The following is a 57061-nucleotide window of genomic DNA, read 5'->3' as shown; positions in this document are numbered from 1 at the left end:
GATTCCATCGAGAATCTCGACTCACCGCGGCCCGGCTCGTCCAACCGCATCGAACTGAACTCGGGCAAGGCCCCTTTCGACGATGTGCGCGTTCGTGAGGCGTTCATCCGGTCGACCAATGCCGACGACTCCGTGTCGAGCCTGTTCCAGGGCACGGCGACCCGGTCGTACTCGGCACTGTCGAGCGTTGAGGCCACCGCGGTGTCGAACGCCGCCCTGTTCGACTACGACCCCGCCGCCGCCGAGAAACTCCTCGACGCCGCCGGCTGGACCGAAACGGATGCCGACGGGTACCGCGTCAAAGATGGCGTGCGGCTGTCGGTGGAGTTTCCGGTGAGCACGAACCAGTCCATTCCGGCCGAGCAGAGCGTGTTCGAGCAGATTCAGGCCACGGCGAAGGCCACCGGTTTCGAGGTCAACCTGAGCCCGATGGACCTGTCCAGCTGGTACGCCGCCCTCGGCAGCAACGACTACGACGCGGTAAGCGCGCCGTACACCAAGGTCGGTCCCGACGTGCTGCGCATTCTGTACCACTCCGACAGCATCGTGCCAGCACCGAGCGGCTACTTCGCCAATCTTGCCCAGGTCAACGACCCCGCGATCGATGAGCTGCTCACGGCGGCGGCACAGACCACGGATGCCACCCAGCGCACCTCGCTCTACGCCGACGCCCAAAACCGCATTCTGGAGGGGTTCTACATCCTGCCGCTGTACGACCAACAGAATCATTTTCTGCTGCGCAGCGACGTGGTGGGCCTTCGCACCCTGCCGACTGTTTCCGTGCCCACGCTCTATGACGCGTGGCTGAACCGATAGGGCCTCGCCGGGCCGCGCTTCGCACATTCGTGCGGGTGCTCGGCCGTGTGGCAGCCCGGTTGGCCGGCGCGGTCTTCGTGCTGTGGATGGTGGCTACCATCACCTTCCTCGCCGTGCGCCTCATTCCGGGTGACCCGGCGCAGGCGGTGCTCGGTGGCCCCGGATCGCAGGCTTCGCCCGAAGCCCTCGCGATGGTGAGCGCCGAGTACGGTTTCGACCAGCCGGTGATCGTGCAGTATTTCAACCAGCTCGGCCGCCTCGCGACCGGCGATCTCGGGCGGTCGTACGCCCTCAACATGGACGTCGGACCACTCGTGCTGAGCCAGCTCGGCGGGACCCTGCTGCTGGCCGTTCTTGCCCTCACCCTGGCCTGGCTGCTCGCTCTGGCTCTCGCCACCTGGTCGACCCGCGGCGGCACGATCGCCGCCCGGGTGGGGTCGAGCCTCGAAATCGTCGCGGCCGCGCTGCCGCATTTCTGGCTCGCCACCTCGTTGATCGTCGTGTTCAGCATCGGGCTCGGTGTGCTTCCGCCGATCAGTACCGGCGGCGTCGCCGGGATCGTACTGCCGGTGCTCACGCTGGCGATTCCCCTGGCCGGCTTTCTCGGCCAGATCATGCGTGAATCGCTGCTCGTCGCCCTGGAGAGTCCCTTCGTGCTCTCGGCCAGCGCCCGGGGCGAGAGCGAGCTGGGGGTGCTCTGGATCCACGCGTTGCGCCACGCCGCCCTCCCCGCGATCAGTCTCTCCGGGTGGGCGTTCGGCTCGCTGATCAGCGGCGCGGTCGTCGTTGAAACCATCTTTGCCCGCCCGGGACTTGGCCGCACCCTGCTCAACGCGGTCACCCTGCGCGATGTCCCGGTAGTGATCGGCGTCGTCATGACCGTCGCCGTCGTCTACATTCTGATGACCCTGTTGACGGATGCCGCCAGCCACCTGGTCGATCCCCGATTGCGTCTGACATGAGCGACCTCGAAGTGCAGGCCGGCCTCGCGGCCCAATCCCGCCAATCCGGTCCGTCGCGGCGTCTCGGCGCGGCCGAGGCAGCGGCCGGCGTTCTCGCCCTGTTCCTGTTGGTGTCGGCGGTCGTGCCGCACTTTCTGGCCCCGGGTGACCCCCTCGCCATCGACCCGCTGTCAGCGTTTCAACCGCCGAACCTCGCCCACGGCTTCGGCACCGACGAATCGGGACGGGACATTTACACCCGGGTGGTGCACGGCACGCAGTACTCCCTGGTGATCGGTGCTGCCGCCACCGCGATCGGCCTGTCCCTCGGCATTGTTCTGGGGACCCTGGCCGGAATGCTGGGCCGCGTCGTCGATTTCACCATGAACCGGTTTCTCGAGGTGCTGTTCGCATTTCCCGGGCTGCTGCTGGCGCTGCTCTTCATCGTTATTTTCGGCCCCGGCGTGGCAACGGCGACGATCGCCGTCGGACTGTCGACCGCCCCCGGGTACGCCCGCATCATTCGCGCCCAGCTGATCACCGTGCGGTCGGCAGCGTTTGTCGAGGCAGCGACCGTGCTCGGGCGCACCCGGTGGCAGATTCTGTTGCGTCACATTCTGCCCAACACCCTCGCGCCTCTGTTCGTGCTCGCTACCCTCGGCGTCGGCCAAGCCATCGTCTGGGCCGCAACGCTCAGCTACCTCGGGCTCGGCGCCGAGCCGCCGACCGCGGAGTGGGGCGCCATGCTCTCGGCCGGGCGCACATACATCACCTCGGCCTGGTGGATGAGCTTCTTTCCGGGCTTGTTCATCGTGCTGACCGCCGTGACCGCCACGGTGCTCGGCCGCAGCATCGATCGTCGAATGAGGCACGCATGAGTGAAGCACCGGCAGCGCTGACCGTGCGCAATCTACGGGTGGGGTTCGGCACGGCCGAGCCTCTGGTTCGCGGCGTGTCCTTCGACATCGCCCCGGGCGAGTGCCTGGCCATCGTGGGTGAATCCGGCTCGGGTAAGAGTGTGACCGCCCGCAGCGTACTCGGGCTCGCCGGGGCGCATGCCCGGGTCACCGCCGACCGTCTCGAGCTCGGCGGGCAGAGCGTGCTCGGCCTGACCGACCGCGCCTGGCGTGCACGGCGCGGCCGAGACGTGGGATTGGTCTTGCAGGACGCCCTGGTCTCGCTCGATCCGCTGAGGCCGATCGGCCGGGAGATTGCCGACTCGCTGCGCCTGCACACCACGCTCGGTGCCACAGCGCGTGCACGTCGCGTCCTCGAGCTGCTCGACGCCGTCGGGCTGCCAGATCCCGAGTTGCAGGTGCGCAAGCTCTCCGGGCAGCTCTCGGGCGGCGAACGCCAGCGGGCGCTCATTGCCGCAGCGATTGCGCTGAACCCACCCCTGCTCATCGCCGACGAACCGACGACGGCGCTCGACGTGACCGTGCAGGCGCAGATTCTGGCGCTGCTCGAGCGCATCACCCTGGGCGGCACCGCCGTACTGCTGATCAGTCACGACCTCGCCGTCGTGAGTCGCATCGCGCACCGGGTCGCGGTGATGCACGACGGCCGGCTCGTGGAAACCGGCCGCACCGCGCAAGTTTTGGGGTCGCCCCGACAGGAGCAGACCCGGCGAATGGTTGCGGCTATCCCCGCCGACAAGCCGCGCGGCACCCGGCTCAGCCTAGCCGAGCGGCGCGACACACCCAGCATCCCCGGCACCTCGGCCGTTACCCCCACAGGGATTCCTCATGACAGCACCGTCGTTCTCGAAGCGATCGAGCTGGCGAAGAGTTTTCGACGCCCGGACGGCAGCCGGCAGCTCGCCGTCGACAATGTCTCGTTCGCGCTGAACCGCGGCAGCACACTCGGAATCGTCGGCGAGTCCGGCTCCGGCAAAACCACGACCGCGCGCCTCCTGCTCGCTTTGCTGGCGCCCGAACAGGGCGAGGTACGGGTGTTCGGCCAGCCGTGGAGCGCGGCCAGCGAGAAGACCCGGCGCGGGCTGCGGGCATCCGTGGGGGCCATCTATCAGGATGCCCTGGGCTCGTTCGATCCGCGGTGGAGCGTCGCCGAGATCCTCACCGATGCCCTCGGCGTGCGGCATGAGCACCGCGCGCCGCAGACGACGGCGCGGCTGCGTTCCCTGCTCGACGAGGTCGGCCTCGCCGCCACCGTGCTACCCCGACGACCGCTGGAGCTCTCCGGCGGACAGCGGCAGCGGGTCGGCATTGCCCGGGCGTTGGCCGGCCGACCCGAGATTCTCATCTGCGACGAACCCGTCTCGTCCCTCGACGTGAGCGTGCAGGCCCAGGTGCTCGATCTGCTGGACGACGTGCAGCGGGAACGTGCCCTGAGCCTGGTCTTCATCTCACACGACCTCGGTGTCGTGCAGCACGTCAGTGATCACATCGCGGTCATGCGGGCGGGGCGCATCGTGGAGATCGGCCCGGCGGCACGCGTGTTTGCCGCTCCGCAGCATCCGTATTCTGCGCAGTTGCTCGCCGCCGTGCCCCGACTGTCGACCTGAACGATGCGCTTTCCAGGCTTTTGAGAAGCCCCCGTTCGGGGGAAAAGGCCCGATCGGGTAGATTAGACGGGCACGCTCAGGCACCTCACCATCGACACGGTGCCGAATATACCGAACCGGAGAGTTATGACCCACGCCGACCGCGTCCCCGAGAAGCCCGCCCTCGAAGGGCTCGAAGCTAAGTGGGAGACCCGCTGGGAGACCGACGGCACCTACCGTTTCGCTCGGGAGAACGCCACCCGCGAGACGATCTACTCGATCGACACTCCCCCGCCGACCGCGTCGGGCTCGCTGCACATCGGTCACGTGTTCTCGTACACCCACACCGACGTCGTCGCCCGTTTTCAGCGCATGCGCGGCAAGAACGTGTTCTACCCGATGGGCTGGGACGACAACGGACTGCCCACCGAGCGTCGCGTGCAGAACTACTACGGCGTGCGCTGCGACCCCTCGCTTCGCTACACCGAGAACTTCGTTCCACCGTTCGAGGGCGGCGACGGCAAGAGCGTCAAGGCCGCCGACCAACTTCCAATCAGCCGTCGCAACTTCATCGAACTGTGCGAAACCCTCACTAAAGAAGATGAGAAGCAGTTCGAAGCACTCTGGCGCACCCTCGGCCTGAGCGTCGATTGGACCCAGACCTACCGCACTATCGGCCGGGAGGCGCTGTTCACCTCGCAGCTCGCCTTTCTCGGCAACGTCGCACGCGGCGAGGCCTACCAGGCCATGGCCCCCACCCTGTGGGACGTCACGTTCCGCACCGCGGTGGCCCAGGCTGAGCTCGAAGACAAAGAGATGCCCGCCGCGTACCACCGGGTGTCATTCACTAAGCCCGACGGCGGCACGATCGAGATCGAGACGACCCGACCCGAGCTGCTGCCGGCCTGTGTGGCGCTCGTCGCGCATCCCGATGACGAACGGTACAAGCACCTGTTCGGCACCACGGTGACCACCCCGGTGTTCGGTGTCGATGTTCCCGTGCTCGCGCACCACCTCGCCCAGAAAGACAAGGGTTCAGGCATCGCCATGATCTGCACCTTCGGCGATGTGACCGACGTGGTCTGGTGGCGCGAACTCGACCTGCCCAACCGCGCCATCATGGGGTTCGACGGTCGCATCATCGCCGAGGTCCCCGAGGTGATCACCTCCGAAACCGGCCGCGCCGCCTACGCCCAGCTCGCCGGCAAGACCGTCTTCTCCGCCAAGCAGGCTGTCGTGGAGCTCCTTCGAGCTAGTGGCGACCTGATCGGTGATCCCAAGCCGATCGTGCACGCGGTCAAGTTTTTCGAAAAGGGCGACAAGCCGCTCGAAATCGTCTCCACCCGGCAGTGGTACATCCGCAACGGTGCCCGCGATGAGAAGCTGCGTGCGCGACTGCTCGAACATGGCACCGAGCTGGCCTGGCACCCCGAATTCATGAAGGTGCGCTACGACAACTGGGTCAACGGCCTCACCGGCGACTGGCTCGTCTCCCGCCAGCGTTTCTTCGGCGTGCCGCTGCCGGTCTGGTACCCGCTCGACGCCGACACCAATCCCGTCTTCGACCAGCCGATCGTCGCCACCCGCGACCTGTTACCGGTCGACCCCTCATCGGATGTCGCCCCCGGCTACACCGAAGACCAGCGCGGCCAGGCCGGCGGCTTCATCGGCGAAGTCGACGTCATGGACACCTGGGCCACCTCCTCGCTCACCCCGCAGCTGGCCGGTGGCTGGGAGCGCGACCCGGAGCTGTTCAACCTGGTCTTCCCCTACTCATTGCGCCCGCAGGGTCAGGACATCATTCGCACCTGGTTGTTCTCCACCCTGCTGCGCGCGGAACAGCAGCACGGAACGTCGCCGTGGCAGCACGCCGCACTCAGTGGCTTCATCGTAGATCCCGACCGTAAGAAGATGTCCAAGTCGAAGGGCAACGTGGTCACCCCGGCCGACATGCTCGAGCTGCACGGTTCCGACGCGGTGCGCTACTGGGCGGCATCCTCTCGCCTCGGCACCGACGCAGCCTTCGACCCCAAAAACCCGACGCAGATCAAGATCGGCCGACGTCTCGCCATCAAGATTCTCAACGCGAGCAAGTTCGTCTCCATGTCGCAGGGCAGCCGTACGGCCCCGATCACCGAACCGGTCGATCAAAGCATGCTGGCTGGCCTCGCCGCGGTCGTCGCCCAGGCTACAACCGCGTTCGAGAACTACGATCACGCGCGTGCACTGGAGACCACGGAGAGTTTCTTCTGGACCTTCTGTGACGACTACCTCGAGCTGGTCAAGGAACGCGCCTACGGCGAGCCCGGACCGGAACAGGCGTCGGCCGTGGCCGCGCTGCGCACCGCGCTGGCCACACTGCTCCGCCTGTTCGCACCGTTCGTTCCGTTCGCCACCGAAGAAGCGTGGTCCTGGTCGAACGACGGCTCGGTGCACACCGCGCCGTGGCCGGTCGCGGCCGACCTGCTCGGCAGCGACGACATCGCCACCGGCAATATCGCCCTGCTCGATCTGGCCAGCCGCGCACTGACCGGTATCCGTCGTGCCAAAACGGATGCGAAAGCGTCGCAAAAATCTGAGGTGGACTCCGCTGTGATCTGCGGTGCACCCGCCGAGATCGCACTACTTACCCTGGCCGCCTCCGATCTCAAAGCAGTCGGTCGCATTCAGGAACTGACTTTTGTCGAGGGCAGCGAACTCGCTGTTACCGATATCGTGTTTGCCACCGTGTTGGAAAGCTAGGAGACCAGATGTCAGTAACTGTGCGCCCGCTGGGCGATAAGGACTTTTTCGCTTGGCTGGGCCTGTTCGAGGGCTACAGTACATTCTACGAAAGCGAGTTGACCGATCAGAAAGCCCTGCAGGTGTGGAGCTGGATCATCGACACGAACAACGCCCTCTCCGGTGCCGTTGCGGTTAACGACGACGGTGACTTCGTCGGCTTCGCGCATTACCGATCCGTGCCGCGCACGCTCAGCGGCGACCTCGCCCTGTTCCTCGACGATCTCTACGTTGCCGAGGACTCTCGCGGTCAGGGTGTCGGCACCCTGTTGATGGAATTCAGCAAGGCCTACGCGCGTCAGCACAAGCTGTCCCTGATTCAGTTGTTGACCGGCGCTGACAACGCGACCGCGCAGGTGCTCTACGACCAGCTCGGTACCCGGACCGACTGGGTCACCTACGAAATCGACGTCTAGACCATGCAGTTGGGCACCCGATGGCCCCTCGGCGGCACTCTGCCGACTGGGCTGCCACACGTGGTCGAAATCGCCGTGCGGGCCGTCGAAGAGGATCTGACGGCCCTGGCCGTTGATACCAGTACCTGGCGGTGGACACTGACGTGGCTCGAAGCCAAGCCGGTGATCGAGCTCGACGATGGCACCGTCATCCGCTTCAACCCGGTGGATGACAGCGCGACCATCACGCAGCCATCGACCGCCGTCGATGACGACGATGAGGAATGGATCTAAGCCACTCGGTGGTGGTCGGGGTCTCTGTCTTTCGCTCAGGCGTGGGCGAGAACTTCGCCGTGCGGCATTCCGAACCAACCGTTCGGGTCACGCACCCACTCGCGCCAGGCCGCGGCCATCCGTTGGAGATCGGCCAGGTCGGCCACCCCGGATTCGATGGCGTGTGCCGCGAAGCTGGACTCGGTCACCCGCACCGCCCACGATTCGCCCCACCACTCACGCTCCGCATCGGAGGCGAAACACCAGATGGATGCGCTGCTGCGCACGTCGGTAAATCCCGCTCCTCGTGCCCACGCCTTGAGCGATCGGCCGGCATCGGGGTCTCCGCCGTTCCAGTAGTGCACCTCGCGGTAGACCCGTATCCAGTCGGCGAGGCCACCACTGCTCGGGGCGATAATGACTCCCCCGTAGTCAACGTCACGGGCGGCGAACACCCCACCGGGCCGCAGCACCCGTCGAATTTCCTCCATCGCTGCGATCGGCTTGGCCAGATGCTGCAGCACCTGGTGCGCGTGCACGAAATCGAAGGTCGCGTCCGCAAAGTCGAGCGCGTAGACGTCACCGACCTGAAAACTCACGTTGTGCACCCCGTCGTCGGCGGCCAGCCCGGCCGCACGATCGACGATATCCCTCGACGCGTCGATGCCGACGACCCGGCCCGGAGCAAGCCGGCGGGCCAGGTCGACGGTGATCGTGCCAGGGCCGCAGCCGACATCGAGTAACACGCCCCCGCCGCGCAGTTCCGGAATCAGGTAAGCGGCCGAGTTGGCGACCGTGCGCCAGGTATGCGAGCGCAGGACGCTTTCATGGTGCCCGTGCATGTATTCATCACGTGGGGCGGACTCTGAGCTTTCGTTCAGGTGTGTCATGGTGAGATCCTACGCGCAGCCAGCCGGGCCGGCCGGGCTGGCGGCTGTGGCTAGTGTGGAGGCATGGCATCCACCGCGAACAATCCTTTTTTCGCCCGCAGCACACTGCCCTACCAATTGCCGGCCTTCACCGAGATAACCGACGAGCACTACCGGCCGGCTTTTCTCCGGGGCATGACCGAACAGCTCGTCGAGGTCGGCGTCATCACCGGCACCACGGATGCCCCCACCTTCGCGAACACGCTCCTCGCCCTGGAGCGGAGCGGACGGACGCTCGCGCGGGTCGCCGAGGTCTTCTTCAATAAGAGCTCGTCCGATTCGAGCGATTTCACCGCTGGACTCGAGGAAGAACTCGCGCCGTTATTGGCTGCCCACGCCGATACGATCCGTCTCGACCCTGCGCTGTACTCGCGCATCGCCACCCTGCACGCCCAGCGCACGAGCCTCGATCTTGACGCCGAGTCGCTCTACTTGGTCGACCGCTACTTCACCGAGTTCACGCTCGCCGGGGCCGGGCTGAGCGACGATGAGAAGCAGACGCTGCGTGATCTCAACGCGCGTCTGTCGACCCTCACCACACGTTTCGACAAGAATTTGCTCGCCGACACCAATGAACTCGCACTCATCATCGACGACGTATCCGACCTCGACGGGCTCACTGACGGCGAGATCTCGGCCGCGGCCGAGGCCGCCAGGGAACGCCAGCTCGACGGCAAATACCTGATCAGTCTCGTGCTCCCCACCTCGCACCCATACCTCGCGAGCCTCACCAACCGGGGGGTGCGGGAACGGCTGCTCGCCGCGAGCCGAGCGCGCGGCATTCGCAGCGATGCGGCCGGAGCTGGCAACGATAACCGCCCGCTCGTGATCGAGATCACCCACCTGCGCGCCCAGCGCGCCCGGCTGCTGGGGTTCGATAGCCATGCCGCCTACGTGACAGCCGACGAAACCGCCAAGACTCCCGGCGCCGTCTGGGATATGCTCGGCCGCCTCGCGCCGGCCGCGGCCCGCAATGCGCGGGTGGAGCAGGCCGACCTGCAGGCCGTGATCGATGCGGAGGGCGCCGGGTTTGAGCTGGCCGCCTGGGACTGGGCGTTCTACACCGAGAAGGTGCGCCGGGCCAAGTATGACGTCGATACCGCGGCCATGCGCCCGTACTTTGAGCTCGAAAACGTGCTCGCCAACGGGGTGTTCTATGCCGCCAACCGGCTGTACGGGCTCACCTTCACCGCTCGGCCCGACCTGATCGGCTGGCACCCCGAAGCACGGGTCTTCGAGGTCGCCACCGAGGGCGGTTCCCCGGTCGGGCTGTATATCGGCGATTTCTACACCCGCGACTCCAAGCGCGGCGGGGCCTGGATGAACGCCTTGGTCTCCCAGTCCACGCTGCTCGGCACCGACACAACCGTGGTCTGCAACAACCTCAACGTGTCCAAACCGGCCGCCGGCCAGCCCACGCTGCTCACCTACGACCAGGTGACCACCCTGTTCCACGAGTTCGGCCATGCCCTGCACGGGCTGCTCGCCCGCGCGACCTTCCCCAAATTCTCCGGCACCAATGTCTACCGTGACTTCGTGGAATTTCCCAGCCAGGTCAACGAAATGTGGATGCTCTGGCCCGAGGTGCTCGCCAACTACGCCCGCCACTACGAGACGGGCGAGGCCATGCCGCAGCAGCTCGTCGACCGCATCCAGGCGTCGGCCGCCTTCAACGAGGGCTTCCTGACCAGCGAATACCTCGCGGCCGCTCTCCTCGACCAGGCCTGGCACCGCATCGACGCCGGCACGATTATCACCGACGTGGCGCGGTTCGAAGCGGATGTCCTCGCTTCGGTCGGCCTCGACAACACGTCCGTCCCCACCCGCTACTCGAGCACCTACTTCGCCCACACATTCTCGGGCGGGTACGACGCGGGCTACTACTCCTACATCTGGAGCGAAGTGCTCGACGCCGACGCCGTCGAATGGTTCAGGGACAATGGCGGCCTGACGCGCGCCAACGGCGAACGCTTTCGCAACCGCCTGCTCGGAGTCGGTGGCACCAAGGATCCGCTCGAGGCGTACCGCCACTGGCGCGGCCGCGACGCCGACCTGCAGCCGCTGCTCGACCGCCGAGGTCTCAACTAGGCGCAGCGCACTCGCGGCCAACCGAGATAGACCATCCGTCTACCCCGAAATTGAGGATGCGCGGCGGGCGTGCCGGCCGTAGGCTACATGGCCATGGACACCCAGACAGTTCTCGCTCAGGGCACGGGTCGGCGGCGGGTTTTCTGGGTTGCCGCCACCGCTTTCGCCGCCATGCTCGTGGTCGGGCTCGTCGCGCACTTCTTACGGGAGAACATCGACAGCACGGCCCCGACCTGGCGTGGTCTGAGTGGGCTGGCTGGTCTGCTCTACGCTGACGGTGAAGCAAATCTGTGGGCTTGGGCTTCTGGCCTGCTCCTGGCCGGCATCGGGGTATCCCTGGCCGCCGTCGGCTTCGCCGCTCGAAATGAGCGACACCGCAGTGCGCCCTATTTCGTACTCGCCGCCCTCGCCCTCACGCTGTCCGCCGACGAGATCGCGCAACTGCACGAAAAACTTGCCCGCTTTGATTTCGATACCGATTTCACTTTCGCCTGGCTCAGCGTCGGTGTGCCCGTAGCCATCGTGGTCGGCCTGATCGTCCTCTGGATCGCCCGAAGAATTGATCGACAGCTGCGTCGTCGTCTCATCGTCGCTGGGACCTTTTTTTTGCTCGGAGCGGTCGGCTTCGAGGCCATCGGCGGCATCGTGATCCGTGGACAACTCAACGACCTCGCGCGGACCAGTCTGCCCTACCATCTGCTGGTCGGTATCGAGGAGGGGCTCGAGGTGACCGGAGCGCTCCTCGCGCTGGCCGCTGCCCTGTCAGCGCTGACCGTTGAACGCACGACCGCTGGAATACTGGTGCGCACTCGATTCGGCCGAGAGGCCAACGATGCCTTGAAACGTACGACCGTATCCCCGTGAGCGCAGGCTTGAAACACACCCCGGTGCGCGTTTTCGGTTAGGCCGACTTCACCTGGCGAGTAGTGTGCAGCACCATCTCGGCGGGGGCGTTGTTCAGCACGGTGTCGCGCGTGATGATGACCCGCTCCACGTCGGTGCTGGAGGGCACCTCGAACATGACCGGGCCAAGCACCTCTTCGAGAATGGCGCGCAGCCCACGGGCGCCGGTCTTTCGGAGCACGGCGAGGTCCGCGATGGCTTCCAGAGCCGGCTGCTCGAATTCCAGCTCCACGCCGTCGAGCTCGAACATGCGCTGGTACTGCCGAACCAGTGCGTTCTTGGGAACGGTCAGGATCTGCATGAGCGCTACCTGGTCGAGCTGGGTGACCGTCGTCACGACGGGAAGTCGGCCAATGAACTCGGGAATCAGCCCGAACTTGTGCAGGTCTTCCGGCAGAACCTCACTGAACAGGTTGATGTCGTCGCCCTTGATGTGCAGCGGAGCCCCGAATCCGATGCCCTTTTTACCGGCGCGAGACGAGATGATATCTTCGAGCCCAGCGAAAGCGCCGGCCACGATGAACAACACGTTCGTAGTATCGATCTGAATGAATTCCTGGTGCGGATGCTTGCGGCCACCCTGCGGGGGCACCGACGCGATCGTGCCCTCGAGAATCTTCAGGAGCGCCTGCTGCACGCCTTCGCCCGACACATCGCGCGTGATCGACGGGTTCTCGGCCTTGCGGGCGATCTTGTCGATCTCATCGATGTAGATAATGCCGGTCTCGGCCCGCTTGACGTCGTAGTCTGCGGCCTGAATCAGCTTGAGCAGGATGTTCTCTACGTCTTCGCCGACGTAGCCCGCCTCGGTGAGCGCCGTCGCATCCGCTACCGCGAAGGGAACGTTGAGGCGTTTGGCCAACGTCTGGGCAAGGTAGGTCTTGCCGCAGCCAGTCGGTCCGATCAGCAGAATGTTCGACTTGGCGATCTCGACGTCGTCGTGGATTGCCTCGGCGGCGGTGAGCGTCGCCCGGGACCGCACGCGCTTGTAGTGGTTGTACACGGCCACGGCGAGGGCGCGCTTGGCGGGTTCCTGACCGATGACGTATTCCTCCAGGAAGCCGAAGATTTCTTTGGGCTTGGGAAGGTCGAATTCGCCAGAGCTGGCTTCAGAGCCAGCTTCAGCCAGGCGCTCTTCGATGATCTCGTTGCACAACTCGACGCATTCATCGCAGATGTACACGCCGGGGCCGGCGATGAGTTGTTGCACCTGCTTCTGGCTCTTTCCGCAGAAGGAACACTTGAGCAGGTCGGCACTTTCACCGATTCGGGCCATGTCAGCCTCCTCCATTGGTCTCGCTGCACTCGAGCCTAGCCTGTGCATCCGACAGTTACGTGCAGCACGCCACAAACCGAAACGGCGCGCCGCCCGAAGGCAACACGCCGTTCTTGCCGTTTCAGGCCACAGGCTATTTGACGAGCATCGGGAGGTTCTTGCGGCTGGTCAAGACCTGGTCGATGAGACCATATTCGAGGGCCTCTGCCGCGCTCATGATCTTGTCGCGGTCGATGTCCTTGTTGACCTGCTCAACGCTTCGGTTGGAGTGGTGGGCGAGGGTCTCTTCGAGCCAGACCCGCATGCGCAGAATCTCCGCCGCCTGGATCTCGATATCCGAGGCCTGGCCGCCGCCCTGGCCGCCGACCGAGGGCTGGTGAATCAGGATGCGGGCGTTCGGCAGGGCGAGACGCTTGCCCGCGGTGCCGCCAGCGAGCAACACGGCCGCAGCGGACGCTGCCTGGCCGAGGCATACGGTCATCACGTGCGGGCGAATGTACTGCATGGTGTCGTAGATCGCCGTCATGGCGGTGAAAGATCCACCGGGTGAGTTGATGTACATCGTGATGTCGCGGTCCGGGTCCTGGCTCTCGAGTACGAGGAGCTGGGCCATCACGTCGTCGGCGGACGCGTCGTCCACCTGCACGCCGAGAAAGATGATGCGGTCTTCGAACAGCTTGGCGTACGGGTCCTGGCGCTTATACCCGTAGGCGGTGCGTTCTTCGAAGGTAGGCAGGATGTACCGGGATTCGGGCGCGCCAGAATGAGTCGAGTTCGTGGTCGAGCCGCCCATCGAGCTGTAGGCCGTTCCACCGAATGTGGGGATAGTCATGATTTCTTCCTGTTCAGTTTCGGTGGACTACTTGGTGGCGTCGGGGTCGGTGCCGCCGCCGCCGATGACGTCCGAAGCGGAGGCGCGGAGGTGGTCGACGAAGCCGTACTCGAGGGCTTCCTGAGCACTGAACCAGTTGTCGCGGTCACCGTCGGCGTTGATCTGCTCGGCAGTCTTACCGGTCTGCGCTGCCGTGATCTCCGACAGTCGCTGCTTCATGTCGAGGATGAGGCGGGCCTGGGTCTGGATGTCGGCGGCGGTGCCACCGAAGCCGCCGGACGGCTGGTGCAACAGCACCCGGGCGTTCGGGGTGATGTAGCGCTTGCCCTTGGTGCCCGAGGTGAGCAGGAACTGACCCATCGAGGCCGCCATACCGATTCCGACGGTGACGATGTCGTTCGGTACGAACTGCATGGTGTCGTAGATCGCCATTCCAGCAGTGATCGAACCGCCGGGAGAGTTGATGTAGAGGTAGATGTCGCGCTTCGAGTCTTCGGCTGCCAGCAACAGGATCTTGGCGCAGATCTCGTTGGCATTTTCGTCACGGACCTCTGAGCCGAGCCAGATGATGCGGTCCTTCAGCAGTCGGTCAAATACACCGTTAGTGGGTGTCGGGTCGGCCATGTCGTGCTCCGTTTCAGTTGTCGCTTCTCAATGAATCTATCGGAGCCGGCGAGCCAAAACGGCTCTGTTCGCCCTCGGCAGATTACGAGCCGTCGGACACAGTTCCTTGCAGCATGCAAAAGGCCGGCTGGAAGGAATCCAGTCGGCCCGTGCACGCCGTTAGACGGTGCTGTGCTCGCGCCTACTTTGTGGCAGCGGCTTTCTTCTTCTTGGGCTTCTCTTCGACCGCGGCGTCAGCGTCGGCGGGCGAAGCCTCGTCGGCGTCGCTGACTGCGGCATCTTCGAGAGCAGCGTCGTCGTCGTCGGCGTCAACCGGACCGGTGAATTCGCTCAGGTCGACGGGCTTGCCGTTGGAGTCAACGACCTCGGCCTTGCCCAGGGCAATCGCGAGAGCCTTATTGCGGGCAACCTCGGCGACCATCGACGGAATCTGACCGTTGGTGTTGAGCGTCTGCACGAACTCGCTCGGGTCCATGCCGTACTGGCTGGCGCCCTGGATCAGGTACTGGGTGAGCTCGTCCTGGCTGACCTTGACCTGCTCAGCTTCGGCGATCGTGTCGAGCAGGATCTGTTGACGGAACGTCTTCTCGCTGGCTTCGGTGACCTCGGCGCGGTGCGTGTCGTCTTCGAGGCGGCTTTCACCTTCGAGGTGGCGGTTCACCTCGTCGAGGATGATCGCGGCGGGAATCGGAACCTCAACCGAACCGAGAAGCGTCTCGATGAGACGCTCGCGGGCCTGACTGCCCTGGCCGAAGGCCTTGGACTTCTCGACCTGAACCTTGAGGCTCTCGGTCAGCTCGTCAATCGTGTCGAACTCACTCGAGATCTGCGCGAAGTCGTCGTTGGCCTCGGGAAGCTCGCGCTCCTTGACGGCGATGACCGTGATCGTGATCTCGGCCGTCTCACCCTCGTGGTCTCCACCCATGAGGTCGGAGTTGAAGGTGGTGGTCTCGCCGGCGCTGAGCGAATCGAGCGCCTCGTCGATGCCCTCGATGAGGTCGCCGGAACCGATCTCGTAGGAGATACCGCTCGCAGTGTCGACCTCTTCGCCGTCGATCGCAGCGTTCAGGTCGATCTGCGCGAAGTCGCCGGTCTTGGCAGGCCGGTCGACGGTGATCAGCGTGCCGAAGCGGCTGCGCAGCTTGTCGAGTTCTTCGGCAACTTCCTCGTCGGAAACGGCGACGGCGTCGACGGTGAGCTTGAGGCCGTCGTAGCTGGGCAGGTCGATTTCGGGGCGCACATCGACCTCGATGGCGAGGAGCAGGTCACCGGAGAAGTCCGTGTTGCTCGGCCATTCGACGATGTCAGCCTCGGGACGACCCAGCGGGCGCAGCTTGTTCTCTTCGACGGCCGCGCGGTAGAAACCGTCGAGACCTTCATTGACGGCGTGCTCCAGAACGGCAGCCTTGCCGACGCGCTGGTCGATGATCGCGGGCGGAATCTTTCCCTTACGAAAACCGGGGATGTTGATGTCTTCGGCAATGTGGCCGTAGGCATGGGTGATGGCTGGCTTCAGCTCGTCGGGGCTCACCGTGATGGTGAGCTTGGCGCGCGTGGGGCTCAGTTTTTCGACCGTGGACTTCACTCGGGACTCTCCTGTGTATTGAAACGGTGTGCTGCGGGTAATGTCGGGGCGACAGGAATTGAACCTGCGACTTCTCGCCCCCAAAACGAGCGCTCTACCAAGCTGAGCTACGCCCCGGATCTACTTCGACCCGTTGGTACTACTTTGTTGGGGAACCAATCTGTTGGCGCAGGCGAAAGCTCACGACAGGCGGATTGACCTCGGCCAGTCTAATGCACGCCTGTCGAGCGGATACGCGCGGACTGGCAATCCGCACCCGGTTTCCTGTACTACGCTGTTCGAGTGCTCAAGTATTGGGCCTGGGGACGTAGCTCAATGGTAGAGCCTGAGTTTTCCAAACTTATGACGCGGGTTCGATTCCCGTCGTCCCCTCCACAGTGCGGTAACCGCACCAGAGCCGCCAGCGTGACGCTGGCGGCTTTCGTCCATTAAGGGGATGCTCGCAGCTAGTGACCGTGGGCCGCCCCGAGCACACGCGGTCCGCTGCCGACGGCCCGGTTCGACTGCGGCCCCTTGGCGTTGTGCGCGCTCGGAGGGATGCCGGCCCGTTCTCCGGGCTTCACCACGACGAATTGACCCATCATCCCGGCATTCTCATGCGACAGCATGTGGCAGTGGAACATGTACGGAAAGTCAGGGTCCGTATATTCCGGGAACTGCATGATGAGTTCGTAGCGCACCCCGGGCTCGAGGTAGATCGTGTCCTTCCACCCCAGGAGTTCAACCGGCGGAGGCTCGGTGCCCACGCGCAGCACCTGAAACTGCACGGCGTGCACGTGAAAGTTGTGCGGTAACGGCATGGCGTTGTCGACGGTCCAGACCTCGGTGGCGCCGGCGTCGATGGTCTCGTCGATGCGAGTCATGTCCATCAGGCGATTGTTGATCGTGTAGCCGTTGAGGGTGAAGAAGCGCTCGGCCGTGGCATCCTCTCGCTGCAAGGGTTCGATGGTCGCGAGGTTCTCGGAGGTGTCACCGATGCTGCTGAGTGTGTCGGCCGCGCGAAGTTCCATCACGTCGAGCGTGTCATCGCCGGCGTTGCGGGTCGCGGCTTTGGCCGAGGTGCCCAGATCGGGCGGGCTCGACTGCAGGTTCACGGTCTCGCCCGGCGTCAGTCGCACGAGAACTTCGGCCCGCTCCCCCGGTGACAAGCGGATGCCCGCCATCGGTGCCGCCGCAGTGAGCAGTCCCCCGTCCGTTCCGATCAGGTCAAAGGACCGGCCGTCGCTGAACCCGAAGTCATAGACGCGCGCCGACGACCCGTTCACCAGGCGCAGGCGCACGACCTCGGTCGTCACGTCAAGGAACGGTGCGAGTGTGCCGTTGACGAGCAGCTCATCGCCGATCGGACCGATGTAGCCGCGCACGTCGGTGGCGAACTGACCTTTCGCATCAAAACGCCGGTCCTGCACCACCACGGGAATGTCGTCGACGCCGTAGCTGCGCGGTAGGTTGAGTGCCGCCTCTTCGTCGTCCTGCACCAAAAACAAGCCGGCCAGGCCCATCTCCACCTGATGCTCGGTTTTGCCGTCGGGGTGCGGGTGGTACCAGAGCGTCGCGGCGGGCTGGTCGATCGTGAAGTTCGGGCTCCACTGGACTCCCGGTTCGACCATCTGGTGCGGGCCGCCGTCCATTTCGGCGGGCAGGCTCATACCGTGCCAGTGCACGGTCGTTGCCTCGTCGAGGTCGTTATTCACGTTGATCCGCACGTCTTCGCCGCGCTCGGCGACGAGGGTCGGGCCGAGGTAGCTACCGTTGTAGCCCCAGGTGTCGGTGCTGACGCCCGGCACGAACTCGGTCGTACCCGCCTGGGCGGTGAGGTCAAAGACGCGCTCACCCGCGGCATTCATGGTCGACCTGGCCAGGGGCGGGATCGCGAGTGGATTCACGAAGTCGACGGTGCCGACGGTGTCAATCACGCCGGCGCCAGTGTCGCTCGAGCACGCGGCCAGGTTCACGACCAGCACGACCGCGCCGACGACGGCACCACTGACCAGGGTTGCAACTCGACGGCGGGGGCCGGTAAATCGACGGTGGAGCATGGTTCTATTTTCGCAGCCTGCCCGACGCTCTGACACCTCCGCGCTAGCGAGCAGGAGCGGTCACGCCTGGCATCGCGGGCACCAGTACAGTTTGCGGGCCGCCATTTCTTCGAGCACGATATGCGTACCGCAGACGCGGCATGGCAGGCCTTCGCGTTTGTATACCCAGTGCCGATCGGCCCGATGCTTCATGGCACGTCGGTATCCCGCGCCCTCGAGCTTGTCCATGGTCATCATCTGGCCGGTTGCCACCCCTATGTTTAAAAGGTGTGCCCAGTCCTGCCAGAGGGCGCGCACGGTGTCGTCACCGAGCGACTTGCCCGGGGTGTGCGGGTTGAGACCGGCACGAAAGAGCATCTCGGCGCGGTACACGTTGCCGATGCCGCTGACCACGCTCTGGTCCATCAGCAGTCGGCCGATCGGCGTCGGCTTCTTGCGCACGACGGTCACGAAGCGTTCCTCGGCCTCGGGGGTGTTGTCCAGTTCCGGGTCGGGTCCGAGCCTGGCGAGGACGGCGGCGACCTGGGCCGGGTCGAGCACCTCACACGCGGTCGGTCCGCGCAGGTCGGCGCACACCGTGTCGGTCAGCAGCCGCACCCGCACCTGGCCGACCGGCTCGGGGGGAAACGTGTCGGTGAAGTCGATCTCCTTCTCCTGCTCCGACATGCGCACCCGGGTGCTGCGCGGCGCCCCGATGCTGAAGATCGAATTTTCACCGTCCACGTCAAAGGTCGCAGCTGTGGTCCCCGCCGCGACCTTGGTACCGTGCTGGTTGGTCTGGCCCATCCGGCCGTTGGCCGAGGCCATCGTGGCATCCATGAGAATCTCACCGTTGAAATCCCAGGCACCGTACAGTCCCAAATGGATGCGCAGCCACAGTCCATGGTCGAACTCCAGAAACATCTGCTTACCGACGGCGCGGGCATCCGTTATCGTATGGCCGTCAAGCTGCTCGGCACCGGCCGCAAAGCGGCCCTGTGGTGACGACACGGTGACCCGGTGACCGACGAAATTGCGCTGAAATTGTCGGGTGATGCGGTGAACGGAGTGCCCCTCGGGCACCTCAGCGCACGACGCCTTCGACGTTCACGCCTTTTCCCGCGATCGTTCCCGTTTGCTCGTATTCACCGAGCTGACGGATCCGACGCTCGTGACGCTCCTCGTCACTGAACGGCTCGGCAATGAAGGCGTCGATGAAGCCGGTGGCCTCCGCGATCGTGTGTTCGCGGGCGCCGATCGAGATGACGTTGGCGTCGTTGTGTTCGCGCGCTAGCCGGGCGGTGCTCAGGTTCCAGACCAGGGCTGCACGCACACCGGACACCTTGTTCGCGGCCATCTGCTCGCCGTTACCCGAGCCGCCGAACACGACTCCGAGCGCCTCGATTCCGCGTTCACGGTCGTCGACGGTGGCCTGCGCGGCATTGATGCAGAACGCGGGGTAGTCATCGAGGGCGTCGTAGCCCGTGGGCCCATGGTCGATGACCTCGTGGCCGGCGGCACGCAGGTGCGTGCTCAAGTGGTGGCTGAGGTCGAGACCTGCATGGTCCGTGGCGATGTGGATGCGCATGTGATCAGTCTATTTAGAACTGGCCGCCCGGGTGAAAATCGGTTCGCGGGTGCGGCTGCGTTTGAGCTCGAAGAATCCGTCGTAACTGGCCAGCGCCACGACGCCGTCCCACAGGGCCAGTGCAGCATCACCCATGGGTGCCGGGGAGATGACGGGGCCGAAGAAGGCGACACCATTGACCGCGATCACCGGGGTGCCCACGTCCTGGCCGACCCGATTGATGCCGTCGAAGTGACTCGCCCGCATCTGGCGGTCATACTCACTGCTGTCGGCGTGAGCCGCGAAGGCGGCTGGCAGGCCGACCTCGGCGAGCGCGGCCGGGATGACCTCAGCGGGGTTCGTGTTGCCGCCCGGGTGAATCCGTTCGCCGAGCGCGTCGTAGAGCGCCTTGACCATCGTCTGGCCGTGCAGTTCAGCAGCAGCGGCCACAAGGCGGGTGTACTTGAGCGCCCGCGGAAAGAACGCCGCATAGTCCTCGCTCACCTCCTGGTCTTCGTTGAGCACGGCGAGGCTCATCACGTGCCAGGTCACGTCGAATTCACGCAGGCGGGCGACTTCGTCGACCCAGCGCGAAGTCATCCAGGCCCAGGGGCACGAGGGGTCAAACCAGAAATCCACTGAAACGGTCATCTGACCAGCCTAGGCGGGTTCATTGCGGCTCGGTCATCGCCGTCGCTTAGACCTGCCATTAGGGCTTTGCCCCCCATTCGGGTATCGTAGGGGGGTTGAAAAAATCTGCACCAAGCAGTATAGCTACACGTCGCAAGCACAATATCTCCCCGGGAGAAATAACATGCCCATTGACCGAAGCACGTCCAACACGAATTCCGGCCGGACCAGCTCCGGTTTTGTCCGGCCCAAGAAGGGTCTCCGACGCCGCCGCATCGCAGTGTCCGACGTTAACGTCGTTGACAAACCAATTATGAAACGTGCCCTCGGCGGCACCATCGTGGGCAACACGATGGAATGGTATGACGTCGGTATCTTCGGTTACCTCATCACCACCATGGGGCCGGTTTTCCTGCCCGAGGCCGACGCTTCCGTTCAGACCCTGTTTCTGCTCGGCACCTTCGCCGCCACATTCTTTGCCCGCCCGCTCGGCGGCGTCTTCTTCGGCTGGCTCGGTGACCGAATCGGCCGCCAGAAGGTGCTCGCCACCACGCTGATTCTGATGGCCGCCTCGACGTTTGCCGTCGGCCTGCTCCCCGGTTACGCGCAGATCGGTGTCTGGGCAGCGGTTCTGCTGGTGTTCGTCAAGCTCGTACAGGGCTTCTCGACCGGTGGCGAGTACGCCGGTGCGACGACCTTCGTCAGTGAGCACGCGCCCGACAAGCAGCGCGGCTACTTCGCGAGCTTCCTCGACATGGGCAGCTACCTCGGGTTCGCCATCGGCGCTGCCCTCGTCTCCGTGCTGCAGCTCACGCTCGGTCAGGATGTGATGGAGGCCTGGGGCTGGCGCCTTCCGTTCCTCATCGCCGGACCGCTCGGCCTGATCGCGATCTACTTCCGCATGAAAATCGACGAGTCCCCGGCATTCCAAGCCACACTCGATGCGCAGGAAGAAGCCCAGAAGAACCCCGTCGGTGCCACGGCCGCCACCCCGAAGGGCCCGATTGCCATCTTCAAGGCGTACTGGCGCAACATTATTATCGCGATGGTGCTCGTCGCCGCTGCGAACACGGTCGGTTACGCCCTCACCTCGTATATGCCCACCTATCTCACCGAGAATAAGGGCTACGACGAACTGCACGGCACGGCACTGACCATTCCGATTCTCGTAATCATGGCGTTGTGTATCCCGCTCACCGGACGTTTGTCCGACCGGGTTGGCCGCCGGCCGGTGCTGTGGATCGGCGCGGTCAGCACAATTGTGCTGGCCTATCCGGCCTTTCTGCTCATCGGACTCGGGTCAGTCTGGTCGACCCTGCTCGGTCTCGCGATGATCGCTTTCCCGGTCACGTTCTATGTATCGACCATTGCCTCGGCGCTACCAGCACTGTTCCCCACAGCCAGCCGTTACGGTGCCATGGGAATTTCGTATAACTTTGCGGTCGCTATCTTCGGTGGCACCACACCGTTCATCATCGCGGCACTCATCGTGAGCACCGGCAACGACATGATGCCGGCGTTCTACCTGATCGGCACCTCGCTGGTCGGTGCGATCGCTATCTACTTCCTCAGGGAATCGGCGAATCGCCCGCTGCCGGGCTCAATGCCCAGTGTGAACACCGAGCACGAAGCGCACGAGCTGGTCAAGACGCAGGACGACAACCCTCTGCTCGACACCGACGAAATGCCCTTTGACCATACCTACGAGCCCCCGACCAACGCCATTCCCATGCAGGAGCCGGCGAGGCTCTAGGGGCCTCCCTGCACCCGCGAACGACAATCGGCACAGTCGGGCCTGACCCTTTCAGGTCCGGCTGATGCCGTGCATCGTCGTTACGCTGGAGTGGTCACGATCGTTCCCGCACCGCGTGCGTTCATGCCAGGCAGCGCCGCGCGGCTCGGCATCGTCGGCGCGACGATCCACGCACCTCGGGCAGTCAGTCAGGTGCCTGGCACGTTTCCGATCCAGCTGAGCGGAACTCCTCCGGTCGGCAAGGTTTTGCCATCGCCGTCGAAGGCTGGATTGGCTTTCCCAAACGCTGTTGCTGGTGCGTGGTCACGCACTGACTGCCTCCGCACTCGTATGCCCCCGACAACCGACACGATGCTCGCCAGGAGAAAAATGGCTCCGACGGCCAGGAGCGCAAGCGACCCACCAGACACCGCGGTTAGTGCCAGGAACATTCCGAAGGGAATCGTCAACCAGGCTCCGACGAATAATAGTGATCCGAGAACAACGAGGAGGTTCCCGCGTCGAAGGACCCGGATGCGGCGATCGTCCGCCAAAGCGAGCTCCCTGGCAACTGGTGAATGTTCCACGTCGTGTCCCCTTACGTTGATCGCAGAAGAATGAAATCTCCGGTTCAGCTGACCGATATCAAACCGGCGTGCCACGTCTAAGTCAACCTTGCATCGAGGTACGTATCGGTTCATCGAACGGCCAGCGTGACAGACCAACCGTCGAACGACGGCCTTCTCCCCTCGACCAGAGTCGAACCGCCCCACAATCCAGCGAAATCCGTTCCGTCTTTGAAGACGAGCCAGGCGGCCGAAACGACCCGACCCGAAACTTCTGCCACGAGAACAACGACATTGCCTGACGCGGCCACTATCCGGCTGTGAAGATCATGGGCGAGCCAACCGAAATGCTCGCCCTAGACCTCAGACTGCCGGCGCGCGTGATCCACCGTTTATCGTGGAGCTATGCCCACGAACGATGAGTACTCCGTTGACACCGACCTCGGCCGCATCGATCTGCGGCAGGTTCACCACTGGCTTTCGACGGATGCGTTCTGGGCACTCGGCCGGTCCGTGGAGACCGTTCAACGCGCAGCTGGCGGCTCGCTGAACTTTGGCGTCTACGATAGCGCTGGCGGTTTGTGCGGCTACGCCCGGGTTGTTACCGACCATGCCACGTTTGCGTGGTTGTGTGACGTGTACATCGACCGCCCGTCCCGAGGCCGAAGTCTCGGTCTCTTCCTCGCGCAAGCGGTCGTCGACACTCTCTCGCCCATGCACCTCAAGCGAGTGCTCCTCTCGACACTGGACGCGCACGGCCTCTACGAGCAGGTGGGATTCACGCCGTTTCCAGACCCGCAGAAGCTGATGATCTTGAGCGGCGCCCGCTAGCGCGCGCTCCGCGGCATTTCCGCGGGCCAGGCGTCGTACAGGCGTCGTACAGGCGTCGTACAGGCGTCGTACAGTCGTGGTGACCTCGAATACGGTGGGGCCGGCTCGTTCGTGTCTCGCGCACGAGCGCAGGTGTTCCCCTGAAACGGATGCTCCCAGTCGGTCCGCGTAGAATCCTCTAATGACCTCTGCGCCCACTATCGCCGCCCAGTCGGCAGCACCGGCCACCGAGCTCGCCGGAATCGACCCGCACGAGCTCGCCGTCACCCTCCGCGTACTAGCTTCCCTGGCCGACATCGACCCGGATAGCCCCGACTTCGTCACGGTGCGTCAGGCCACCGCGAAAATGTTCAAGTCGGTCAAGATGGTGCGACGCATCGAGAAGCGCGCGGTGATCGCCGACGCCGATCGCAGCGTCATCGCTGCCACCGCCACCGGCGCGCCCACCCGCATCGACGATGAGACGCGCGGCGCTCAGCTCTCCCTGGGTACCAGCGCAGCGACCGCCGGTGAGCTACTCGTTCCGCGCGCCTGCTATATCTGCAAGCAGAAGTACACCGTGGTCGACGCGTTCTACCACCAGCTCTGCCCGAACTGCGCCCTCTCCAGTCACGGCAAGCGTGACGCTCGTACCGACCTCACCGGCAAACGCGCACTGCTCACCGGCGGCCGTGCCAAAATCGGCATGTACATCGCCCTGCGGCTGCTTCGCGACGGTGCCCACACCACCGTCACCACGCGATTTCCGCGCGATGCCGTTCGCCGCTTCGCCGCGATGGACGACTCGAAGGATTGGCTGCACCGCCTGCGCATCGTCGGCATCGATTTGCGTGACCCGGCCCAGGTGATCGCGCTCGCCGATTCCGTCGCCGCCCAGGGCCCACTCGACATTCTGATCAACAACGCAGCGCAGACCGTGCGTCGTTCTCGCGGCTCCTACTCCCCCCTGGTCGAGGCCGAAGATTCTCCGCTGCCCGACGGTCCGTTGCCCGAGATCGTGTCGTTTGGGCACACGAACGATGCGCATCCGCTCGCTCTCGCCGCATCGGTCTCGACGCACCCGCTACTCGCGGCGGCGTCCGGTGCCGGCGCCCTGACAGCGGATGACCTCACTCGGCTGGCCCTTGCCGCCGGGTCGAGTTCACTCGAACGCCTCGCCGCCGGCACCGCCATCGACGCCGGCGGGCTTGTTCCCGACCTGCACGACGTGAACAGCTGGACCGCCAACGTCGAAGACGTAGATCCGCTGGAAATGCTCGAAGTGCAGCTGTGCAACACGACGGCACCATTTTTGCTCGTGAGCCGCCTGCGGGCTTCGCTGAGCGCATCCACTGCCCGACGCACCTACATTGTGAATGTGTCGGCGATGGAAGGCGTGTTTGGTCGCGGATACAAGGGCCCCGGCCACCCGCACACCAATATGGCCAAGGCCGCCCTGAATATGCTCACCCGCACGAGCGCGAAGGAGATGCTGGAAGACGGCATTCTCATGACCAGCGTCGATACCGGCTGGATCACTGACGAACGCCCACACCCCACCAAGGTGCGCCTGGCCGAGGAGGGCTTCCACGCACCGCTCGACCTGGTCGACGGTGCCGCCCGGGTCTACGACCCGATCGTGCGAGGCGAGGATGGCGAAGACCTCTACGGCGTCTTTCTGAAGGACTACAAGCCCGGCGCCTGGTAGCACAGGGCCGTCAGCTACTGGAATGCGCCTCAGGCGCCTGGGTCGAAATCGAGATGATTCGCACACCGACGCGGTCGCCGTCGCCGTCGCTGTCGCTGTCGCCGAGGCAATCATCGCCCAGGCCCGCTAGGTTCTACAGGGCTGCCACGAGAACAGGAGAACGACATGACCGAGGACACTTTCGACCGAGACGTTGTGCGCGCCTTCAAACACTTCATGGAACGGGTCGTATCTGCGGCGGATGACCGGGCCGGGTCGAGCCTGACACCACTCGGCGACCGCATCAGCGCCTTTCTCGGCGCCAACGCGTCGACACTGCCGGTCGTGTCGGAGACCCTGGCCGATCATCGCCTCGTCGACGCGGACATCGCCCTGAGCACATTGGCCGGCGCGGATCCGGCCGCGCTTCTCGGCGTATCGGGCGGGCAGCAGCGGTTTCACTCGACGCTGTCCGAGCTTGTGGCCAGCCCGTTCCAGGGCTTCGGGCCCGGACCGGTGGACTACTCGGCCCGGGCGACCGGACCGACGTCGACCCGGCAGGTGGTCTCGTTCGGCCTGAGGCTCATCCGCTTCGACGGCGAGCCGATTGCCGTGCTGCAACGCGCAGCGAACTCGCAATTCGGGCGCAACACGGCCGAGCTCGAAATCATGGCCGAGTCGCCGCGCACGGTCACCGGTTTTCTCGAGCACCTGCGCGCACTCATGATCGAGCACAGCGTGCTGCGCGGACAGGTGCTCTCGTTCGTGCAAACCGAATACGGAGCCGGAGCCGGAATCACCTTCCTGGAACGACCCGTCGTACCGACGGCCGCCATCGTGCTGCCGGAGGGCATCCTCGGCACCATCACCGACCACGTCATCGGAATCGGCGAGCAGCGCCAGGTCTTGCTCGCCGCCGGACAACATTTGAAGCGCGGTGTGCTGCTCTACGGTGCTCCCGGCACCGGTAAAACCCTCACCGTGCGCCACCTGCTCAGCGAAACACCGGACATCACCGCCGTGCTGCTCACCGGGAGCAGCATCGTGCACATCGCTGCGGCTGCCGAGATCGCACGCACCTTTGCGCCGTCCATCGTCGTTATGGAAGACATCGACCTGGTCGCGATGCAACGCAATGCCACTCCGCAGCCGCTGTTGTTCGAGGTGCTCGACGCTCTCGACGGACTCGACGGCGACGCCGATGTGGCCTTCGTCATGACCACCAACCGGGTCGAGGTGCTCGAGCGCGCCCTTGCCGAACGGCCAGGCCGGGTCGACCTCGCCGTCGAAGTACCCTTGCCCGCCCCTGCCGAACGCGAGCGACTGTTCCGACGCTATGCGGGAGGGCTGCCGTTCAGCCCGGCTGCCCTCAACGCCGCTGCCCGCCGTGCGGAAGGCGTGACGGGCTCCTTCGCGAAGGAGCTGATTCGCCGGGCCGTGCTTCGCGCTGCCCTCCGCGCCGACACCGTCGACGACAACGACCTGCAGGTCGCCCTCGACGATCTGTTGTCGGCGGGCGAATCCCTTACCCGACGGCTCCTCGGTACCCGCACTGGCGACACCGAACGTTGGCAGCCCGACGAGGAGTCGAGCGATGCGCCGAACGGCAGCTACGTTCCGATGCACGGTTCGGCGGCCGTGATGACGCGGCAATCCGCCTCCTTCGGCTGGGCAACCGGTAGCGCGGCGCCGTTGTCAGCGGAGCCGTCCTCGGAGCCACCCGCCGACGTTCCGGGTGATGATCCGGGAAAGACTGACGATGGTGACGAACACCGATAACCGGCGCCTGTCCGTTCAGGCCATCGCCGTAACGGACAACTCCCCGAACGAGTACGGTGTTTTTTGAGCAGTTGCGACTGTGACCACCGCCGGATTTCCAGCCACTTCTGCCGCTAGCGGCTCGTCCGCCTCCGTTACCCGAGCCAGTGTAACGAGCGACCGTGCGGCTGGGTCAAGGCGATCGGCTCGCCGTCCAGGGCAAGAATGAAAGCGGATGTCTCCGCCGGCGCCTCCCCCAGCCGCTCCAACACCCCGGGCACCACGCTCTGCCCCTCGTTGGACAGCCAGCGCACCGGCAACCGCATCATCTGCGCAGCGAACCGCAGGCGGTCGGTCTCGTTCAGGTACGCGAGCACGGCGGTGTGGAATACGACCACGGTCGCCCCGGCCGGTGCCCGGGCCACGAGTGCGGCGATCTCGTCGTTGAGATCCCCGCGCACGATCTCGACCGACTGCTCGCGCGCCACGGTCACGGCAGCCCGAAGTCGGGCCCGCCGGTCGTCGTGCTCCGGCCAGATCAGGGCCTCGAGCCAGGCCACGTCCGCGTCGCTTTGAACGTCGAGCGGGCCCAGATCGATGCCGGCCCGCCAGACGATCTCGGGCATTCGCTCGGGCAGCGGCGCCGGGCCGCTGACCGTGCAGTCCAGCACCACCGCGCTCGGACCGCCAGCCGGGTGCAGCATCCGCTCGCCGCCGCCGCTCTCAGCGTCATCGTCGGCGAACCGATAGCGGTAGCTGTACCGGTCGGGGTGCAGGCAGAGACCCGCGGATGCCCCCACCTCGATGATCGCTAGAGGCCCGGCGAGCGCCGCCAGAGCCGGAAGCAGCACGGCGCACCGACCGGGCTCGTTGGTCTGGGTCACATGGGTGAGGCAGGTCGCGGCGACGTCGGCCCAGTGCTCGCGCAGCCACGCCGCGAACGGCGCGTACTCCCCTGCCGCAGCGCCGTGCAGCCGCGCCGCGCCGAACAGCAGGTTCGGTTGCCGCTTGGTCGGCGGCAGCTGGTCGATCAACGTCACAAGCCGGGGATCGACCGCGACGCCAGCAGCCCACCGTTCGTAACAGGCGCTCATTCCGCGGGCTTCGACCTCGGCGAAGGCCCGGTAGCGCGCACTGGTGTCGACCAGCGGATCAGTGCTCTCTCTCATGCCGACATCGTAATCATGGTTAGGCTTGCGGGGTGCGATGGTACTACGAATGCCAAAGCCTCACGATCGTGAATCGAATTGGAGAACCTGTTGCCTGGAGAAAACCTCACCCGCATTGAAGCGTCGGAGCGCGCAGCGCTCGTCACCGTTGCGAGCTACAACGTTGTGCTCGACCTCACCACCGGTCCCACGACGTTTGGCAGCACGACCACGGTGAGCTTCACCGCCACCCCCGGCGCCTCGACCTTCATTGACGCCATCACGGCCACGGTGCACTCGGTGACCCTCAACGGTGTCGCGCTCGACCCGGCCGTCGTGAGCGACGGCATCCGTATTGCGCTCGATGATCTGAAGGGCGAGAACGAGCTCGTCGTCGTCGCCGACGCGCTGTACACCAACACCGGTGAGGGTCTGCATCGCTTTGTCGACCCGGTCGACAACGAGGTCTACCTGTACAGCCAGTTCGAGGTACCGGACTCCCGCCGCGTCTTCGCCGTGTTCGAGCAGCCCGACCTCAAGGCCGAATTCTCCTTCACCGTCACCGCGCCGAGCGTGTGGCAGGTCGTCTCCAACTCCACCACGCCCGAGCCTACCGATGCCGGCAACGGCACCAGCACGTGGGCATTCGAGCCAACGCACACCATCTCGAGCTACATCACCGCGCTCATCGCCGGTCCGTACGCCGTCGTGCGCAGCGAGCTCGTTTCCAGCGACGGGCGCACCATCCCGCTCGGCGTGTTCAGCCGCAAAAGCCTCAGCGAATACCTCGACGCCGACTACATCCTTGAGAAGACACGCCAGGGGTTCGCCTACTTCGAGGAGAAGTTTGGCTACGCCTACCCGTTCGACAAGTACGACCAGCTGTTCGTGCCGGAGTTCAACGCCGGCGCCATGGAGAACGCCGGTGCGGTCACCTTTACCGAAACCTATATTTTTCGCTCCAAAGTAACCGACGCCATCAAGGAACGCCGCGTCGTGACCATCCTGCACGAGCTTGCCCACATGTGGTTCGGCGACCTGGTCACCATGACCTGGTGGAACGACCTCTGGCTCAACGAGAGCTTCGCCGAGTGGGCCTCGACCATCGCCACCGCTGAGGCGACCGAGTGGCACGAGGCCTGGACCACCTTCGCCGTGATGGAGAAGAGTTGGGCCTACAAGCAGGACCAGCTGCCGTCGACCCACCCGGTAGTCGCCACCATCCGCGACCTCGACGATGTGCTCGTCAACTTCGACGGCATCACCTATGCCAAGGGCGGTTCGGTGCTCAAGCAGCTCGCCGCCTGGGTGGGTATCGAGGCGTTCTTCACCGGCGTCGGGTCCTATTTTCAGAAGCACCAGTGGGGCAACACCGAGTTGCGCGACCTGCTCGTGGAACTCGAGGCCGCGAGCGGCCGGGACCTCAGCGGATGGGCCCAGCTGTGGCTGGAAACCGCCGGCGTCAACACGCTGCGCCCCGAGATCGCGGTCGATGCTGCTGGCACGATCACCACCTTCACCGTGCTGCAGAGCGCCGCGGCGGACTACCCCACCATTCGACCGCACCGCCTGGCCATCGGCTTCTATACCTTCGACGACTCTCACAAGCTTGTGCGCACGCACCGGGTCGAGCTCGATGTGGACGGTGAGCGAACGGATGTTCCCGCCCTCGTCGGCCGCCAGCGTCCCGACTTGATCCTGCTCAACGACGATGACCTCAGTTATGCCAAGGTGCGCCTCGACCCGGCGTCGGAGGCCTGTGCCCTCGAGCACCTCGCGGCTATCGAGAGCCCGCTCGCCCGCGCCCTGGTCTGGGGTTCGGTCTGGGACGCCACGCGCGATGCAGAAACCTCGGCGCGCGACTTCGTGCGTCTGGTACTGAACAACGTGGCCACCGAGACAGAGTCGACGACGCTGCGCACCGTGCTCGGCCAGGTCGTGCTCACCGCCACCTACTACGTGGCCGAGCCGCACCGCGCCGCCGTCACGGCCGAGGTCGCCGACGCGTTGTGGACGCTCGCCCGGGGCGCGGCGGCCGGCAGCGACGCTCAGTTCCAGTTTGTGAAGTTCTTCGCTTCGGTCGCGGCCACCCCGGCGCAGCTCGACAACGTGGCCGCCCTGCGTTCGGGCAGCATCGTGCTGGCGGGCCTCACCGTCGACACCGACTTGGCCTGGGAGCTGCTCACCGCCCTCGTGGCCGGTGGCCGGGCCAGCGCCATCGAGGTCGACACGGCGCTCGCCGCCGACAACACTGCCACCGGCGCTCAGTCGGCTGCCCTCGCCCGGGCGGCACTCCCCACGGCCGAGGGCAAGCTCGCCGCCTGGTCGTCGCTCATCGACGTGGACACGGCCGCGACGACCATAGTGCGCACGACGGCCGCCGGATTCTTGCGCGTAAGCGACTCGAGCCTGCTCGCGCCGTTCGTGACGACCTACTTCGACATGCTGCAGTCGGTGTGGGCGGCCCGCAGCTTCTCGATCGGCGAGAAGCTCGTGATCGGCCTCTACCCGGCACCGCTGAACAACCAGTCTCTCGCCGACGCGACACGGGCCTGGCTCGATGCGAACCCCGAGCCGGCCGCCCTGCGCCGTCTCGTGGTCGAGAATCTGGCCGGGGTCGAGCGATCGCTTCAGGTACAGGCCCGCGACGCCGTGTAGTTCACTCGTACTCCACCACACCGTGAATCCCGCGGCCGGCCACAGGCTGGTCGCGGGATTTCTTGTCTCCGGCTCACGTTCACAGCAAACTCCACGCAAACCGAGAGGATGCCGCTCCTGCGGTGCTCACACCGGGGGTGCGCAGGCCGCGTGTCTGGGCCGGAGCACCGCCGCCGTAGCCTCCGCTCGGGTGCAGCCGAGGCCCCTCGGTAGACTGGTTTGGATATGAACTGGGAAACATTCTGGACCGACCTCGGTGCCTACTTTGCTGAAATTCCGTGGATCGGCTATTGGGAAAAGATCTTCGCTGTCGCGATGATCATCGTTGTCGCATTCGCGCTGCGCTGGGCCCTGCAATTCGTTATTCGCCGGGTGGTGCAACAAATCGTCTCCGGCGTCAAGAAGAATCAAAAGGTTGACGATACCCAGGCGCTGAACGTGTCGCCGCTGGCCGCGGTGCGCGTCGTGCAGCGCTCGCGCACGCTCGGCGCCGTGCTGGCGAACGTCGTGAACGTGTTCATTCTGATCACCGCCCTGCTGCTCATCGTCACCACCTTGAACAAGGACATTCTCGGTTCCTTCGCTCTGCTCACCGCGGCGCTCGGCGCCGGCCTCGGTTTCGGCGCCCAGAACATCGTCAAGGACATTCTCAACGGCCTGTTCATGGTCGTGGAAGACCAGATTGGCGTGGGCGACATCGTCGACGTGGGCTTCGCATCCGGTGTCGTTGAAACGGTCGGAATTCGGATCACGCAGGTACGCGACATCGACGGCACACTCTGGTTCGTGCGCAACGGCGAGATTCTGCGGGTCGGCAACATGTCGCAGGGCTGGGCCCGGGTCATCATCGACCTCGCCATTCCATACAGCTCCGACGTCGAGGCTGTACAAGACGAACTTCTGCGCGTGGCCAGTGCCCTCGCCTCGAGCCGTAAGTGGCGCGCGTTCGTTCTCGAAAAGCCCGAGATCTGGGGCCTGGAGTCGATTAGCGCCGAAGCCCTCGTCACCCGGCTCGTGGTCAAGACTCGGGTCTCGGCCAAGTGGGACTTTGCCCGTGATCTGCGCCTGCACATGAAAAAGGCCCTCGACGGTATGGGCGTGCCGCTCACCCCACTCAACAGCGTGGTCATGACCACAGGCGACGGCACCATCGACGGTTCGGGCATTGAACCGGCCGAGGGCGACGCGGCCGAAGATGCCGCCGCCGCCGTGCCCGACGTCGACGGCGTACGCGCCGGCCCGGTCGCGGTGCGAAAGCCCCGCGGGCCGCGCAAGGCTACGAGCGTTCCGGCCCCGTTGCATGCGCCAGACCCTGAAACCCGCGGCGACGGCATTGACTGACCGTTGCGCCGAGACAAACTGCCCACAGAAGAAAGCCGCACCCCGTGACCACTGAACGACACCCCACCGACCAGTCTCCTTCCCCCGCCGGAGTACACCTGCGCGCGGGCGAGCACGGTGCTGCCGCGGTACCGACGTTCTTCGACGAGGTCGGCGGAACCCCGTTCTTTGAAAAGCTCGTGCATGACTTCTACGTCGGCGTGGCCACCGACCCGGTGTTGAAGCCGATGTACCCTGAAGATGACCTCGGCCCCGCCGAACACCGTCTGGTCATGTTTCTCGAGCAGTTCTGGGGCGGCCCCGGGACCTACAGCGAGCAGCGCGGTCACCCCCGGTTGCGCCAGCGGCACGTTCCGTTCAAGGTGAATCCAGATGCCCGCGACCGGTGGCTTGGCCACATGCGCGTTGCCGTGGACGCGGCCAACCTGCCGCCGCTGCAGCAGGGCATCCTGTGGGATTATCTGGAACGCGCCGCCTTCGCGATGGTGAACAGCTTCGAAGAATAGGCGCAACGCGTTTCGGACTGCGCCTATCGGTACTCCGAGCCGGAGGTTTTGGCGCGCATCGCGACGCGCAGTCTGGCGGCCCGAGTTGCTGATCACAATTGGAAGGCGTGGAATATGATTCCCACAGGGAACATCACGCTGGCCATGGTGTCGTGATTGCGGAGTGGGAGGCTGAGAGCTTGGACCGTACCGACCCTCAGCTCGCCGCGAACGAACGCAGCACCCTGCTGGAATTTCTCGACTTTCACCGTGCGACGCCGCTGATCAAGACCGACGGACTCAACGCTGCACAGCTGAGTCAGCCGATCGCCACGTCGACGCTGACGCTTTCCGGCCTGCTGAAACACCTGGCACTCGTGGAAGATGATTGGATTCAATCGCGTTTCCTCGGCCTTCCGGAGCAGGAACCGTGGGCCAGTGCGCCGTGGGACGACGACCGGGACTGGGAGTTCCACAGCGCACAGCACGACGACCCGACGGAGCTGCGAAACCTGTACCGAGCCGCGTGCGAGCGCAGTCGGCGGGCAGTCGCCGGCATTGATCTGGACACCCTCTCAGTAGGTGTGAACCGCGACGGGCAGCGCTGGAACTTGCGCTGGATCCTCCTCCATCTGATCGAGGAGGCGGCCAGGCACAACGGCCATGCCGACCTGCTCCGAGAGGCCATCGATGGTGCCGTCGGCGAATAGCGGCAGACCATACGCTTTTCGGCATGACAGGGTCAGGCTGTTCTACAAAGCATCCTCGAATCGACGCCCAGCCTCGAGGATGAGCTGCATCATCCGTTGATTCCCCTGGTGCCCGCCATCGTGGATAACATGAAGATCAGCATCGGGCCACGATGCGAGCGAACTGCAGCCGGAAGTCGGGCTCGTGGAATCGGGCACTCGGTGACCATCCCGGCTCCCAGGAGACCAAGGCATCTTCCCAGTCGCACCACCCCTGCGCGGCCGAACGCTGAACCTCAACGTCACCAGATTCGTTGAGCAGGCGGTTGTAGGCCGCCACGAGATCGCCGTCCCGATCGGAGTCGGGAACACCCGACCGGAACCGTGCCCACTGCGCGGGCAGATAACGACCGGTCTCGTGGTAGAGCCAGTGCACGTCGCTCGACCAACTCCCAGAAGCAGCCGCAGTTGCTCAATGTCGGAGATGAGGTGATGCGTCGTGTTGGTGTCGAGGCTCACCGTCGGGTCGCTCGCCAGCGGCGTGCTGCGGCCGCAGTTCCGTTGATCCATTTGGATGATGAGGTACCGATCGGGGTCCCAGTTTCGGCGTCCTCCCGGCGTTGGTGGAAACCTGTCCACGGTGCCAGCCATCCCGCCAGCATAGCGAATGCCCTTTCGAGCTCGACGAGCGGACTATTCGAAGATTCAGGAACCGGTCAGCCCAGGCGGCGGGCAGCCTGAACAGCGGTCTCGTGCGCCGCGGCCAACTCTTGGTGTTGCGCGGCGACCTCGTCGGTGGGGGCACCAAATCGTTCACTGAGAGTGCGGGTGGCCACAATAGTTTCGACCGTCATTCCCAGCGCATTGCCCAGAATCAGGGTGAGCGCGGGCAGCGCATGGTCGTCAAACTCGGTTGGTGAACCCGCGTCGTAGATCCCTCCGCGGGTAGACACGAGCACGGCCGGGCGACCGGCCAGGGGCTGCTGGCTGGCGGGATCGTCGACCGGGGCTGTCACCGTCGGCAGGTGAATGTAGTCGACCCAGGCCTTCAAGGTCGACGGCATCGAATAGTTGTACAAGGGAACGCCGATCAACAGCACGTCGGCCGCCACCAGTTCCGCGATCAAAACGCGCTGAAGTTCCTCCTGCCGAGGGCTGGGGCTCGTACCTTTCGGTCGCAACCTGGGCGGAAAGTGCAGCGCGGCATCCGTGAGGTGGGGCAGCGGTTCCCGGTGCAGGTCTCGGTGGACGACGGTGTGGTCATCGCCGAGACTGCGCCAGGCAGTGGCAAACGTCTCGGTGATCGCTCGCGAACGCGATGTGGTCAGGTCTGCGGACGAATCGAGTTGCAAGAGTCTGGGCATGCCCAAAGCCTAAGGGCGAGCCGCCCGTTGCTACCACCCGGGTGCGCCGCTTCGCCGACCAGAAGCCTTATCCGACGGCCGACTCGCGCTCGGCGATGATGGCCGCAGCCGCGTCCTGCCCCACCCGGATGGCGCCGTCCACGTGCTGATAACCCTTGCCGGCCATGTCGCTGCACGAGAAGGAAATCGGGCCGACGGCGCTACGCAGTTCGGCGCCGTAGCGCACCAGGCCGCCCATATCGAAGCTCGCTGCGTAGGCGCCGCGGGTCCATTCTTCCGAGCCCCAGTCGCTTTCGTAATAGACGACCGGGTTCAGCGCCTGCGCACCGTAGTAGTGCGACAAAGACTCGAGGATGCGCGCCTTGCGCTCATCCGCGGTGAGCGCGAAGACGGCATCCGCTTCTTCATCGGAGACGAAACCCACGAGGGTGCCACGCGGGTCCTCATAGTTGGTGTTGTCGTAAGCCTCGTGCACAAGTTCGTAGGGGCTGAACGCGGTGCCGGAGAGGTCGTCGGCACGCCAGAACGGCGTTTCGTAGACGGCGTGCACCTTGATCACGAAGCCCATGGACAGGTGCTGGTGCAGCTGCTGCTGGCGACGCGGGAGGGGAGGGTCGAAGCTGATCCGACTGATCAAAGGCGGCGGAACGGCCACGATGGCGTGCCGGGCGGTTACGGTCATACCGTCAGCGACGACCGTAACGCCGGTATCGCTCCAGCTCAGGCTGCGCGCTGGCTGCCCGAGGAACACATCGGCGCCGAGCTTCTGGGCCAGCACCAGGGGCACCCGCTGCAATCCGCCGACAACGCGCTCGTCAAGAATGAAATCGGAGTCGACGAGGTTGCTGAACGACCCGGCGCTGGCCGCCATGAGCAGCGCCTGCAAGGCCGAGAAGGCGTGGGCTGGCTTGGTGAGCATGGCCCCGGCAATGAACATGCCTATGTTGTCGCGGGCTTCCTGGTCGTCGGTCTGCGTCTCGAGCCAGCGGCTAAACGAGACCGCGTCGAGTTCCTTGGCGAGCGGATGCTCCCACGGGCTATCCGGGTCGATCTCGGCCACGAGGGCGTCGAGCTGGTCGATCAGGCCGACGATCTGTGCCTCGGTCCCCGCCGGCACCGGAAAGATCTCGCCGTCGAACCGGCTGACCTCGCCGGCACCGTTGATGTAGACGTTCCGACCGGAGCGGTAGCGCGGATAGGTGGTCAGGCCCAGTTCGGTCAACATGTCTTTGAGGGCATGCTGGTCGGGTGAAACCCACTGGCCGCCGATCTCGAGCATGGCGCCCTCGATCTCGTTGGTCCACAGGCGCCCACCGACGCGGTCACGAGCTTCGAGCACGGCCACGGTGAGACCGGCCTTCTGCAGTGCGGTGGCGGCGGTGAGACCCGAGGCCCCGGCACCGATAACAACGACATCGCGCTCAATCGAAATCATGGTTGCTCCTGGCTGATGGGTGAATTCGAACGCGGAAAAGAGAGTGTACTCGATCGAGAGGTATTCATTAATGCCCTCGGGGCCGGAAGCCGGCTAGACCTTGAGGGTCCACGGCTTGCGCCGCACCAGAACGTGGCCGCGACTTGTGCTGAGGCGGGTCCACAGACCGGATTCGTAGAGCTGCACCGGTTCGTCGTCGGAGAGAAACCCGAGGCTGAACGCTGCGAAACCGGCGCCGGTCGGCACGAATTCGATCCCCTCGATCTGACGGCCCCAGACCTCGGAGCGCACGCGTTCCACGATCAGCTCTCCGGTGCCCTCCGGCACGGCGGTGGCGACCTCGTCGATCCCCTCCCGAGCGGCCGCTTCGAGGTGTGCTGCCGACATTTGGCCGTGCGGTTCCCAGCCGCCCTTGGGCGGGGAGATCCCCGCCCAGGTCACGGTGTTCACCTCGAGGGGAACGGTCACCGTGACCGGCAGCGTCAGGTCGCTAGCAGTGGATTCGAGACGCTTGAGGCGTTCCAGCAGCGACCGCACCGGCACCACCTTGTCGAGGTCGACCGGCTCTTTCAGTGCGAAGGTTCGCAAACCAAGCACGGTCGGGCTCGCATCGAGCAGACCACGCGGATAGAAGATGGCGGTGTACACCGCGAGAACGCCCTCGGACGCCATCAGGCGCACGGAACCGTCGAGAACGCGGCCGGAACGAGAAAGAAATACGATCAGGTCGCTGAGGGACTGGGAATCGGTAAGAGTGAATGACTGGCTCATCATCTTCTAAACTACCAAGAGACGAAACACCCGCATGCCGCGGACGCGAACTTGCCCGAGGAGAGAACATGCACAAGCCGATGGAAGGCCTTCTGGCCGTTCTCGATCTGACCGACACCGGTGCCCGCACCAACGAGGACATCTTCACCGGTCCATCACAGTGGATGCCCCTCGGCCGCGTCTTCGGCGGGCAAGTGCTGGCGCAGTCACTCGTCGCCGCCATGCGCACCGTGCCCGACGAACGCCACGTGCACTCGATGCACGGCTATTTTCTGCGTCCCGGCGACGTCAAAGCGCCGATCACCTTTTCGGTGGAGCGTATTCACGATGGCCGCTCGTTCTCCACTCGTCGCACGCAGTGCTACCAGGGCGGCGTGCCGATCCTGTCGATGATCGCCTCGTTCCAAGACGCCGATGAGGGCCTGGAACACCACCTGGAGATGCCGAAAGATATCCCCGACCCGGAAAGCCTGCCGACGGCATCCGATGCGCTTGCGCACATCGACCACTCGGTGGCCCGATACTGGGCGAGCGAGCGCCCCTTCGACATGCGGCATGTTCCCTCACCGATCTACCTCAAGGTCAATGGTGAACATACCTCCCGGCAGGCGGTCTGGATGAAGACGTTCTCCCCGCTGCCCGACGACCCCGACCTGCACCGCGCGGCCCTGGCCTATGCCAGCGACTACTCGATCATGGAGCCGATCATGCGCCGGCACGGTGTCGCCTGGTCGTCGCCCGGCCTCAAGGTGGCGAGCCTGGACCACGCCATGTGGTGGCATCGATTTGGTCGGGTCGACGAATGGCTGCTCTACGTGCAGGATTCACCCAGTGCGCAGGGCGGCCGCGGCCTCGCCACCGGCAGCATCTTCAGTCGGGACGGCGTGCTCCTGGCCACCGTTGCGCAGGAAGGCATGCTGCGCGTCCCCATCATTTTGGAATAGCTCGCACTACCAGCTCGGCGTGGATTCCAGCAGCACGCGCTCGTCGGGCATCCACCGAATGTCCACACTCGCGATGTCGTCTTCGGCCACGCTTGTGGTGCCGGCCGCGCTGATCGTGGTGCCGGGACCGGCAATCCAACTGGCGACGAGGCTCTCAGTGCCGGCCCGGTCGGTCACGAACAGGGCGTAGGGCTGCGCACCGAAATCGCTACCGCTCTCTGCGTAACTACAGGTGGCGTCGATCCGGGTGCCCCAGTCTTCGCCGGTCAGGCGAAACGTAGCGGTGAGCGGGCTGGGAACCACCGCGGTCATGGCCACGGCCGGTTCGCTGGCATTGACGCGCGGCTGCTCAAGCCAGCCCGGCAGCACCAGGGCAGCGGATGCCGCGATCGCGGCCGCCGCGACCACGGCCCCGGCGATGATCCAGCGTGTTCGCCGACTGCGCGCCTGGGCCGCCCGCAACAGCCGGGGCAACAGATCGGCGGGGGGCGACACCTCCGCTGTCCTATCGACCGAATGGCCAAGTTGCCGGGCTTGTTCCAGTGGAACCTGGGCGAGCAGCCCCGGAAGGCCGACGAGGTGGGCGACCGCCAGGCTGCAGGCAACGCAGTCGTTGAGGTGCCGTTCATAGTCACGGCGCTCGCCCGGCGACAGTGCGCCGAGCACGTAGGCACCGTCCCAGTCGGTGTAGAGGTCTGCTGGAGTGGTCATCGCTCCGTCACTCCTCGCTCCTGCAGGGCGAGCCGCAGGGCTCGCAGGCCGTAGTGCAGCCGGGATTTCACGGTCCCTTCGGGGATGACCAGGTCCCGCGCGGTCTCGGCCACGGACTGGCCTCGATAATACGCACAGACAATGACCGCCCGATGGTCGGGTGAGAGGTCATGGAGGGCATCCGCGACCAGCCAGGCATCGAGCAACGCGTCGGTCTGGTCGTCGGTGGGCACCTCGGGAAGCTGGTCGGTCAATATCTCGTGCCGGGCCCTGGCCGAGCGCCGGTCATCGATCACCAGGTTGCGGGCCACCGTGAACAGCCAGGCGCGGGCCGACACCTCGGTCTGATCGAGCAAGCGGGGGCGCCGCCAAGCACGCAGCAGAGTCTCTTGCACGACGTCGTCGGCGAGGGCAGGGTCGTGGGTCAACCGCACGACATAGCGCCACAACAGCGGTGCGTGCTCGTCGTGGAGGGCCTGCAAGAGTTCGGCGCGTTCATCGGCCATGACCTACCTTCCCTACTTAACACGGATATCCAGAGAACGTGGTTCAATTGCATCCCTGACTCAGTGAACGGAATCGGATACCGCTTCGTTGATAAGTACAGCAACGCAAACCTACCCGCGAACACGTCTTTCGAGGAGAATCATGACACCGGAACTCGACCTGTCCCGTCGCAACATGATCCTGGCCGGAGGGAGCACTGCTGCAGCGGTGGCCCTGGCTGCCTGCAGCAGCACCCCGGCCACCAGCAGCCCGGGCGCGGGCGCAGGGCCCGCCGGCCCTGCCACGACCGATCCGAGTGGCTCGGCCTCTGGTTCCGGCGCGTCGGCACCGGCAACCGAGGTCGCAAAACTCGCCGATATTCCAGTCGGTGGCGGCATTGCGGCCACACTGAATGGTCAACCGATTCTGCTGGCCCAACCCACGGCCGGCACGGTCGTCGGTTTCAGCGCCAAGTGCACCCACAAAGGATGCAAGGTGGAGCCGGCGGCAACCGAATTCGATTGCCCGTGTCACCAATCGCGGTTTGACCTCGCCACCGGGAAAGTACTGGGCGGCCCGGCCCCGCGGGCGCTCGACAAGGTGACCGTCACGGTCGATGGCGGCGCGGTGATGGCTGGTTGACGACCAGCCATCCGGTGCGGCTCAGCGCCGCTCAAACTCGATCGGTGCGTCGAGGTATGGTGTCCACGCTGCACGTTCGGTGTCGTTGATGCGGCGCGGTCGCTCGCTTGCCGCGTCGACGAGCACGATGGTGGTGTTCGCCCGGGCGTACAACAGCTCGGGCGTGACACCGTCCGGGCTGTAGACCTCGTAGCAGACGTCCAGGCTGGCCCCGCCGAGTTTGCCGAGCCACAGTCGCACGTCGAGCGGCTGGCGCAGGTAGGGTACCGGCGCGAGATATTCGATTTCCTGCCGCGCGATGAGCGTCAGGGTTGCCGCCCCAGGGCGACCGTCGAGCACCGCCGTACTCGCGCCGATCGCCCCGTCGTCTTCGGTCACCCAGAATGCCAAAATGCGCGCCTCTTCGAGCAGGCGCAGCATCTCGGCATTGTTGACGTGACCGTAGGCGTCGAGGTCGGACCAGCGCAGGCGAATTGGTACGTGCAGCTTCACGAGTTGTCCGTGCTTCGTCTCAGTCGCGGGTGAGCTTGCGGTAGGCAGAGCGGTGCGGCTTGGCCGCGTCGGGTCCGAGACGCTCGATCTTGTTCTGCTCGTACGACTCGAAGTTACCCTCGAACCAGTACCAGTTGGCCGGATTGTCGTCGGTACCCTCGTAGGAGAGAATGTGCGTGGCCACCCGGTCGAGGAACCACCGGTCGTGAGTGATCACCACGGCGCAACCCGGAAACTCGAGCAGCGCGTTCTCGAGCGAACCGAGGGTTTCGACGTCGAGGTCGTTAGTGGGCTCATCGAGGAGCAGCAGGTTACCGCCCTGCTTCAGGGTGAGGGCCAGGTTCAGCCGGTTGCGCTCACCACCGGAGAGCACACCGGCCTTTTTCTGCTGGTCTGGGCCCTTGAAACCGAAGGTCGACACGTAGGCGCGCGACGGAATCTCGGTCTTGCCGACCTGGATGTAGTCCTGGCCATCGGAGACGACCTCCCACAGCGTCTTGTTCGGATCGATGCCTCCGCGATCCTGGTCGACGTAGGAAATGTCGACCGTTTCGCCAATCTTCAGATCGCCGCCGTCGAGGGGCTCCTGGCCGACGATGGTCTTGAACAGCGTGGTCTTTCCCACGCCGTTCGGGCCGATGATGCCCACGATGCCGTTGCGCGGCAGGGTGAAGCTGAGGTTGTCGATGAGTACGCGCCCGTCGAAGCCCTTCTCAAGCTTGGTCGCGTCGATCACCTGGGCGCCGAGTCGCGGGCCGACCGGAATCACGATTTCTTCGAAGTCGAGCTTGCGCGTGCTTTCGGCTGCGGTGACCATCTCCTCATAGCGAGCCAGTCGCGCCTTCGACTTCACCTGGCGACCCTTGGCGTTGGAACGTACCCACTCCAGTTCGTCGGCGAGACGACGCGACAGCTTCGCGTCTTTCTTGCCCTGCACGAGCAGACGCTCTTGCTTCTTCTCAAGGTAGGTGGAGTAGTTGCCCTCGTACGGGTACAGGTGCCCGCGGTCGATCTCGGCGATCCACTCGGCCACGTGGTCGAGGAAGTACCGGTCGTGGGTCACGGCGAGCACAGCGCCCGGATACTTGGCGAGATGCTGCTCGAGCCACAGCACACTCTCGGCGTCGAGGTGGTTGGTGGGCTCGTCGAGCAACAGCAGGTCGGGCTTCTGCAGCAGCAGTTTGGTCAGCGCAACGCGGCGCTTCTCACCACCGGACAGGTTGGAGACTTCGGAGTCTCCCGGCGGGGTACGCAGGGCGTCCATGGCCTGTTCGAGCTGGGAGTCGAGATCCCAGGCATCCGCTGCATCGATGGCTTCCTGCAGCACGCCCATTTCTGCGAGCAGCGTGTCGAAATCTGCGTCGGGTTCGCCGAGGGCGAGGCTGATCTCGTTGAAGCGGTCGACCTTGGCCTTGATCGGCCCGACGCCCTCCTGCACATTCTCCAGCACGGTCTTACTCTCGTCGAGCTGCGGCTCCTGCATGAGGATGCCAACGGTGTAGCCCGGGGAGAGTCTCGCCTCGCCATTACTGGGTGTGTCCAGGCCCGCCATGATCTTCAGAATGGTGGACTTTCCGGCACCGTTCGGGCCGACCACACCGATCTTCGCACCGGGAAAAAAGGACATGGTGACGTCGTCAAGAATCAGCTTTTCGCCGATCGCCTTGCGAGCGCGGACCATTGAGTAAATAAATTCGGCCATAGTGTTTACCAGTCTATTTGCCGGGTGGACCCGACAAGACACAAACCGGTCGACAAAATTGGCGCAACCATGCTGCGGAAGCCGTCGCTGGCCGGCCCAATCTGACCGATCAGGCATTCGCCAGCGAAACGCACCGAGAACTGCACCGCGTCGGCGACGAGGCCGGCCTGCGTGCGATCGAAGGTCACCTCCATGGCGGTGCGGTCAAACCCGCCGACCACGAGCGCGTCGATGTAGGCGCGTCCGTCGGCGGCGGAGTTGGCCTTGGTGACGGCCGTTGCCAGAGAGTTGAAGTAAGCAAGATTCTCGCTCGCGCTTCCATCGGGCGACAGTGCCGGATCGGGATCCGGCGTGGCCGACAGCTTTTCTGAGGGTGAGGCTGCAGCCGAGGTCGCGGTCACCGGGGCGGCCGGCTCGGCCAGGCCGACGGCGCAACCGGTCAGGGCACCGCCGAGGAGCATGACCGCACCCACGGCCGCCGCGGTCAACCGCCTGAAGCGCCCGCGCCTTCGAACCGCATGTGCACTCGCATCCTGCTGTCGTAGTTCTGCCGCGCTCACGACCCGCCTCCCCCGGTCCACGTTCGTGGACGATGCTACGAGTCTAAACTCGCATACGCATCCCGATCAGCATCGGTCTCGACTGGAACGAAGCCGTCTCCTGAACGATCAGGATGCACGCTCTCCGCCGCGTACGCGATGGTCGATTCGACCGATTCGACCGATTCGACCGATTCGACCGATTCGATCCAGTCAACCGGCTCCGGCTCGGGCCTCTCTGTGTCAGCTCGGGCCGGCGCGACACTCCGCACCGGCGTGGTGGTGTACCAGGACAAATCGTGGCCGACGGAGACTGCGACAATCTCTACGTCGATTCCGGAGCGTTCCGCGTTGGTCCAGTTGCGAATGAGCAATCGACCGGTCACGATGACGTGCTCGCCCTTGTGGAGCGATTGAGCCGCATTAAGGGCCAGTTGACGAAACGTCGTGATGGAGTACCAGCTGGTGTCGTCGTCAACCCAGTTGTTCTTGGCCCGGTCGAAACGACGCTGGCGGGAGGCCAGTCGAAAGGATGTGATCGGGGCGCCATTGTTGGCGACGGTCCGGCGGGGGACGGTGCCGATGATTCCGGTTACCGTGATCTGGTCGCTCATAGTTTCTCCCGGCACGGTTATCGCGTTCGCAAGCGTCGAGCAGGCAGTCGACGCGCACGACCCGGGAACGACAACTCGTGCCAGTCTTCGTCGATCCCGGGTCGCACACTGCGAGTGTGACGCCCGGAACGACGCCCAGATTTGAGCCGTTTCGAATCCGTGGAGAATTCCGCGACCGAATGGCTGGGGAGGAGGAGCTAGCTGACGAGGTATTCGGAGTACGACTTGCGAATCTTGTTGACCTTGGGCACGGCGACCGCCATGCAGTAGCCCTGGCCTGGATTCTTGGCGAAGAAGTCCTGGTGGTAGTCCTCGGCCTCGTGGTAGACGCCGAGCGGTTCGATCGTAGTCGTGATGCCAGAACCCCACCACTCGCTTGCCCGGTCGCGGGCCGTTTCGAACAACTGCTTCTGCTCGGTGTCGGTGTAGAACATCGCCGATCGGTACTGGGTACCGACATCGTGACCCTGACGGTTGAGCTGGGTCGGGTCGTGCAGCGTGAAAAATACGTCGAGGATGACGCTGGCTGGAATGACCTCGGGGTCGAAGGTCACCGCGACGGCTTCGGCATGGCCGGTGCGCCCCGTGCAGACCGCTTCATAGCTCGGGTTGGCGGACGTACCGCCGGTGTACCCCGACACGACAGCGCTTACTCCGCGTAAGACCCGATAGACAGCATCGAGACACCAGAAACATCCACCTGCGATCACAAAAGTTTGCATCGGTCCATTGTAACTCCTTGGTCGCCGGGTTCACAGGTCGAACCCGTGTTCTCGGGATGTGTTCGCCACGAGCGGATGTCAGTGGTCGCCGATACCGTGAAAGCACCAACCGCGGGCAGCTGAGATACAACGAAGGGGCACACATGACCACTCTCATCGCACCCATACCTCGCGCAGCAATTCCCAACGTTCGAGGGCGCACCTTCATCCGTGTGCGCGATGGGCTGTGGCGTATCGTCGACCCGTCCGGCGCCGTCATCGGCTATCTCGAACACCACGATGGCGTCGACGGCGATCGGTTCAGTGCCAGGCGCGTCGTCTTTGCAACCAGAACTCGGGACTTGGGCGTGTTCTGTCGCATCGAAGACGCGGTCGATTGCTTTCGCTAGAGCGGCACCCAATCGTGACAACCGCGTGGGGGCACGCCGCGTCTGGTCCCCGGGAACAGGGTTCGGCGCGGATAAAATCCACCACATGGAATGGTGGAATAACTTCGTAGCCTGGTTTACCGATGTCAGCACTCAACCGACGGTCTACACGGCGGTCGTCTTCATTGGCGCGATCGTCGTCGCGAGCGTGCTGGCCGCGTTGATCTCACGGGGGGCCATCAAACGTCTCATCTCCCAGCGTGATCGCGAGACCCGGGTGGCCGCGATCGCAACGCTCGTCGATGCCGCCACCGAGGCATCCGTGTGGAATTCTCTGACACCGCAGGAGCAGGTCATGAGCGACCGGGCGGTCGGCCAGGCCGACAATCAGGTGCGCTTGCTGCCGATTCGCGGATCGGCAATCGCTGCGAACTGGGCCGCCCACGAACTGTACGAACTCAAGCGCACTTCCGCCACCTTCGGCTACCAGCTGGAACCGGCACTGGTTGAGTTTCGTGACCGCCTGGTCGAGTGGCAGAACAAGCCGGCACGGGCACGCAAACTCTTCCAGAGCGATCTGGATCGTTGGAACGCCCAGAACTCCTCCACCGAGAAGGGCCTGCTGGCCGAGCAGGACGCCTGGGTGGCCCAGCAGCACCACGACCAGTACAACGCAACCAATTCTGCCCCGGCTCCGTTGCGGGCCTCACCGCTGACCCCCGCGACCGTGAACCGCACCCCAGCGCCCACATCTACGGGGTCGACATCTGACGCGTCGACGGAGACGCTGCGCCTGCTCGACGACGTGAACAAGCTCGAGGTGCGCAGTACGGACCCGCTCACGCGGTCGTCTGCGGCGCCGACGCTTTAGAAGCACGACGTGCACGATCCGGTCGGCGTCTTCTCCGCGCTGACCGGCTCGTTTGTTGTCAACGCCGGGTGGTGTCGACGCTACTGCCACCAGGCGTCGAACAGCGAGGCCGGCATTCGGCGCTTGTGCTCGGTGCTCAGGTAGCGAGACTCGATCGCTGCGGCCACCTCGTCCTCGACCGGCTGCCCTTCGAGAAAGTCATCGATGTGCTCGTACTGCAACCCCAGATTGGCCTCATCGGTCTGGCCGGGAGCGTGGTCGAGTAGATCAGCGGTGGGGTCCTTGAGATAGAGCTGTTCGGGCGCGCCCAGTTCCGTCAGCAGGGCGCGGCCCTGTCGTTTGGTCAGCCCGGTCAGCGGCAAAATGTCGGTGCCCCCGTCACCGTACTTGGTGAAGAATCCGGTGACCGCTTCGGCAGCATGGTCGGTACCGACCACGAGCAGGCCGAGCTGGCCGGCCAGCGAATACTGAGCGATCATGCGGGAGCGCGCCTTGACGTTACCCTTCGTGAAGTCGCTCATCGCCACGTCCACGCTGGCCAGGAATTCGTTTTCGAACCCGTCGACGGCGAGTTCGATGTTGAAGGTAACCTGCGATTGTGCACGGATGAATTCCAGGGCGAGTTGGGCATCCGCTTCGTCGCGCTGCACCGCGTAGGGCAGGCGCACGGCCACAAAGGTGGCCGGATGACCCTCGGCGACGAGTTCGTCGACCGCAAGCGCGCACAACCGACCGGCGAGCGTGGAGTCCTGGCCGCCGCTGATGCCAAGCACTAAGCCCTGGGCGCCGGTGTGCTTGAGATATTCTTTGATAAATTGCACTCGGCGGTGTACCTCGGCGGCGGGGTCGATGGTGGGTGAGACGTTGAGCTCCGCGATGATTCGCGCCTGTTGTTCTCGCATACTTGAATCTAGCAATCCTCGACAAATTGCGCTGCTACCCCTGCGTACGAAACCACGACCATGGTGTCCCCGATACGAATCGGACCTACGGCAATTGGATTAGAAATTCCTTTGACTATGCCCTGCAAATGGTGCAAATTTAGGCATGCGTAAACGCGGTCGGCCGTCGGGTGAGCCGTCGTACCCCGTGAGGCGGGTTGACCGGATTCGCGCTTGATGCCGGACGCCTTTAAGGCAATGGGCGCGCGCGTGAGCCGTACCTGTAATCGACGCGCAGCCGCGGCGCCTCACCACGAATCGGTAGCGTTTGCGGCAGAGTGGGCGTCCGGCGATCACAACGATTCGTTCCGAGAGAATTCCTTGGACGATCTCGACGGGCCGCTCATCACCGAGCCGCCGCATCCGATCAACTGGAACCTCCTCAGCGCCGAAGACGCCGAGGCCGAATGGATCGAGCTCAACCGGTGGGTGAACTGGCTGCGACGCACCTACGGGCTGCCGGCATCCGTTGTGCCGCCGTTCTGGCACCGGCACCCCGAACTGGTCTGGGAACTTTCCGCGCTGCACTTGCACTGGCTCGGTGCCTACGACCCCGACCAGCACGGCTCCGCCCCGTTTGGATGGCATCGCGACTTTGCGGATGCCCGCCAGCGCCTCCGCGACTGGGTGGCAGTGTCGGGGACGCGGTTGGATCGGGACCGGGCGACGCGCCAGACGGCCTGGCCAGGCGAGGCACCCGCGGACGCCGTTGTAGACATCGTGATCCACGACCGCGAAGAGGACTTTGTGGAGTTCGTCGTGGACGACGTTTCCAAGCGCCGCGAGGCTGAGGCCAGTTTCTACGCGCGCCCGGTCTCTCCGTGATCCCCCGATTGGGCGTGCGACTTGGATCAGCGCTTGCCCACCAGCAGTCTGGACCGCGCATACATGTACGGCCGGTCGCGTCTTTTGGTGCTCGCAGTCCGGCTTCTGTCGTTGATGCGTTTGAACCCCGGTCATCGGGCACTATATCGGGCCGGGCAAACGCGACACTCAGGATCGTTGAAAGCGACGAAGTCCGTAACGGCGCGGAAATGCCCGTTGAAGGTCCCTCTTGCGGATCGATGGGACTGCCTACCGAAGCTGCGATTGAGCACCATTTCGGATTACGGTCACATTTTTTAGGATCTCTGATTGAGGGCTCTTCGCGATTAAGGGTGTAGGAAGGTGGCGCGTCGGTCGCGGGGTAGGCGTCGAGGTCTTCCGATGATGGAAGTTCCTACGCTGTCCATCCGGAAGACCTCGACGTGTTCAACGCTACCTTTGATGCCCCTGACCTGACCACGTTTTGCCGCCTTGATGAGCTCAGCCTCGAAGCGGTGGGGCAGCTCGTTGAGCTGGCTCGTGCGGTGCTGGTGTGTCGAGTGGTCGACACGGATGAGTGGTACCGGCGGTGCGGGTGCCGAGGTGTAGCGAGAGACACGGTGGCTCGTCGGCTGGCGCACGAACCGATGGGCTGGCGTCCGACCACGCTGTTGGTCCGGGTACGCCGCTACCGCTGCGGCGGGTGCGGGCATGTGTGGCGGCAGGACATCACGAAGGTCGCTGAACCGCGGGCGAAACTCTCCCGGCGGGGCCTGCGGTGGGCGCTGACGGGCATCGTGTGTCAGCATCTGACCGTCGCCCGGGTCACTGAGGGCCTGGGCGTGGCCTGGAACACCGCGAACACCGCGGTCCTGGCGGAAGGCAAACGGGCCCTGATCGATGATCCGGGACGGTTTGACGGGGTGCGGGTGATCGGCGTAGACGAGCACGTCTGGCGGCATACCCGCCGGGGCGACAAGTACGTCACTGTGATCATTGACCTCACTCCGATCCGCGATGGGACGGGCCCGTCGCGGCTGCTGGACATGGTCCAGGGACGCTCCAAGGCAGTGTTCAAGACCTGGCTCGCCGACCGGCCCCAACCCTGGCGAGACGACGTGGAAGTCGTCGCGATGGACGGGTTCACCGGCTTCAAAACCGCCACCACCGAAGAACTACCCTGCGCCGTGGCGGTCATGGACCCGTTCCACGTCGTGCGTCTGGCCGGGGACGCCCTTGACGGCTGCCGGCGCCGCGTCCAGCAGCCGTCCACGGGCATCGGGGGCGCAAAGGCGACCCGCTCTACTCCGCCAGGCGCACCCTGCACACCGGCGCGGACCTGCTCACCGACAAACAGCAACAACGTTTGACCGACCTGTTCGCCACCGAAACGCACGTGCAGGTCGAAGCGACCTGGGGCATCTACCAGCGGATGATCAACGCCTACCGAGACGAGGACCGAATCAAGGGACGGGAGTCGATGGAGAAGCTCATCGAATCGGTCAGCCACGGCGTCCCGGCCGCCCTCACCGAGCTCGTCACCCTCGGACGCACCCTCAAGAAACGAGCCGCAGACGTCTTGGCGCACTTCGACCGGCCCGGCACCTCCAACGGGCCCACCGAGGCGATCCAATGCCGCCTCGAACACCTCCGCGGATCAGCCCTGAGATTCCGCAACCTCGCCAACTATGTCGCCCGCTCACTCCTGGAAACGGGAGGATTCAGGCTCCAACTACACTCTCAATTATGAAGAGCCGGTTACATCCTGGAATTCAGGGACCCCGACAACGTGGCGCTGGAACTCTTCGCCCCTGCCTGAGGCGTGTTCGACCTGAGATGTGTTCGATCCAAGACATGTTGGATGCGCTGCCTAACGGCGTATCGCTGTGCCGTCGGGCCTCTGGCCAGATAACCTCTGGCCAGATATGTTGCACTGCCCCTACAGTGAAGTCATGTTGCACTCAACTCGGCAAGGCTCCGGTAAGCCACTCCTGCTGATCCATGGGCTCGGTTCCAGTATTGGCAACTGGAATCCGGTAATCCCGGCGCTGGCCGCTGAACGCGATGTCATCGCCGTCGACCTCCCCGGCTGCGGCGAATCCGCGCCGCTGACCGGCGAAACCACCATTGCCACGCTGACCGATTCCGTCGAAGCCTTTATCCGCGACGCGGAACTGGGTGACCTTGATCTGGTAGGCAGCTCCATGGGCGCCCGGATGGTAATGGAAATGGCACGCCGCGGGCACGCTGGCACCACGGTCGCACTGGACCCTGGTGGATTCTGGAATGACCGCCAGGCAGCGATCTTTGGTACAAGCATCAAGGCATCCGTCGCACTGGTACGCCGCATCCAACCGGCGCTCCCCTTCCTCACGGGCAACCCTGTGGGTCGCACGGCCCTGTTTGCACAGTTCTCCGCCCACCCCTGGAAGCTGCCACAGGATCTGGTCCTGCACGAGCTTCGCGGGTTCAAGACATCGACCAGCCTGGACCCGTCCCTCAACGCGCTGATTCACGGACCCCGCCAGGAAGGCGCACCGGCCGGTTCACTCAAGGGCAAAGTGGTCATTGGATGGGGGCGGAAGGACAAGGTCACCGCTCCCAGTGAGGCGGCGCGGGCCACGGAGCTGTTCCCGGATGCAACGCTGCACTGGTTCGAAAACTGCGGTCACTTCCCGCACTGGGACCAACCAACGGAAGCGGCGCGCCTGATTCTCGATAGCACCGGCTGAGCGCCCGGGCGGAGCCACCTACGGCTGAGTTGGCTTCAGAAAGGTGGAACCGGCGACGGCTGGGGATGATGCCCCGGTCTCGGGAGGTATCGACGTCGCCGGTTCCGAATTGGGGAACCGGCTTCACTTGGACCGTGGCCGCTAGGGCGTGTCTCCCAATGATGGGCTGTTCATCGGCAGGATGGAGGAGTGAGCCCTCGTTACGCCGTGTTGTCGGATGCCCAGTGGAAGCAGATTGCCCCGTTGATGCCTGAATCGGCGGGGAAGTTGGGCCGTCCGTTCAAGGATCACCGTCTTATGACGGAGGGGATCATCTACCGGTATCGGGCCGGCATCCCGTGGCGGGACCTGCCGCCGCAGTTCGGGCCGTGGCAGACGGTCTGGGAACGCCACCGCCGCTACAGTGCCGACGGGACCTGGGACAAGGCCCTTGCTTCGCTGCTGGCCCGGGCGGACGCCGCCGGGCTGATCAATTGGGAGGTGTCGGTGGATTCCACGGTCAACCGCGCCCACCAGCATGGCACCAACCTTCCCCGCGGGCGAGGCTCTTCTTGAAGGCCTCGAACCGCACCTGCTCTAGGTTGCTCACTTGGCCCCGCAACCGTTCCGCGACGACCTCCCTGTCGGTGACGAACGCCTCTACGCTCATATCTCCTCCGGTCCCATGCCGAAGCCTGCGAAGCTCGCCGATCGTGGCTGTCAGGGCCCGCCTCATCATCGCCTGGAAATCCCACAGCGTCTGGTCACCGTCAAAGAAGAAGATTGCCATAAGGCCATCAAAACAGACCCGTGCCTCCGGCAGGAACTATGTCGCCGAGTGTCCCGGTGAAGGTTCGGCTTCTGGGACGATGCAGTGGCTGGGTAAAACATGCCGTGACTGCGGTGATGTCGCGCAACGTGCAGGCGGGAGCGGTCGTTATTTGCTCCGGTTCGTGGGTTGTTTGTGCTGTCCCGCTTGTCTGAGGACTTTTCCGGTCGTGGAATCAAGCTGAGGCAGTTCCGGATAGGCGCCGCCCGTCGTTGTGTATCCCGCTCTCGACTCTTTAACTGCTTTCAGCAGTCCCGCGAGCACGACAAATATGACGACGGCAGCGTTGAGGGTTGCCGAGGGGAAGACGACGAACAACCATGGCGGCACCGTTTCAGCCGTTGCCCCCGTCAGGAAATAGGCTGCGGCGCCGACCGCCGTTAGCAAGAACAAGACGGTACTGAGCAGTCGAAGCGGACGGCCCCAGTGCTCGGCAGTGCGGCCTGGAAGCATGTCGGATTTCTTCATCTCATTCCCCAACCCTGGCTTCCATATCTACTCGTATTCCCTGTTGAACGAGTGGCATCGGCCGTCGTGCCGAAGTTTGATACCCCGGCCCCAGCCGCCTGCACCCCCGTGCCCGGCGGAGGGACTCTATGGGGTCGCTCTGGGTGCTTGACCGCGTTGGTAAAGTCGTTCCTCGTCGGAAATTATTGAACGTCGAGCATTCGACCACGCTAATGATGCAGACGCATTTTGTCCGTTCGTCATTGAAGCGTCCCAAGGCCAATTATCGGCGCGCACAGCGCGAAGACGCTCATGCCGGAGCCAAGGAGAACGATTGAATTCAGATCTGGCATCGAATCCTGGTTGATCTCGTCGTCAACCTGTTGGCGGTATTGGACGCTCACTGTTTCGTGTCTCTTTCGAACCGCAGCGAGCATACGATATCGAAAAACAATCACGCCAATTCCGACAGCCCCGGCAAGGAGACCAAGTGCGATGCAGAGAAGGTTGAAAATGCGGTCAGCTCCAGTGCGGTTTGGGAGTTATTGGGACAATCTGACGAGACCGTTTGCGGCTATCACAATGCCAATCACGATTGCGCCGACGCCGGTGAAGGCGATGGTTCCAGGTGTCAAGCTTTGCGCCGACCGTTCAGCTTGGAGGCCAAACACTGCTCTAAGAGCATCCGCGTTCAGGCGGGCGATCGCGGCCCTTCTCCAGATCAGCAGGACACCTAGGGACGCACACACGACGCCAATCAGAACAGGAACCATGTCAAACCTGACCTACCTAATCGGAAACTGAGATCGTACCGGGATTCACCAACGGGACGTTGCAGGCAACCTTATGACAACCCGAAGAAAGATCGGAGGGCACTGCTAGCCCCGGTCGACGGGTCGCATCGCACCGACCGGGCCCTCAGCCTGGCGGGGAAGGCCATGGCTACCGTCGCTTTTGTGTACGACGGCATGGCTGATCTCATTTGATCGCTACTCGTGCGCGGTATCACCCACGCTGTTCGACGAGCCAATGCTCCACAGCTGCAGCCGGTAGCCGGTAGCCGGTGGACAGGTGGTTCAGAACAAGTCAAGCTTTCCGATGCGGTGTACTACTTCATGGATTTTTTTGGCCGGAACCCATGACTGGGCTGTGTCCCGGATAAACGGTCGCAGCAAGCTCCGTTGGATGAGTGCAATGAGATGGATGTCAACCCAGCCTAAGAACTGGCCAATTGCGACACCGCGCTTGTGAAGCCAAGGGGAAACGATCACCCACGCAATACAGCCAAGTGGTACGACGAGCCACAGAAGTATGCCGCGCACGATAAGAAGCACGAGACTAGCGAACACGCCAATTGTCTTTGAACTCACGGTAAGCCCCCCAGAATTCCTTCGATACTTCCACCAAATGGTACGACACCGAGAACGACGTCGTCGCCGAAATCTAATGGGCTCATTAACGAGCAGTCCGGCGTGGAAGTCTCCCACTTTCACGCCGGGCGCTTCACGGGCACCGGCACAGAGTCCGGAAGTTTAGATATCAACGCGTGAAGAGTTACGGCGATGTTGCTTACTCGGGGGTAGAGACAGGGTGTTGGTCGACCGTTACGCTGCAGGCAGCTGCATTGGGCAGTTCGTGATGAATCTTATGGTTGTTGCGTCGGGTTTTTGGGGGATGGCGTGAAGATTCTTGGTGCGATCCTGGTTGGCGTCATTGTCCTGGCTGTGACTGCGATTTTCATTGTCAGGACCCTGGAAGACAGGGCTACCGACGAGTTTGTTTCGCAGGTTTCACGGCTGGACACTCCTCCGGGCTGGACGCTGCTGGATGACATTGTCCGCCGCGAACAGTTCCTGTGCGTGAGTACTAATCCCTGTCCGAGCATTGCCCGGCGTTGGGAGGCGGATATGGCGGTGACCGTCCAGGATTTGGAACAGATCGCTGCTCCGGCGGGTTTGGTGTTTTTCGTGGAGGGGACGTGCCAGCGGCCAGTCGACGCGACTGGGGAGACCACCGTGTGCACGGGGCGAGCAGTCAAGCACAGATATAAGTATCAGCTGACAGTGATTAGCGTGGATGCCCAGGGGAATTTGCGCGCGGCATTGGACGTGCGCCCGTCCTGATTCCTCAAAGTCTGGGCCGACGAGTCTCAAAGCGGGACGGAAACAACGAACCAATTTTCATGTCGTCGTCTCTTAGAGTCCCGAGGTGACGGCATCAGAACATCTCTCTATTAGCGTTGGATATTCGACGAATTCACAAAGCCACCTTTATTCAGGAGCGAGCTTCCGACGCGTGTTTCTCATAGTGAGCATTCCCTCTTGTGAGGTGTCTATCAAAGATTCAACCGACAGAGATCCCCGTCTGGCCTGTCGTTACTTGAGCCGGTTCGCAGGTTGCTCGCGCTGAACCGCTTCTCTCAAGTCCTCCCCGCTTCTCTCAAGACCTCGCCGGTCTTGGAATCAAGCTGAGGCAGGTCCGGATACGCCCCGCCCGTCGTTGTGTACCCCGCTTTCGACTCTTTAATCGCCTTCAGCAGTCCCGCGAACACGACAAACGTGACTATGGCAGCGTTGAGGATTGCCAAGGCGAAGACGACGTACAACCATGGTGGCACCGTCTCAGCCGTTGCCCCCGTGAGGAAATAGGCTGCGGCGCCGACCGCCGTGAGCGAGAGCAAGACGGTACTGAGCAGTCGAAGCGGACGGCTCCATTGCTCGGCAGTCAATCCTAGAAGCATGTCTGACTTTTTTATCTCATTCACCAACCTTGACTGGCATATCTGCTCGTACCCACAGTAAGACTAGTGGCGTCGGCCATCGTACCGAGGCTTGATAATCCGGCCCCGGCCGCTTGTGCGCCCATCCCCGTTCCCTTACCCAACACAGCCCCAGCCTTAATGCCGATGCCCCCGACGCCCGCTAGCGTACCAACGGCGCTAATCGTGCAATCGACGTCGACACCTTTCCGGCAAGCAATTACTGTGCTTGCTACCGAGACAGCTATGGCTGTCGCAGTCAAGGCTACGATGATAGCCGGGCTGGCGACAACGAACGCGGCGACGAACAATGCGACCCCGGCAACACCGAGCACCAATCCGGCTGTGTCCCATGCATCGTTTTTCGCCGACGTTAGCCGGGCGGCCTTGTTAAGCGCCCCGCCGGCCGTGCTGCCGTTGACCGCACCGTTGACCACGGCACTAGCGCACCCACCTTTCGCTGAAGCGCAGCTCACCGCGGAGCCATCAGGCGCTCCGCTCACTGCTCCGGCAACGCCCGAGAGTGGGGCTGGTCCGAAGTTAAGAACTGAACACAAGGCAGCCTGTGTGCAATTGCTGCTGACGGTCCCGGAGGTCGCGGCATGGCCGCCGCTGATACCGGCAGTGACCGACAGCCAACTACTCGCGCTTTTCCCAAACGGATCGAGGTTGACCATCGGGTTTGCATTTCCGTACTGATATCCGACTCCTGGGTTGGCTGCAGGATCCGGCAACAGGACCTGACCAATGCTTGGCACATATTGTCTCGCCGTCAGATTGTACGATGTCCCCTCGGCGAATGCACTCAGGTACTGACGAGGGTTTGTTGGGGCCTTCTGCCCAGCCGTGCTGCTGCGCATACCCCCATAAGGCTCATATGCGTAAGTCAATTTTGCGCTTCCCGTCGCGTCGACAACTGCTCGGACGGATCCTTGCGCATCGGTCAGGTACGAGTAGTTAGTTGTGCCACTGGTGAGACCCACAAGGCTGGTGCCGTAGGTGTATCGGCGCAGCGTGTCGCCGCTAGCGCTCTGTTCGATGTCGAGTTGACCGGTAGTCGGACTCCACAGGTTCCGCACTACGGCGTTACCGGTGGTGGTGGTGGCTCGGCGGCCGTCCGCGTCGTAGGTGTAAGTCGTCGGCCTTGACCCGCCTGCGCTGACCAGGTCTCCCGCGGCGTCCCAATTGAACGTGCTGGTACCGCCGTTCGTAATATTGCCGTCCGCGTCGTACGAATAGGTCGCGGCACCGGACGCACCTGATCGGCTCGTGAGTCGCCCTGTCGAGTTGTAGGCGTAATTTGTTGTTCCTGTTGGCCGCGTTTCGGTGAGTCTCTTGCTGTCGCCGTCGTACGTCCATTTAATGGAGTTGGTGGATCTCGTGCAGGTGGGGGTTGAGTAGCATACCTGGGGCAGCCGCGACGATGAGTCGTAGGCATACAAGTCGGTCGCACCGGTCGCATCGGTGATTGATGTCGGGTCGCCATTTCCGTCAAGAACATAACTAGAGCTGGTCAGGATTGTCGAGCCCTTGGCTCCGATCACTTTTAACGGACGGCCGGCCGCGTCGATCGAGGTCGTCTGTGTCACCCCGCCAGGCAGAGTAGCGACGCTGTCTCCGGTCGTGTCGTTGTAGGCGTACGACACGAGTGTTGTTGCTCCCGCTGCGACTTTAGTGAGTCGTCCGTCGGCGTCGTAACTCAGCTGTTGAGGTGCCGCTCCCGGCAGTGTCTGAGACACCGTGCGCCCAGTGTTGTCATAGGAGTAGCTCCACGTGTTGTTGTTATTGTCTGTGGCGCTGGCGACCTTATTCAAAGCGTTGTAGGTGACGCCCTGGCTGGCGCCGTTAGCGTACGCGGAAGTTCTGTTGCCATTGAGGTCGTAGTTGTAGTTGATCCCACTACTCGTCGCCCCATCAGTGAAAGAAACACTACTGACGATGCCTATCTGGTTACGCTGCATCGTGATCGTGCGCCCTGACGGCGACGTTTGAATACTGAGTCGTCCGCCCGCGTCATATTCATACGAATACTGACCAGCGCCCGTGGTCTGGGCTGTCGCTCGTTTATTGAGCGAGTTGTAGGTGAATGTGGTGACGATGCCTGCCGGGGAGGTCTGGCTGAGGACGTTGCCATCTACGTCGTAGGTCAGGAGTGCGGGAGGGATGGTGAGGTCTGGACCTTGGACAGAGGTCACATGGCCGTCGGCATCATATGTCGTCGCGGTGACCTTGCCTCGGGCGTCCGTTGTCGAGGTAGCACGGCCCGCGTTGTCGTAGACAGTGCTCGTGGTGATCCCCTGCGGGGCGACGGTTTGAGTGATCTGCCCGACAGCGTTCAGCGTGTAAGTCGTGGTGAAGGTTCCAGGGTTTGCTCCAGCAACATTTCCGCGGGAGCTCACCGTCGACGTTGGGCGCCCTGCGCCGTCATAGCCGTAAGTAGTCTTCCGCCCGGTCGCAGTGGTGATAGCGCTCAGGTCACCAGCAGTGCTGAATGCGTACTGCGTGACTGCCGCGTTGGCGTCGGCGGTGGTCGCAAGAGTCCCGTTGGTGTTGTAGGTGTTCACACTGGACACGACCGAGCCGGAGCCGGACACAAGGTCTGGGGTGGTGACGGTGAGCAGGTTACCGGCCCCGTCATAGGTGTATTGGGTGTTGGTGTTGTTGAAGTCTGTGGAGCTAATCAGGTTGTTGCTCGCGTCATAGGTGTACGACTCAGCCGGAATGACCGTGTCGTTGACAACGTTGGCGACCGGGGCCAATCTCCGAATCGTGTTTCCCCGACTGTCGTACTCAAATCTTGTGGTTTCACCAGTGGCCGTGGAGACGCGGGTCATCTGGCCTCCGTCATTCCACGAGTAGCGGGTTGAATTGCCGGCACCGTCGATCTGCTCGACTAGGTATCCGTTCAGGTAGACATCCTTAGCGATGAGGCCGCGCGGGTCCGTTGTGCTCGCCGTTTGGGTTGGCTCGTCCCACGCAAATGTCGTGATGGCGCCATTAGCGTCCCGCTGCTGGATAGCCCGTCCCGATGTTGAATCGTAAACGAGGCGCACCGGGTAGTTCCCGTTCGGGTCGCGGATGGAGTCTAGGCGCCCACCACCGTCGTAGCCGTAGGCAGTGATCTTCCCTCGCAGGTTCGTCGAGGATATGAGTTTGAGACTCCCGTCATAGCCGTACTGGACCGAACTCCCGTCGCTGCCCACCACTTGGGTGATTCGTGTTCCTGTTGAGTCCCAGGTGAAAGTCAGTGATCGCCCACTGCCGCTCGCCGTCAGAAGCTGCGCCCCAGAGTAGGTCAGGATGGAACCTTGGCCATTGCGATCTTTGATCATCGTCAGTCGTCCTGAGCTGTCAAAGACTTGCTCACTCTGATCCCAGTTCACAAGGGCGAAACCGTCACCGCTGACCCTCGCGAGTGTGCTGGCCACCGCCGGAGGGGCTAAATATCCTCCAAGCCCATCGGGGGTGAACGCTTGCAGCGCTCCGGTCGGACTGTGATAGGTGATGACACCGGTCCCGGAGTCGATTGAGAGCCCCGCGTCGTAATTGAACGTCCAGCCGGGCCCGAATGCGCTGCTGCGAGTGACGTTCGACGAATAACTACGTTGCGATTGGAGAGGGCCACCGAGCGCCGCGAGGGACAGGTCCGCACCCATGTGGTCGTTGAACGCCCCGGTGTATGAGTCAACCGGGTCAGCTTGGTTTGCATGGATCGCCGAACGGAATTTGTCAAGGCGGATGAGACCAGTGGGAGTTTAGGCAGCTAGTTCGAGCCCGTCATTCTCGGTGGGTTTGTCGGCTGGTTTGTTGATCCATGCCGTCTCGGGAATGGAGAGAATCTTAGGTGCCTGGGTCGTGCTGAATCGCTCTGGGAA

The 57061-nt window shown here is 64.0% G+C and carries 51 protein-coding genes, 2 tRNA genes and 2 pseudogenes (1 of these 55 cut by a window edge); 28 read left to right on the top strand and 27 right to left on the bottom strand.

Going from position 1 to position 57061, the window contains the following annotated elements:
• The 7 genes from E3N85_RS02340 to E3N85_RS02310 all read left to right on the top strand — a co-directional run.
• Window positions 1-816 carry the 3' end of an ABC transporter substrate-binding protein gene (locus E3N85_RS02340; RefSeq protein WP_134459001.1) on the top strand. It extends 888 nt beyond the left edge of the window, so 816 of the gene's 1704 nt are visible here — the last part of the coding sequence; its start codon lies beyond the left edge, outside the window; it ends in the stop codon at window positions 814-816.
• A complete protein-coding gene (locus E3N85_RS02335; protein WP_241978263.1) occupies window positions 801-1778 on the top strand; it encodes an ABC transporter permease in 978 nt (325 codons plus the stop codon). The genes E3N85_RS02340 and E3N85_RS02335 overlap by 16 nt, the downstream gene beginning before the upstream one ends.
• Entirely contained in the window at window positions 1775-2635 is an 861-nt protein-coding gene (locus E3N85_RS02330) for an ABC transporter permease (RefSeq protein WP_134458999.1), read from the top strand. Before E3N85_RS02335 ends, E3N85_RS02330 begins: the two co-directional genes overlap by 4 nt.
• The gene (locus tag E3N85_RS02325; RefSeq protein WP_134458997.1) at window positions 2632-4281 is read left to right on the top strand and encodes an ABC transporter ATP-binding protein; all 1650 of its coding nucleotides are present in this window, start codon (window positions 2632-2634) and stop codon (window positions 4279-4281) included. Before E3N85_RS02330 ends, E3N85_RS02325 begins: the two co-directional genes overlap by 4 nt.
• 126 nt (window positions 4282-4407) lie before the next feature.
• The gene (gene valS / locus E3N85_RS02320; protein ID WP_134458995.1) at window positions 4408-7002 is read left to right on the top strand and encodes a valine--tRNA ligase; all 2595 of its coding nucleotides are present in this window, start codon (window positions 4408-4410) and stop codon (window positions 7000-7002) included.
• A gap of 8 nt (window positions 7003-7010) precedes the next feature.
• On the top strand, window positions 7011-7457 hold the full coding sequence (locus tag E3N85_RS02315) for a GNAT family N-acetyltransferase (RefSeq protein WP_134458993.1): 447 nt from the start codon (window positions 7011-7013) through the stop codon (window positions 7455-7457).
• 3 nt (window positions 7458-7460) lie between these two features.
• Window positions 7461-7730, top strand: coding sequence for a hypothetical protein (locus E3N85_RS02310; protein ID WP_134458991.1), 270 nt, complete (start codon window positions 7461-7463; stop codon window positions 7728-7730).
• Between the two features lie 35 nt (window positions 7731-7765).
• Here E3N85_RS02310 and E3N85_RS02305 read toward each other — a convergent pair whose 3' ends face one another.
• Complete coding sequence (locus E3N85_RS02305) at window positions 7766-8599, bottom strand: methyltransferase domain-containing protein (protein WP_134458989.1); 834 nt, start codon at window positions 8597-8599, stop codon at window positions 7766-7768.
• A 63-nt stretch (window positions 8600-8662) separates the two neighbouring features.
• Between E3N85_RS02305 and E3N85_RS02300 the strand changes: the two genes are divergently transcribed.
• Entirely contained in the window at window positions 8663-10726 is a 2064-nt protein-coding gene (locus E3N85_RS02300) for a M3 family metallopeptidase (protein WP_134458987.1), read from the top strand.
• 93 nt (window positions 10727-10819) lie between these two features.
• Complete coding sequence (locus E3N85_RS02295) at window positions 10820-11590, top strand: hypothetical protein (protein ID WP_134458985.1); 771 nt, start codon at window positions 10820-10822, stop codon at window positions 11588-11590.
• Window positions 11591-11627: 37 nt separating this feature from the next.
• Here E3N85_RS02295 and clpX read toward each other — a convergent pair whose 3' ends face one another.
• The 5 genes from clpX to E3N85_RS02270 all read right to left on the bottom strand — a co-directional run bounded on the left by clpX (window position 11628) and on the right by E3N85_RS02270 (window position 16063).
• Window positions 11628-12905, bottom strand: coding sequence for an ATP-dependent Clp protease ATP-binding subunit ClpX (clpX, locus tag E3N85_RS02290; RefSeq protein ID WP_134458983.1), 1278 nt, complete (start codon window positions 12903-12905; stop codon window positions 11628-11630).
• A 133-nt stretch (window positions 12906-13038) separates the two neighbouring features.
• Window positions 13039-13698, bottom strand: coding sequence for an ATP-dependent Clp protease proteolytic subunit (locus E3N85_RS02285; protein ID WP_241978279.1), 660 nt, complete (start codon window positions 13696-13698; stop codon window positions 13039-13041).
• 66 nt (window positions 13699-13764) lie between these two features.
• A complete protein-coding gene (locus E3N85_RS02280; RefSeq protein ID WP_134458979.1) occupies window positions 13765-14361 on the bottom strand; it encodes an ATP-dependent Clp protease proteolytic subunit in 597 nt (198 codons plus the stop codon).
• A gap of 181 nt (window positions 14362-14542) precedes the next feature.
• Entirely contained in the window at window positions 14543-15946 is a 1404-nt protein-coding gene (gene tig / locus E3N85_RS02275) for a trigger factor (protein WP_166783830.1), read from the bottom strand.
• 43 nt (window positions 15947-15989) lie between these two features.
• Window positions 15990-16063, bottom strand: a tRNA-Pro gene (locus tag E3N85_RS02270).
• 184 nt (window positions 16064-16247) lie between these two features.
• On the opposite strand from E3N85_RS02270, the gene E3N85_RS02265 reads away from it, so the two are divergent.
• A tRNA-Gly gene (locus E3N85_RS02265) sits at window positions 16248-16321 on the top strand.
• Between the two features lie 71 nt (window positions 16322-16392).
• Here the strand turns inward: E3N85_RS02265 and E3N85_RS02260 are convergent.
• The 4 genes from E3N85_RS02260 to E3N85_RS02245 are packed head-to-tail and all read right to left on the bottom strand — an operon-like array spanning window position 16393 to window position 20182.
• Window positions 16393-17985, bottom strand: coding sequence for a multicopper oxidase family protein (locus E3N85_RS02260; protein ID WP_134458977.1), 1593 nt, complete (start codon window positions 17983-17985; stop codon window positions 16393-16395).
• Window positions 17986-18045: 60 nt separating this feature from the next.
• Window positions 18046-19047: an Fpg/Nei family DNA glycosylase gene (locus tag E3N85_RS02255; protein WP_134458975.1), complete on the bottom strand. Its 1002-nt coding sequence runs from the start codon at window positions 19045-19047 to the stop codon at window positions 18046-18048.
• 1 nt (window position 19048) lies between these two features.
• The gene (locus E3N85_RS02250) at window positions 19049-19552 is read right to left on the bottom strand and encodes a ribose-5-phosphate isomerase (RefSeq protein ID WP_134458973.1); all 504 of its coding nucleotides are present in this window, start codon (window positions 19550-19552) and stop codon (window positions 19049-19051) included.
• Window positions 19553-19561: 9 nt separating this feature from the next.
• Window positions 19562-20182 (bottom strand): DsbA family protein, encoded by a 621-nt coding sequence (locus E3N85_RS02245; RefSeq protein ID WP_134458971.1) that lies wholly within the window; start codon window positions 20180-20182, stop codon window positions 19562-19564.
• Between the two features lie 163 nt (window positions 20183-20345).
• Here E3N85_RS02245 and E3N85_RS02240 point away from each other — a divergent pair, with 163 nt between their 5' ends.
• The gene (locus E3N85_RS02240) at window positions 20346-21914 is read left to right on the top strand and encodes an MFS transporter (protein ID WP_134458969.1); all 1569 of its coding nucleotides are present in this window, start codon (window positions 20346-20348) and stop codon (window positions 21912-21914) included.
• Window positions 21915-22102: 188 nt separating this feature from the next.
• Here the strand turns inward: E3N85_RS02240 and E3N85_RS02235 are convergent, their stop codons facing one another.
• On the bottom strand, window positions 22103-22363 hold the full coding sequence (locus E3N85_RS02235) for a hypothetical protein (protein ID WP_134458967.1): 261 nt from the start codon (window positions 22361-22363) through the stop codon (window positions 22103-22105).
• Between the two features lie 501 nt (window positions 22364-22864).
• Between E3N85_RS02235 and E3N85_RS02230 the strand changes: the two genes are divergently transcribed.
• The 3 genes from E3N85_RS02230 (at window position 22865) to E3N85_RS02220 (ending at window position 26735) form a co-directional block, all read left to right on the top strand.
• Window positions 22865-23290, top strand: coding sequence for a GNAT family N-acetyltransferase (locus tag E3N85_RS02230; protein ID WP_134458965.1), 426 nt, complete (start codon window positions 22865-22867; stop codon window positions 23288-23290).
• A 181-nt stretch (window positions 23291-23471) separates the two neighbouring features.
• Complete coding sequence (locus E3N85_RS02225; protein WP_134458963.1) at window positions 23472-24977, top strand: SDR family oxidoreductase; 1506 nt, start codon at window positions 23472-23474, stop codon at window positions 24975-24977.
• Between the two features lie 165 nt (window positions 24978-25142).
• On the top strand, window positions 25143-26735 hold the full coding sequence (locus tag E3N85_RS02220; RefSeq protein ID WP_134458961.1) for an AAA family ATPase: 1593 nt from the start codon (window positions 25143-25145) through the stop codon (window positions 26733-26735).
• A gap of 134 nt (window positions 26736-26869) precedes the next feature.
• Here the strand turns inward: E3N85_RS02220 and E3N85_RS02215 are convergent, their stop codons facing one another.
• Complete coding sequence (locus E3N85_RS02215; protein ID WP_134458959.1) at window positions 26870-27883, bottom strand: DUF2332 domain-containing protein; 1014 nt, start codon at window positions 27881-27883, stop codon at window positions 26870-26872.
• 90 nt (window positions 27884-27973) lie between these two features.
• Between E3N85_RS02215 and pepN the strand changes: the two genes are divergently transcribed.
• The 4 genes from pepN to E3N85_RS02195 all read left to right on the top strand — a co-directional run bounded on the left by pepN (window position 27974) and on the right by E3N85_RS02195 (window position 33056).
• Window positions 27974-30520 carry an aminopeptidase N gene (gene pepN, locus E3N85_RS02210; RefSeq protein WP_134458957.1) on the top strand — a complete coding sequence of 849 codons (2547 nt, stop codon included), beginning with the start codon at window positions 27974-27976 and terminating at the stop codon, window positions 30518-30520.
• Between the two features lie 225 nt (window positions 30521-30745).
• Window positions 30746-31861 carry a mechanosensitive ion channel family protein gene (locus tag E3N85_RS02205; RefSeq protein WP_134458955.1) on the top strand — a complete coding sequence of 372 codons (1116 nt, stop codon included), beginning with the start codon at window positions 30746-30748 and terminating at the stop codon, window positions 31859-31861.
• 98 nt (window positions 31862-31959) lie between these two features.
• Window positions 31960-32367, top strand: coding sequence for a globin (locus E3N85_RS02200; RefSeq protein ID WP_134459414.1), 408 nt, complete (start codon window positions 31960-31962; stop codon window positions 32365-32367).
• 179 nt (window positions 32368-32546) lie between these two features.
• Window positions 32547-33056 (top strand): DinB family protein, encoded by a 510-nt coding sequence (locus E3N85_RS02195; RefSeq protein WP_134458953.1) that lies wholly within the window; start codon window positions 32547-32549, stop codon window positions 33054-33056.
• 136 nt (window positions 33057-33192) lie between these two features.
• On the opposite strand, the gene E3N85_RS02190 is transcribed toward E3N85_RS02195, so the two are convergent.
• The 4 genes from E3N85_RS02190 to E3N85_RS02175 form a co-directional block, all read right to left on the bottom strand.
• Window positions 33193-33471, bottom strand: a complete 279-nt coding sequence (locus E3N85_RS02190; protein ID WP_134458951.1) for a hypothetical protein — start codon at window positions 33469-33471, stop codon at window positions 33193-33195.
• Between the two features lie 280 nt (window positions 33472-33751).
• On the bottom strand, window positions 33752-34399 hold the full coding sequence (locus tag E3N85_RS02185) for an FMN-dependent NADH-azoreductase (protein ID WP_134458949.1): 648 nt from the start codon (window positions 34397-34399) through the stop codon (window positions 33752-33754).
• A gap of 67 nt (window positions 34400-34466) precedes the next feature.
• A complete protein-coding gene (locus E3N85_RS02180) occupies window positions 34467-35834 on the bottom strand; it encodes an NAD(P)/FAD-dependent oxidoreductase (protein WP_134458947.1) in 1368 nt (455 codons plus the stop codon).
• 93 nt (window positions 35835-35927) lie between these two features.
• Window positions 35928-36605, bottom strand: a complete 678-nt coding sequence (locus tag E3N85_RS02175) for a hypothetical protein (RefSeq protein WP_134459412.1) — start codon at window positions 36603-36605, stop codon at window positions 35928-35930.
• 68 nt (window positions 36606-36673) lie between these two features.
• Here E3N85_RS02175 and E3N85_RS02170 point away from each other — a divergent pair, with 68 nt between their 5' ends.
• Entirely contained in the window at window positions 36674-37549 is an 876-nt protein-coding gene (locus tag E3N85_RS02170; RefSeq protein ID WP_241978262.1) for an acyl-CoA thioesterase II, read from the top strand.
• 6 nt (window positions 37550-37555) lie between these two features.
• Here E3N85_RS02170 and E3N85_RS02165 read toward each other — a convergent pair whose 3' ends face one another.
• Both E3N85_RS02165 and E3N85_RS02160 read right to left on the bottom strand, forming a co-directional pair.
• Window positions 37556-38260: an anti-sigma factor gene (locus E3N85_RS02165; RefSeq protein WP_134458945.1), complete on the bottom strand. Its 705-nt coding sequence runs from the start codon at window positions 38258-38260 to the stop codon at window positions 37556-37558.
• A complete protein-coding gene (locus tag E3N85_RS02160; protein WP_134458943.1) occupies window positions 38257-38766 on the bottom strand; it encodes a sigma-70 family RNA polymerase sigma factor in 510 nt (169 codons plus the stop codon). The genes E3N85_RS02165 and E3N85_RS02160 overlap by 4 nt, the downstream gene beginning before the upstream one ends.
• A gap of 142 nt (window positions 38767-38908) precedes the next feature.
• Between E3N85_RS02160 and E3N85_RS02155 the strand changes: the two genes are divergently transcribed.
• Window positions 38909-39388 carry a Rieske (2Fe-2S) protein gene (locus tag E3N85_RS02155; RefSeq protein WP_134458941.1) on the top strand — a complete coding sequence of 160 codons (480 nt, stop codon included), beginning with the start codon at window positions 38909-38911 and terminating at the stop codon, window positions 39386-39388.
• Between the two features lie 21 nt (window positions 39389-39409).
• Here the strand turns inward: E3N85_RS02155 and E3N85_RS02150 are convergent, their stop codons facing one another.
• The 5 genes from E3N85_RS02150 to msrA form a co-directional block, all read right to left on the bottom strand.
• Window positions 39410-39880: a thioesterase family protein gene (locus E3N85_RS02150; RefSeq protein WP_134458939.1), complete on the bottom strand. Its 471-nt coding sequence runs from the start codon at window positions 39878-39880 to the stop codon at window positions 39410-39412.
• A 19-nt stretch (window positions 39881-39899) separates the two neighbouring features.
• Window positions 39900-41582 carry an energy-dependent translational throttle protein EttA gene (gene ettA, locus E3N85_RS02145; RefSeq protein ID WP_134458937.1) on the bottom strand — a complete coding sequence of 561 codons (1683 nt, stop codon included), beginning with the start codon at window positions 41580-41582 and terminating at the stop codon, window positions 39900-39902.
• Window positions 41583-41587: 5 nt separating this feature from the next.
• Complete coding sequence (locus tag E3N85_RS02140) at window positions 41588-42043, bottom strand: hypothetical protein (RefSeq protein WP_134458935.1); 456 nt, start codon at window positions 42041-42043, stop codon at window positions 41588-41590.
• Between the two features lie 134 nt (window positions 42044-42177).
• Entirely contained in the window at window positions 42178-42735 is a 558-nt protein-coding gene (locus E3N85_RS02135) for a single-stranded DNA-binding protein (protein WP_134458933.1), read from the bottom strand.
• A gap of 197 nt (window positions 42736-42932) precedes the next feature.
• On the bottom strand, window positions 42933-43457 hold the full coding sequence (gene msrA / locus E3N85_RS02130; protein WP_134458931.1) for a peptide-methionine (S)-S-oxide reductase MsrA: 525 nt from the start codon (window positions 43455-43457) through the stop codon (window positions 42933-42935).
• A gap of 143 nt (window positions 43458-43600) precedes the next feature.
• Here msrA and E3N85_RS02125 point away from each other — a divergent pair, with 143 nt between their 5' ends.
• Together E3N85_RS02125 and E3N85_RS02120 are read left to right on the top strand one after the other, a co-directional pair.
• Complete coding sequence (locus E3N85_RS02125) at window positions 43601-43846, top strand: DNA mismatch repair protein (RefSeq protein ID WP_134458929.1); 246 nt, start codon at window positions 43601-43603, stop codon at window positions 43844-43846.
• Window positions 43847-43931: 85 nt separating this feature from the next.
• Window positions 43932-44696: a hypothetical protein gene (locus tag E3N85_RS02120; protein WP_134458927.1), complete on the top strand. Its 765-nt coding sequence runs from the start codon at window positions 43932-43934 to the stop codon at window positions 44694-44696.
• Between the two features lie 80 nt (window positions 44697-44776).
• Here E3N85_RS02120 and nadE read toward each other — a convergent pair whose 3' ends face one another.
• A complete protein-coding gene (gene nadE / locus E3N85_RS02115; RefSeq protein WP_134458925.1) occupies window positions 44777-45598 on the bottom strand; it encodes an ammonia-dependent NAD(+) synthetase in 822 nt (273 codons plus the stop codon).
• 360 nt (window positions 45599-45958) lie between these two features.
• On the opposite strand from nadE, the gene E3N85_RS02110 reads away from it, so the two are divergent.
• The 4 genes and pseudogenes from E3N85_RS02110 to E3N85_RS02095 all read left to right on the top strand — a co-directional run.
• Window positions 45959-46462 (top strand): DUF4913 domain-containing protein, encoded by a 504-nt coding sequence (locus E3N85_RS02110; RefSeq protein WP_241978261.1) that lies wholly within the window; start codon window positions 45959-45961, stop codon window positions 46460-46462.
• Window positions 46463-46884: 422 nt separating this feature from the next.
• Window positions 46885-48191, top strand: a pseudogene (locus E3N85_RS02105) (ISL3 family transposase).
• A 202-nt stretch (window positions 48192-48393) separates the two neighbouring features.
• Window positions 48394-49173: an alpha/beta fold hydrolase gene (locus E3N85_RS02100; protein ID WP_241978260.1), complete on the top strand. Its 780-nt coding sequence runs from the start codon at window positions 48394-48396 to the stop codon at window positions 49171-49173.
• Window positions 49174-49362: 189 nt separating this feature from the next.
• Window positions 49363-49710: pseudogene (locus E3N85_RS02095) on the top strand (IS5 family transposase); the annotation flags it as partial.
• A 379-nt stretch (window positions 49711-50089) separates the two neighbouring features.
• Here the strand turns inward: E3N85_RS02095 and E3N85_RS02090 are convergent.
• Window positions 50090-50449, bottom strand: coding sequence for a hypothetical protein (locus E3N85_RS02090; RefSeq protein WP_134458923.1), 360 nt, complete (start codon window positions 50447-50449; stop codon window positions 50090-50092).
• Window positions 50450-50838: 389 nt separating this feature from the next.
• Here E3N85_RS02090 and E3N85_RS02085 point away from each other — a divergent pair, with 389 nt between their 5' ends.
• Window positions 50839-51165 carry a hypothetical protein gene (locus tag E3N85_RS02085; protein WP_134458921.1) on the top strand — a complete coding sequence of 109 codons (327 nt, stop codon included), beginning with the start codon at window positions 50839-50841 and terminating at the stop codon, window positions 51163-51165.
• Between the two features lie 942 nt (window positions 51166-52107).
• On the top strand, window positions 52108-52551 hold the full coding sequence (locus E3N85_RS02080; protein WP_134458919.1) for a hypothetical protein: 444 nt from the start codon (window positions 52108-52110) through the stop codon (window positions 52549-52551).
• Window positions 52552-52847: 296 nt separating this feature from the next.
• Here E3N85_RS02080 and E3N85_RS02075 read toward each other — a convergent pair whose 3' ends face one another.
• On the bottom strand, window positions 52848-53168 hold the full coding sequence (locus E3N85_RS02075) for a hypothetical protein (RefSeq protein WP_134458917.1): 321 nt from the start codon (window positions 53166-53168) through the stop codon (window positions 52848-52850).
• A gap of 20 nt (window positions 53169-53188) precedes the next feature.
• Window positions 53189-56899 (bottom strand): DUF6531 domain-containing protein, encoded by a 3711-nt coding sequence (locus E3N85_RS02070; protein WP_255453854.1) that lies wholly within the window; start codon window positions 56897-56899, stop codon window positions 53189-53191.
• Window positions 56900-57061 lie beyond the last annotated feature (162 nt).

The sequence above is a fragment of the Cryobacterium sp. Hz9 genome (assembly GCF_004402825.1).
Taxonomy (GTDB): domain Bacteria; phylum Actinomycetota; class Actinomycetes; order Actinomycetales; family Microbacteriaceae; genus Cryobacterium; species Cryobacterium gelidum.
This window is presented reverse-complemented; position numbering and strand designations above follow the sequence as displayed.

What these genes read in the sequence shown, in the direction of transcription:
- ettA (WP_134458937.1), bottom strand. Translation starts at nt 41,582, where the DNA reads ATGGCCGAATTTATTTACTCAATGGTCCGCGCTCGCAAGGCGATCGGC.
- E3N85_RS02175 (WP_134459412.1), bottom strand. Translation starts at nt 36,605, where the DNA reads ATGAGCCAGTCATTCACTCTTACCGATTCCCAGTCCCTCAGCGACCTG.
- E3N85_RS02155 (WP_134458941.1), top strand. Translation starts at nt 38,909, where the DNA reads ATGACACCGGAACTCGACCTGTCCCGTCGCAACATGATCCTGGCCGGA.
- E3N85_RS02245 (WP_134458971.1), bottom strand. Translation starts at nt 20,182, where the DNA reads ATGACCGTTTCAGTGGATTTCTGGTTTGACCCCTCGTGCCCCTGGGCC.
- E3N85_RS02120 (WP_134458927.1), top strand. Translation starts at nt 43,932, where the DNA reads ATGGAATGGTGGAATAACTTCGTAGCCTGGTTTACCGATGTCAGCACT.
- E3N85_RS02220 (WP_134458961.1), top strand. Translation starts at nt 25,143, where the DNA reads ATGACCGAGGACACTTTCGACCGAGACGTTGTGCGCGCCTTCAAACAC.
- E3N85_RS02100 (WP_241978260.1), top strand. Translation starts at nt 48,394, where the DNA reads ATGTTGCACTCAACTCGGCAAGGCTCCGGTAAGCCACTCCTGCTGATC.
- E3N85_RS02310 (WP_134458991.1), top strand. Translation starts at nt 7,461, where the DNA reads ATGCAGTTGGGCACCCGATGGCCCCTCGGCGGCACTCTGCCGACTGGG.
- E3N85_RS02225 (WP_134458963.1), top strand. Translation starts at nt 23,472, where the DNA reads ATGACCTCTGCGCCCACTATCGCCGCCCAGTCGGCAGCACCGGCCACC.
- E3N85_RS02285 (WP_241978279.1), bottom strand. Translation starts at nt 13,698, where the DNA reads ATGGGCGGCTCGACCACGAACTCGACTCATTCTGGCGCGCCCGAATCC.
- E3N85_RS02330 (WP_134458999.1), top strand. Translation starts at nt 1,775, where the DNA reads ATGAGCGACCTCGAAGTGCAGGCCGGCCTCGCGGCCCAATCCCGCCAA.
- E3N85_RS02205 (WP_134458955.1), top strand. Translation starts at nt 30,746, where the DNA reads ATGAACTGGGAAACATTCTGGACCGACCTCGGTGCCTACTTTGCTGAA.
- E3N85_RS02075 (WP_134458917.1), bottom strand. Translation starts at nt 53,168, where the DNA reads ATGCTTCTAGGATTGACTGCCGAGCAATGGAGCCGTCCGCTTCGACTG.
- nadE (WP_134458925.1), bottom strand. Translation starts at nt 45,598, where the DNA reads ATGCGAGAACAACAGGCGCGAATCATCGCGGAGCTCAACGTCTCACCC.
- valS (WP_134458995.1), top strand. Translation starts at nt 4,408, where the DNA reads ATGACCCACGCCGACCGCGTCCCCGAGAAGCCCGCCCTCGAAGGGCTC.
- E3N85_RS02240 (WP_134458969.1), top strand. Translation starts at nt 20,346, where the DNA reads ATGCCCATTGACCGAAGCACGTCCAACACGAATTCCGGCCGGACCAGC.
- E3N85_RS02125 (WP_134458929.1), top strand. Translation starts at nt 43,601, where the DNA reads ATGACCACTCTCATCGCACCCATACCTCGCGCAGCAATTCCCAACGTT.
- E3N85_RS02160 (WP_134458943.1), bottom strand. Translation starts at nt 38,766, where the DNA reads ATGGCCGATGAACGCGCCGAACTCTTGCAGGCCCTCCACGACGAGCAC.
- E3N85_RS02250 (WP_134458973.1), bottom strand. Translation starts at nt 19,552, where the DNA reads ATGCGCATCCACATCGCCACGGACCATGCAGGTCTCGACCTCAGCCAC.
- E3N85_RS02185 (WP_134458949.1), bottom strand. Translation starts at nt 34,399, where the DNA reads ATGCCCAGACTCTTGCAACTCGATTCGTCCGCAGACCTGACCACATCG.
- clpX (WP_134458983.1), bottom strand. Translation starts at nt 12,905, where the DNA reads ATGGCCCGAATCGGTGAAAGTGCCGACCTGCTCAAGTGTTCCTTCTGC.
- E3N85_RS02090 (WP_134458923.1), bottom strand. Translation starts at nt 50,449, where the DNA reads ATGAAGAAATCCGACATGCTTCCAGGCCGCACTGCCGAGCACTGGGGC.
- E3N85_RS02305 (WP_134458989.1), bottom strand. Translation starts at nt 8,599, where the DNA reads ATGACACACCTGAACGAAAGCTCAGAGTCCGCCCCACGTGATGAATAC.
- E3N85_RS02300 (WP_134458987.1), top strand. Translation starts at nt 8,663, where the DNA reads ATGGCATCCACCGCGAACAATCCTTTTTTCGCCCGCAGCACACTGCCC.
- msrA (WP_134458931.1), bottom strand. Translation starts at nt 43,457, where the DNA reads ATGCAAACTTTTGTGATCGCAGGTGGATGTTTCTGGTGTCTCGATGCT.
- E3N85_RS02230 (WP_134458965.1), top strand. Translation starts at nt 22,865, where the DNA reads ATGCCCACGAACGATGAGTACTCCGTTGACACCGACCTCGGCCGCATC.
- E3N85_RS02215 (WP_134458959.1), bottom strand. Translation starts at nt 27,883, where the DNA reads ATGAGAGAGAGCACTGATCCGCTGGTCGACACCAGTGCGCGCTACCGG.
- E3N85_RS02135 (WP_134458933.1), bottom strand. Translation starts at nt 42,735, where the DNA reads ATGAGCGACCAGATCACGGTAACCGGAATCATCGGCACCGTCCCCCGC.
- E3N85_RS02170 (WP_241978262.1), top strand. Translation starts at nt 36,674, where the DNA reads ATGCACAAGCCGATGGAAGGCCTTCTGGCCGTTCTCGATCTGACCGAC.
- E3N85_RS02325 (WP_134458997.1), top strand. Translation starts at nt 2,632, where the DNA reads ATGAGTGAAGCACCGGCAGCGCTGACCGTGCGCAATCTACGGGTGGGG.
- E3N85_RS02295 (WP_134458985.1), top strand. Translation starts at nt 10,820, where the DNA reads ATGGACACCCAGACAGTTCTCGCTCAGGGCACGGGTCGGCGGCGGGTT.
- E3N85_RS02140 (WP_134458935.1), bottom strand. Translation starts at nt 42,043, where the DNA reads ATGCTCCTCGGCGGTGCCCTGACCGGTTGCGCCGTCGGCCTGGCCGAG.
- E3N85_RS02280 (WP_134458979.1), bottom strand. Translation starts at nt 14,361, where the DNA reads ATGGCCGACCCGACACCCACTAACGGTGTATTTGACCGACTGCTGAAG.
- E3N85_RS02165 (WP_134458945.1), bottom strand. Translation starts at nt 38,260, where the DNA reads ATGACCACTCCAGCAGACCTCTACACCGACTGGGACGGTGCCTACGTG.
- E3N85_RS02180 (WP_134458947.1), bottom strand. Translation starts at nt 35,834, where the DNA reads ATGATTTCGATTGAGCGCGATGTCGTTGTTATCGGTGCCGGGGCCTCG.
- E3N85_RS02315 (WP_134458993.1), top strand. Translation starts at nt 7,011, where the DNA reads ATGTCAGTAACTGTGCGCCCGCTGGGCGATAAGGACTTTTTCGCTTGG.
- E3N85_RS02260 (WP_134458977.1), bottom strand. Translation starts at nt 17,985, where the DNA reads ATGCTCCACCGTCGATTTACCGGCCCCCGCCGTCGAGTTGCAACCCTG.